Source organism: Neptuniibacter sp. 1_MG-2023 (genome assembly GCF_030547185.1).
Lineage (GTDB): Bacteria > Pseudomonadota > Gammaproteobacteria > Pseudomonadales > Balneatricaceae > Neptuniibacter.
This window is the reverse complement of sequence record NZ_JAUOQR010000010.1, coordinates 56,165-113,835: the sequence shown is the minus strand read 5'-3', so window position 1 is coordinate 113,835 and position 57,671 is coordinate 56,165. Positions and strand designations below refer to the sequence as shown.

Genomic DNA, 57,671 nt, shown 5'->3' with positions numbered 1-57,671 from the left:
ATCGAAAACAATAAAATCATGGATAATTTGCAGCAAGCGCGCTTTGTTACACACGCGGCTCAGGTGAAAATCGAGTTTATGATCGTATGGCCCTCTATTTGGCTCATGGCTGCTGCAATCTTCCTTCCACTCAAGGTAGTGCTTTTCTGGTGTCTCAATCGTGCCGTAACGCAAGCCTTGCGTATCATTACCCGCCATCACCAATTGCATGGTGGTAAAGAAGTTACGAATAAAATCTTTCTTCTGATTATCGAGGTTCTGCCGAATACCTTCGGAAACCGACACAGAAGAGCGTTTCAGCTCAATCACACCGAGTGCGATACCATTGACATACAACACAATATCTGGACGTTTTTTATTCTCGCCCTTGATAGAGACTTCTTCGGCAATGGCAAAATCGTTTGCTTCTGGGTTTTTCCAGTCAATCAGCCACACAGTTTCATTAAGATGGCCAGCGCCTTCTTTATCTTTCACGCCGTAACGCAGCAGGCGGTAAACGTCTTTGTTGGCGTAATAGAGCTTTTTACCTTCGCCCAGTGCTGCTGCCGTATCCAATTGGCGAATAGCACGATTGATCAACGCCTCGCTGACACCGCGGTTTTTTAGCCAATCAACGAGGATATCCACTTCAATATTTTTATTATTAGCGCGATCCTGCCAATCGCCTAAATAGCGATAACCTAAGTCAGTTTGAAAAAACTGAACGATACGATTTTGGGTAGCGCGCTCACGCTGACCTACGTTACTCATCCTAACCTCTAATCAATTCGAAGCTTGTTTCCCTTGCCAATCAAGCAACGATCAAGCAAATTTTATCCATTTAAATCAATAAATTACTACCAAATCTGTTAAATTCAGCACCAATCAGTCAAGCAACGTTCAAGCAAGTTAGACTTTTGAGCACTTAACGCTACCAACTGTACTCGCTATTCATTGAGTTCGCTTAATAATGGCCTTGAACGCATTGCCAGCTCTGTCGTCAATAAACTCAATGTCTGGATACGCTTTTATCGCTCGTTTTATGCCGCTCCCCAAGCCTCGATATGGCAACACTTTTGGAGCAAACGAGGCCAAAATTGGGTTTCTAACATTCGAGTTACCCATTTTGATATTTTCTATCGTTAAGTTATTGGGCAAGTGACCGGGGCTCACGATTTCAATTCGATCAGCAAACACCAAAACCTTAATAGGTGCGGAAACAAAGTAATCGCGATGAATCAGCGCATTGGCAATAAGCTCCTCAAGCACGATTCGCGGAATTTCTGGCTCGCCTACTGAGTTGAAGCCTTGTTCATTCTGCACATGGCGAATGTTAGTCAACACAAAACCCAGAACCTTTTGGAATACATCCGATAGCTTGCCGTTAATATCCTGGCTGTCGATATAGTGCTCGTCTTCGATATCAACACCCGGAAAAGCCACCGCTTTTACAATAAAAACCGGTAAGCGTATTTGTGGTCTTGAAGCAAATAACAGAGCACCACAAATATTGAGCTGCCCGTTCTTTGCCAAATTCATGTTTTCAAGTAGTTGAACACGAGATACGTCTTGGTCTTCAACTCGTTCGCCGTATTCCCTTTCAAAAAATGCGTCAAAAAACTCTTGGTCTATGTCTGTAACAGAACTACCGTTCACAGATATCTCATCCGCATGGACCAACGCCGAGGATTGAAACATTCTCAGTAGCTCTTCTCGCGCGCTGACTTTGGATTTGTTAGCGCTATTCTTTACCCATACATGTAGGTTGCCATCCATATAAGGCTTGCTTATGCCTTCAGGTACATCAACAACCATCACCATACCACTGGGTAAGGCAACATTTTCCGTGGTAACGGAAATCGGTGGTTTTACATCCTTTGCCGCATTAGAAACAAGCTGGTTGATGCGCCCCATATCCTCAATAGTCAGCCCCTGAATGCCACCCTCATCAGTAACCCCGATCAACAATAAGCCGCCTTTAGAATTACTAAATGCCGCTAACTCGGGCACCAGACTCTCAGCTCGGGTAATGTTTTGCTTAAACTGATGCCTTGAGTCTTCACCGTTGGCAATAATCGCTAAGAGTTCTTCGGTTTCCATGCTTCATATACCTGCTTACGTTTTTCGAAGGCTTCGGCACCACCTTCCATAATACTTACAATGCGCTGTTGAACGTCAGCACAGTCAATGCTGCCGTTAACCAACGCGATATGGTCATCTTGATACTCACAGGCAATTACCTGTTCCGCATCACCCAGTACCGGAATATTGGCGTTGTGTGTCGCGAAGATAAACTGGGTAGAAGGCTTAAGCTGGCGAATCAACTTGATGACATCGTCATAGATAGTTTGGTTGTCCAAATCATCTTCTGGCTGATCAATGATCACCACGTCGTTTTCTTGCTGACTTAACACAAACAGCATCAACGCCGATGCCCGTTGCCCCAACGAGTGGTACGCCAGTGCTTTGCCGTGATACTCGATGGTAAACACATTCGGCACTTGCCAGGTTAACAAGGCTTCCAGGTTGTCTTCAAAATACTGCCAGAAGGTATCAAAAGACCCGCCAAGCGTGCTTCTCAGCTTTTCAATATCGCGATAGGCCGATGCGAAATCACTGTATTCATCCACCACGCCTTGCAACGTTACTTCACGAATACGGCTCCCTCGAAATAAGTCTTGCATGTACGCGAGCATGGCAGCCTTATTCGCTTTAAATTGCGGCACAATTTTAAGGGGCGAATCAACCCGATTGATTTTGCTCAGTACCTGCTCAATGGTGCGGTACTCCTCCAGCCATAAATCGTTAAGCTGCACTAATTCACGCACTAGGGATTGATTCAAATCCGCATACTGCTGCTCGCTTTTGGCGAGTACGGCTAACATTTGCTCGGCTTGGTCTAACAGGCTTTTAAGCTGCTTAAACTCTTGCGGGCTAATGGCTTGTGCACCGGCTTGCTTAAGCTCGGTGGCCAGTTTGCGCTCAATCTCGGCAAACTCTTCTTTTAGCGCCTGCTTTTGTTGTACAAAGCCAGCTAGTTTCTGCTGTAATAGCGCAACCGTATTGTGACCATTGAGCACCGTTTGCTTGATGCCATCAAAGCCAGCAATCAACTGCTGGTAGGTCGCAAAAAAGTCATCAAAAAATATCTGATTCTGGGCAGACTTATACAACGCCTGATTTTTTAGCTCATCTTCAAAGCTGGCCACAAAACTATTGAGCTCCGAAAGATAATCCTCAGCACCTTGAATGACTTGCTGTGCTTTGCGCTCATCGCGGTCAAAGTCAATTTGCTTTTGTAGCTTAGTTTCAACACCGTGTTGCTGATAGAACTTGAGCTTAAATTCAGCATCTTGCTTTTTCTGCAACCATTCTTGCTTTTGCGTTGCCGCTCGGGTGAGGCGTTTAATCTGATTTATCGCATCCACCACCCGCTGACGGCCTTGCTCAATTTTTTGTCGGACAGGTACCAGTGCGTCGCCAAGCAGCTTTTCAATCAAGTCTTTTTCAAAGCCAGCGCCCGTGCTGGAAAGATCTTTCTGGCCAAAATAAATCGGCTGATGCAATACCGTTTCACGCACCGACACGCCCGGTTGCAACTGACCATTCACATACACATCGGGGCGCTCACCCAATATGCGGCGGATTTGATAGGGCTGGCCACGACGGTCAATGGCGTCGATGGTAATTTTGCCACCACTACGCAGTAAGTGTTTTACCAGCCCTTCTTTGTATTCCACATCCGACGACTTATCACCAAAAGGAATATTCAGCGCATAACGCACCCCTTCCAATACGGATGATTTACCACTGCCTCGAATGCCAATCAGAGTATTAAGCTCAGGTGAAAGGCAAATTTCTGTGCCACCTAAAGTACCAGCACCTTCAAAACGGATTTTTTGAATATAAGAATGCTTATAGCTAGGCAGCTCGGCGCGGACTCGGGAGGCTTTATCGCGCAACGCAAACTTGACCGCCTCAAAGCTGAATGAGCCAAGCTTTAAGTAGCTTGCCTCTTTTCGTGCCGCCATATCCGCAAGGTTCTTGCCATCACAACCTTCCACTTCAGCCGGATATAAATGACCTAATGCCTGCTGGATTTTCGCGCGTTCATCACGGGTGCGCACTTTTTGAAAAGCCAAGGCTCTACGCTTTACTGTCGCGTTAGCAAATAAATCCTTTATTCGCCCTGGTGCGAGTTCTTTCCACAACCCCTTTGGTGCTTCGACGTGGGCAAAAATGAGAAAGTAATCTTTGTGAAATTTATCCAGCTCACGCACGGTTTCGACAATATCGTGGTTCGAGCGCGCATTTTCATCTTCGAAGTTCGCAATACCAGCAAAAGTCAGGCTAAGAAACGTCTGAATATGGTTGGTTTGTTCTTTGTTATTAAACCATTCATCGGAAAATACCACCAAGGTATGCACACCGGCCTGACCATCTTTGATTGATAACTCAATGCCCGGCAACAAGCCAATGCCTGATTTTTTGGCTTTTTTGCGTAGCGCCTTAAATTCATCTACATCAAATTTATTGTGGTTGGTGATAACCCCAAGACCAATGCCCGCATTCGCAAGCGCCGCAACATACTGGTTTGCATAGTCGTTTTCTTCACCACTATAGGTAAACTCTTTATCGGCATCAGTATGGAGGTGGAAGTCGGCCTTTAACCAGCGACTACCATATTCAAAAACGGACTCACTCATGAATAACCTCCTTTGATGGCTTGATTAACCGTGTTTTACCCGTCAGCAGCTCTTGCATCATGCCTTGTTTGATTTGGCCGGTTTTGACAAGGCGTTGTTCCAGTGCCTGGATCTCAGCGTCAATATCGGACAGGATAGTGGCGATGGCGGTTTGTTCTTGAACTGGTGGTAGCACTAACAAAAATTTACGCTGCGCAAGAATCGGCACTTGGTTTCGTGTCGATTGAGACATTACTGAAGAAAACTGCTTAATAAATCTCTCTGACTTGAAATAACTGGCCAAATAAACATTATCTATCTCATCTTTGTTGCAACGGTAGTATGTTGCCGTTGTGCTGATTACAATAAAATCTAGCTCTGTTTCGACCAAGGTAACTGGCCCGACCGTAGCATTATGGGCAAATAAGACATCGCCATTTTTTGCAATGCCTTTCTTAAACTTGTTGGCTCTTTGTATTGGCAGATATTTGCAATTTTTATAATCAATTTTTCCACTATAGAAATCGGTTGCCCCGATATAAGGAACACCAAAGGAACTGAATTCATGGCTTTTGGGATATAGCTCACCATGATTACCATCCATCTGATCTACCAAAGACTTAGCTAACAATGCTTCGCCTATTGAAATTACCTCCCAATCCTCTGGGATTTCCCCCAACTCACTTTGCTTATATTCCTTTTTTGTACCATCTTCAAGCAAGGCGAATTGCGACAGGCGGGTACGGCCGGTGAGGAGTTGTTGCATGGTAGCGGTTTTGATAGCTTGTTTTTTGGCGATTAGTTTTTCCAGCTCGCTGATCAGCGCATCGACATCGGATAGCGTATTGGCGATTGCGGTTTGTTCTGCCTTTCTGGGTAATGGAACAAGATACGGAGAAATGTGTTTATTATTTATCTGGGGTATAGACGTAGTATCTGCTACTGAATCCAAACCACGATATGTCAATTGATTGTATAGAAAAAGTTCATCTAAGCCATGATGGCATGTTAATGCCATCAAATTAGTGTCCATAAAGGAGTCATGTTTTAGCACTCGTATCTTATTGGATAAGATTGATGCACCTCTTTTTGGAAATATTACACTTCCTGCCAAAACTTTTTTTGAGCTTTGAATAAAATATGGTGTGGTATCTGCGTATACAGAACCATTATTAAGCTGTTCCACTTTGAAATACGGCGTTCCTTCGGTTGAAAACACAAACTTTGATGGGCTGTCGCCACTATATATTTCAGCCAACTCACCGAGAGGCTTGGTTTCCCAATCCTCCGGAATAATTCCTAACTCTGACTGTTTATAGCCCACCGGTATGGCACTCAAAGCCCCCTCCATTAGATATTTCGGACTCATTTCCGCTACTCCACTCATAGCGTCCACTCCAAACCCATGGCTTTTAAGTGAGCCGCCACTTTATTGCTGAGGTCTTCTACCGATTGAGTGATGGCCGGCAGGGGCTCGCTGTAGCGTTCTTCCAGCTCTTTGACGCGATTGGCCAGTTGCTGGGTAACGCGCTCGATTTCGGCGTTGATATTACTTTCAAGTGTTGCCAACCATTTGTCGTCCACAATTAGAGATTTAATCTCATCAATGCTGAGTTTGGGGTATTGCTTAAATACCGCTAAATCGAGCGCATCTTGCGCTTCTTTTAGGGCTTTTTTAGCATAAGCCTCGGCATCAAACAGCTTTTTGGCTTGTTTTAGTGCGGCTTTTTCATCGGGGTCGGTGGCCAGTTTCAAACGCGCCGTAACCGTAGCTTTGGTGACTTTATCTTTGTCGTTCAGCGCATCATTCAGCAAACTGTCTTCGCCGCTGTTTTCCTCAAGGAAGGTTTCAAGCTCTTGGCTGGCGCTATCAAGTAGCGATTGTAGGTTATCCACTTTAGCTTGTTCAGCAGCAAAAAAGCGCGCCACGATTAACACTGGAGGGATAAGTTCAGCTTTGTATTTGGCTTTACCAATCACTAGATCAGGGGTTTCTTTGAGCTTTTCGCCTTTTTTAACGACTAACTCACGCAGCACTTTTCCTGCTGGCCAGCCGTCTTGCACTAGCACGTATACATCGTCTTGCATCGACTCCGCCCAGTAATTCATCAGGATCTGGTAAATGTCGTATTTGCTGAGTAACGGCACGTTCGAGTAGCTATGCAATAAACTTTCACTGATTTCAAAAATAAGCGATTTGGGTTGATCGCCAATAGCGATTTCCTCTAACGCGATAGCTTCACTCCATGCATGAAAATGCTGCAAGCTTTCCGTCGCGAAAGTTTTAAACTCCGCATGATTCAAAATGGTACCTTTTACTTCAGAGGCTTTAACCAAGGCTTTGCTATAACCTCCGCGCGCATGTTCAAACAAGGTCGATCGAATACTCGGGAAGACTTGCCAGTAACGCTCTAAAGCATCGATATCGCGGTTCGGAATACCGCCTCGTAGATGAGCACTTAAATCGTGCAGATCTTCCGGTTCGCTGGAGTCGATATAACGGGGAATATTCAGGTTGTAGTCGTTACCGGCGATTTCGCTTAATGGAACCATACGGGAGTAGCGAGACAGTTCTAGCTGCTTGGTAAAAACATCAACAATTTTGTGAATATCTTGGCTGCGAAGACGATTTTTGTTGCCGTCTTTGATAAAGTCTTTACTGGCATCGACCATAAAAATGCCGCTGCGAGCTTGGGCGTGTTCTTTGTCGATCACGATAATGCAAGCAGGAATACCCGTGCCGTAGAACAGGTTGGCTGGCAAACCGATAATGCCTTTGATGTAACCTTGTTTAATCAGATTTTCACGAATGCGCGCTTCAGCATTGCCACGGAACAACACACCGTGTGGCAAAATGACCGCACCTTTGCCAGTGCTTTTTAGGCTTTTAATGATGTGCAATAAAAAGGTGTAGTCGCCATTTTTCTCCGGTGGAATGCCCCAACTGAAACGGCCAAACTCATCCTCTTGCGGGTTAATGCCGCTAGTCCAGTTTTTGTTGGAAAACGGTGGGTTGGCCACGGCGAAATCAAAGGTCTTAAGTTGGCCGTTTGCTTCTTTCCATTGCGGGTCGGAGATGGTGTTGCCTTTCCAGATTTTAGCGGTGGCGTTGTTGTGCAGGATCATGTTCATACGCGCCAAGGCACTGGTGGCGTTGTCCATCTCTTGGCCAAAAATACTCAAACCACGGGGCGCTTCATCACTGGCTTTTAGCAACAGGGAGCCAGAGCCACATGTTGGGTCGTACACGGTGGCATCTTGCGAGGTATTGCTATCAATACCAATGACTTTTGAAAGGATGCGTGACACTTCGGAGGGCGTATAAAACTGCCCTTTGGATTTGCCCGATTCGGTGGCGAAGTGGCGCATCAGGTATTCGTAAGCATCGCCCAACAAGTCATCGCCATCGGCGCGGTTATCGCCAAGGTTTAAGCCTTCAAAAATGCCGACTAGCTTACCTAAGCGGTCAACCATTTCTTTGCCTTTGCCAAGCTTGTCTTCGTCGTTAAAGTCGGCCACGTCGATCACGCCTTTGAGATCGTTTTCTTCTGCAAGGGCACTGATGACTTTGTTAATTTTATCGCCGATCTCTTTGTCGCCTTTCAGCGCGACCATATCGTCAAAGCTGGCACCTTGCGGTACCACGATCATGCCGTAGGGATCGCCTTTGTATTTATCGGACACGTACTTCATAAACAGCATGGTGAGTACATAGTCTTTATATTGGCTGGCATCCATACCGCCGCGTAGCTCGTCACAGCTGGCCCAAAGGGAAGAGTAAAGTTCAGTTTTCTTAATGGCCATTTGGGTTCCTTAATCTTTCATCGTCTGGCTTTTGGCCGGAATATGTTCCAATAATTGGTTTAACTCGCAATTAAACAAACTGCACAGCTTATCGAGCGCCTCTAAATCCACCTTGAGCGCGGTTTCTTTGTAAAGTAGCGTGACGGTGGTACGGCTGAGGCCTGTTTCACGCATCACGTCGCTAATGCGCATTTTTCTTTCACCCATTAATCGGGCTAGGTGGCAGCGGATCATGCTCTCTCCACGGTGTATTCTTAACCATAAACTTGGGGATTTTTCACTGTTGCTTACCCTACCACGATTATGATTATTCTCAACTTATTTGAGTTAAAACCAAATAATTGAACCCATTTGTTATTCGTTCGGCTCTGGTTGTTGGTGTGCTGGCGGTTCACAGGAATGCTTCTAACGGTATTGTCTGTGTTGGACTACAAGCATCGCTAGCTATCTATGTTGACTGGCGGTACGCTGCAAGGCGACAAGCACACACAGAGTACATCGCCTCTTTAGTCATCCAAGATGCTGCCTTTAACACAGTACATGCGTGGGCGGGTATTGTCGGGCAGGCTGACTTTGCGCTGTGGTCGGTTGCCATCGGGGACTAGGTAGCCTGCGGCCATCAGTGCTTTGGCGGCGCGATCTGGGCTGAGGCCTTCGGTGGCTTCACGCCAACCGGTTGGGTAAAACAGGTAGAGGGTTTGTGGACCAGAAGTATCAAGCCAACCCGCGCGCTGGCGAACTTGGCTGCTGTAACCGGTTTGTTTAGGCGTAAAGCGGCTTTCGCCATGCTGCTCAATAAAACTGCGCACTTGGCGAATGGCTTGTTGGTCTTCATTGGCGGCCACACCACCACGGGCGAGTATCCATTGGTTAAGCTGGCTTAAACAGGCGGCTTCGACACTTTTAGCTGGCCAATCAAGTACCTTGGCTTGAATGGCTAACAGGCCTGCGCTAGCCAGTAAGGCAAATTTTTCGGCGACTCGGCGCACTTGTCCGTCAGCCTCGGTTGGCAAACTAGCTAAAAAGTGTTGGCGTACATTTTGGAAAACGGGTCGCACCTGCGCGCTGTGCTGCGTTAAATACCGCAACCAATCCAAGGCCAAGCTGCCGTAATGTTGGCAACTTTGTTGTTTTAGGTGGTCGGCTAAATCGGCGGCGTTCATTCCATGACTCTGGTTAAACACGCCCATTTGCGCGCCGGCATCGGCACTGAGATCAATCACGCGCACTTGCTGCCCCGCTTTCACGCGTTTGCCGATACTGGCGAGGTGGCTTTCGAGCGTCACTTCACCAGTGGATAAAAATACCAAGCGCCAACGAGCGGGTAAACGCATTTCACCGTATTTGCCTGCACGAGTTTTACCTTGGCCATTGGCGAGCATGTAAGCGACATCGCCTGCTTCTTTTGGGTCAACTTCGCCCATTTCATCGAGCGCCAGCAAGGCATCGTTATGGGCTAATGCAGTGCCTTCTAAACCGTTGGCCGTGGCGCGCCAACTGTGGCGCAGCTGATTGGGCTCGCCCCACACCGATAATGCCGGATACAGCGCCGCGGTTTTACCGGTACTGCTGGCACCATAGAGGTGTAAACCAAAACCATCCACCCCACACAAGTACGACAAAGGCGCGGCCAGCGCAGCGCAGACACCAATGATTAATAGCGGGTTATCCAGACAGTAACGGCCAACGTGCTGCCGCCAACTGTCGCTACTACCTTGTTGAATAAAGCCTTCTATCGGGTGCATGGTTTGCAACACCATGCGCGGGTTGCTGCTGTGTTCACTGGGGTAAAAGGTGAGGCGCGGATGCACATAAGCGTGGTGATGCCAGCCAATGCAGTTCACGCTAATGGCCTTTTGTGTAGCCAGTTCGCCCATCTGTTGAATAAACAGCGAGAGCAACTGCCGCGCTTTGATACTGTTACTTAGCCGCATGCCTCGGCTGAGTAAGATTCGGCGGTACTCGCTGCCGTCTCCGGCCAATAGTTCAGCGGGCATAGCCCAGTAGCGATGGCGATTGTCATCGTCTAACCAGTGCAATAAATAGCCGTAGTTGTCCCCTTGCGGATCCCGGGTACGGGCAGCCACTTGCAGCCAAGAGCAGATTTTAACAGGGCTATCTTGCCCTGCTGGTTGCATCACCAGCCAGTTTTGCGCGTTATAGGCAAAACCAGGCGGTAATGTTGGCGCGTTGTTATTCATCTCATTGGCAAGTAACGGGGTTGATGCTGATGGTTTATCCACGGCCATAAGCAGCACCGATACGGCGAGTTTCAATCCACTGGTCGATATCGCTTTCTAACCAGCCCACGGCACGCGCCCCAATACGAATGGAACGGGGAAATTCACCGTTGGCCATCAGGGCATAAATGGTACTGCGGCCAAAGCCTGTTTTTGCCTTTACCTCGGGCAAACGCAAAATCCGTTGCTGACGCGCTGGGTGTACTGAGTTTGAGGGGGATTGTGTGGTTGGGTTCATCGTTTGCTTCCTCACTGATCTGTTAAGTTCAGTTAGGAGTTTGACAGTACTAAACGGACGCAGTAGGTAGATAAATGCCCAGATCGTGCAGCTTTCTGAGGGTACAGGTAGCAACTTGCCCCAGTTTGTAGATAGTGCCCCAAGTAATTAATGCTCTATGGGCAGGGTTAGTGTGCGGCTAAGCGGCGTGCATTAAGGTCTTGCCCAAACTGCCCCAAACTGCCCCAAACTGCCCCAAAAGCCCAAGGGATGAGCGAAGTGTTAAAACACATGGGGTATGAGGCAAAGTATAAAAGTGAAACTATAACTTCTTTATCTGCTGAAAAATGAAAATATAGTTTCACTGACTCATTAAACGTTAAACGCCGATTCTTTCATGGCTTGCTCTGCTCGGCTGATCCCTAGCTGCTTAGCAACAGTTTGCCACTGCTTAACCGCCATTAATACTTCATCGTAAATTTGCATGGCTTGGGTTTGCGAAAGTCGGAAGAAGTCTTTTACGTCAAACGCTAATTGGTAGTCTAAAGCGTTGTCTGCATCGGTAATATTCAGATGCAGGCCATGCTTACCCACTATCGGGTTTAAATCATAAGCGGGTGATAACTTCCAGCCATTCTTTGTTAATAAAAACCCATGGTTACGCAGGTGATCATCCGTGTTGGACACCGCAATATTAAACACGATACGTCGCCATAACTGTGCTAAATCAGCTTCGGTTTGTGCACCAGAATTGGAAATAAATTCAGCAATCTCTAAGTAGCTGGCACCTTGAGATTGTTCACCATCATAGTATTGAAGCTGTGTCATGGCCGATGAAAAATGCAGCCGCTTTTCACCGTCGCGGTCAAACCGTTTTGTTAAAAATGTATGATACCCAGAGGAAAACTGCCTAATCTCACTTGGAAACATGTCAACACCTGCCGCCAAGGCCAATTCATAACAGACCATCTCCCACGCCCCCACGTCATGGGTATCGTTTAAATTGGGAAACTTGGCAATCCACAAGTGGCCTTGTTCATCTGTGACACAAGCCTTGGGCCTTGCACCACCTAATGATGAGCCTGGGGAAATCAGCATTTTCAACCAGCGATAATACTCGTCACTGTCGATGTTATCGTCTTTTTCAATCTGCATTGCAGCGTGCTCTAGCTCTCGCAGAGAAGCCATTGGCGGCGCAGCAAACTCAGCGTTGTCATCTAAGAACGCAGCCGAGCCTGTTCGCTTAAATCGAATACCGCCCATCCGGTAAGCGTCATGTACGCCCAGCAGGTAATCTAGCTCGTTTAATCGACTTGTTGCTCGAATGCCTTTGCGCGCTTCAATGGCCGCACGCCGCTGCATTAAAATACGCCCCCATCTATCAGGCGATGAATCAAGAAATGCGCGAAAGTTTTTATCAGCTTCATCGTTGTAGAGTTCACCGGAGTGAAGAGTAAGCATAGGATCAATTTGCAAGCGATAGGCTGAAGTTAAAAATGCTTTATCGTAGGCAAAACTAAACACGCCACCTCGGCTTGAATCACTGTAAGCAAGCTGCCCAATTAGCAAAGGCGCTTCAATTGGCTGCCAGTCGGCATAGACTTCGACGATTTCACGGCTCATTTTGAGCCTTCCAGCAATTTTATGTTTTGCAGCTTGATACCCACTTCATCATGAGCGGCCATTTCTGCAAAGTTGCTTTCCATGCCAAGAACGGCCATCACTTTTAAGTAAGTGCCTATGGCAACGCCCGGATCACCTGCGAAGACTTTGTTCACGGTTTTATGATCAAAGCCAGTACGTTCACACAGCAGCTTTTTTGTAAAACCACGTCGTTTCATAGCCAACAGCAAGTCTTCACCAAAATGAGTCAGAATTTTGCGCTGCTTTGGAAACAGCACATTGTGCAAATCACGTTTAGCCATAACATCAACCAAAGGGACTATATTCCCATTATTAAACCGTTAATGGGAATATAGTCCAACTTTGAAATCCAAACAACTTCAATAAGTTAAATATAGGACTATATTCCCATTTTACTGAATATAGTTGGATTAATATCCTGCTTTTAGATTTAGTTTGCGAGTTGGCCAAGGCGATGATGTGAATCCCTGAATGCCAAAGGCCACCAGACTACACTTTTATGCGCGTAAAAGTGTGGAATTCAAGTTAAGTACTCATCTGTGTATTTTGCTGAACGGGAAAATGCAGCGGTTAGAGGTCTACACAAGGTGACTTCAAAGGTAATAATCTGTAGACCTTGATACTTGATATTCGATACTCTGATTTATCAATATTGGATACCATAGTATCCATATTGAGCTTATTTTTATTAAAATAGACACCATAATGTCCATTTCAGGTTAGGTGAGTTTCCTACTGACTAACCACTATCGCATAGAACCAGTAAAAAAATGGCAAAGCTATGTTGACAGAAATCGTGCCCGATAAAGCCTTTCAATACTGCTATTTTTTACCCCGAACCGCAGTGTGAAAACAGCACTTTTTTTACACACTCAATAGCCAAGAAGTATCACTAACATTCAGTAAAAGCCAAGGGGAGCGGTGAGAAATAAGCACTTTTGAACGGTTTCTTTTCGGTAACCGATTCATTTTTTACTTCATCCCCTCCCTCTTATTTATAAATTAAAGCCAGTACCCGTATAAATTTTTCCCTCAAAATATTGTTCATTTAACTGTGTATGGGCAACACCGAAAAACTACCTCTTTGCTTACTATGTAAAGCGTTTTAATCATTTTTGAAACTTGTGCTGACAGCACAGGTTTTTTAACTCATTGATTTTATTGGGAAAGAATATACAGCTTTATGAGTCAAACTCCTTGAGTGAATGACGCACACTTTTTGAGCGAATACGTGAAAGACATTCATCTTCCGTTCAGGAGCTATCGGCGAACATTAAACCTCTTTTTTTTAGGGGTTATTTTGCGGGTACTTATATTAATCAATCAGCCATATATCAGGTGGGTTAAATAGTGGTCTTAATATTGGACGGTATCTTCTTCCTTGGCTGAAAAAGAGACGGCCTTTCAATGTAAAGCTGTTAGTCGCACTGATGAGTAATAAGAGTATGAAATATAAAAATTAAAGCGTCTGTTTGATATGACAGGCAATCGTTACTTTCAAATAACTATTAAAAAAGTGCCGAGGATTATTATCGGTACGAAGTTAGAGCTCGTTTTACGGACTAAATATTTAGTTAAATAAGGGACTGTCGTGAATTTCTCAAAGCATTTTTCTATCAATCGACTAGCCAGGTTCGCTGGCGTTCTGTTCATCTCCGTCCTACCTGTACTGCCTTCTCAGGCTGTAGCGGCTTTGGGTGCGTCGGTCACACTAAAAAGTGGTGAGCCGACGGGGATTTATCCAGGTGAAGTAACCATTATTGAAATCACTTTGGCTAACAGTAATGCTGGGGCTCAGGTAAGTAATGTTGAATTTAATACCTCATTGCCTGGTACTTTGCCGAATGGTTTAAAAATCAGTGAGTTGGCGACTTATAGCTGTTATGACCCTTCAGGACCTACAACTCTGGTGGGTAGTGGTGTTTTGACTGCGACTACTGACTCGCAAGCGATCAATTTAAGTGGCGGGGTTATTCCTGCAAGGTCAAATGGTGTTGATGGAACCTGTACCATTTTGGTCCCTGTAACGGCGGGTACATCTTCGGGTAGTAGTGCAACATACGCTTACGAAATTGCTGATGGTGCTGTGACCGGTAGTGATGGAGGAGCCGTCGCTAATACGGGTACAGTGAGTCAAAGTATTAATGTTAGCGCGTTAACAAAGCCTTCGATTGTAAAAAGCTTTTCATCATCCAATATCGTTCTCGGTGGTGATCCCGAGACCTTAACTGTTGAGCTACGTAATACTAACCCTGTCGACCTTGAAGGCTTCAGCATTACTGATACCTTCCCAATGTTAGGGGGTAATGCCATCATCAAGGTGGCAGCAGTCCCTAATGCGACGGCCAGTTGTAATAATGGCGGTGCGTCGCCAACATTTAGCCCAAATGCTGGGGATGGCAGTATAACGGTTACAGGTACGATTCCTGCCAAATCTGGTGGCAGTAATGGCCTGTGTACGATCACTGTTGATATAGAAGCTGCTACTACCGATGGCGATTACACAACCGGTGCTCAAACTAATACTATCAACCGCAGTACCGATTTTTCCAATGATATTGGTCTTCCTGCGCAATCTAATGCGACGGCAGATATTACAGTTATTTCCCCGCTTAATGTTAATAAATCATTTGCCCATAGTAGCTTATCTAACAACCAAACAGATTCCTTTACTATTACGCTGACTAACTCGGGAAACACTGATCTTACTGTCAATGAATTCGAGGATTCACCTATCGATGGGGTTGATAACGACAACACCTCCGGGTTAAGAGTTTCTAACCAGTTAACAACTTGTAGTGGCGGCGTAGTTACTGCCATTGATAACGATACAGGTATTAAGCTAACAGGTGGAGTCATCCCTGCGGGTGGATCTTGTTCTATTACGGTGGAGTTTGTGGGTACGGTCGCCAGTGCGGGTGTACCGATCACTTACACAAACCTGATCCCTGAAGGAGCGGTGGATGTTGGTGATCCTGCAATTGTCAGCCGTACCCGTTCAGCTTCAATTTTAGTCGCAGACGATTTACGGGTGTTGAAATCAGCCTCGCCAACAAAAGCGGCTCCGGGAAGCCCTGTTAAATACACCATTACTACGCAGAATTTTACTAATTCAAATATCAATAATGTCACTATTAAGGATTCCTTACCTGCGGGTATGACGTTCTTGGCGGGGACTATAGGAAGTAACAATTTTACCCCGATATTATCGGGTACCGGTTGTTCTGGACTGACAGTTAATAGTGCTCTTGGGGACACCGACGCTGACTTTGTAATCGGGACACTTCCTACACGTGCTGACGAGAATACACCGGGTCAATGTAGTGTGACTTTCTGGGCGATGACCGATAGTGCAGCGGTGGATGGTTCATCGACACAAAATACGCTTGAGGCCGGTGATGTTTGTTATAACGCAGGCGCTAATTGTAATCAGAGTAGTACGAGCTCATCAGGTTCTACTGCGGTTGAAACAACGGTTGCGTCAGCGACAAAACGTTTTGATGGAACTCAAAATCAGACCCTTTCAGAAGGTACAATTACAACACTAACGTTCATAATATCCAATATTTCAGCTAACCCTCTCACGAACGTTTCCTTGTCCGATACTTTCCCTACGGATGGTAGCGGGCAGCTTCAAGTCGCCAGTCCAGCGAATGCTTCTAGTACCTGTGGCCCTGCTACTATCACTGCTACACCAGGTGCAACATCAGTATCTATGAATGGTGCAATCGTTCCTGCCCGAGAAGAGACAGGCACAGGCGCACCGGGTAGTTGTAGTTTGAGTGTTGATGTTATTGGCCCTGCCGGTGTTTATCCGAATACAGCACAAGTTGCAGGGACCCAAACCTTTGCTAATGGTGTAACAGATACTCTGGATCCTTTTGATACAGATACGGCAACATTAACCTATTTAAGCGCTTTGAGTGTTAATAAAGAGTTCTCGCCTAGTGCTATTAGCTCTGGTGGAACAAGCACCGTTCGCATTACTTTAAATAATACAAGCGATATTCAGCTCAATAATGCCTCGTTGGTGGATAATTTGCCGAGCGGTATGACGCTTGCAAATCCAGTTAATGCGTATACCACTTGTGCGGGTAGTTCCTCTTTTAGCTCATCAAATCCCGGCGATTCATCTATCAGTTTTACCGGTGCTAATATCGCCGGTAATGGTTCATGTGATGTTCTTTTTGATGTTGTTGCTACAGGCAGCAGCAATTGGATCAATACGCTCGCTGCGGGCGATGTTACCGCCGATGGAGGGATTCGCAATACGACCGCGGTGAATGCAACCTTAACTTTCGTTGCGGCAACTAATATTGCTGTTGCCAAAACCACTAACCCAAGTACATTGGCTTTTCCTGGTCAAGAGAGTCAATTAACGGTCACTTTAACCAATGGCACGGCGGAGGCTACGGGTCTAAAAGTGGTTGACTATTTTACTGTAGACGGTTTATCGGGGTCAGCGGCAAGCGGCATGGTTGTCGCTGCTACACCAGGGTTAACCACTGATTGTCCTAATGGTGTTTTGAGTGCAGAAAGTGGTGGAGAATCTGTCGCCATTAGTGGCGTTTCTTTACCCGCCAATGGTAGCTGTACTTTTAGTGTGAATATTACCGCGAAAACTGTGGGTGGTATTACTAATATTATTCCTGTGGGAGCGGTGGTCACGGATCAAGGGCTCACGAATAGTGGTGCCGCTACCACGAGTTTAACAACGCAAAGCAATATCGGCGTGACTAAAGAGTTTACTCCTGCCGTCATTGAGCCGGGTGAGCGTAGCCGCTTACGCATAACTCTTCACAATGCCACGCCTCTCAGTATCAACGAGGTTTCTGTTACTGATACGTTGCCTGCAAACGTTACTGTTCCTGCAAGCCCTAATCCTCAAACAAGCTGTTTAGGAGGTGTGGTGAACTACAGTAGCAATTCGGTTTCGTTGACGAGTGGTAGCCTGGCGGGAATGGTTGGGACAACAGTTTCAACCTGTTATTTGGAAATAGATGTCACTACTAATATAGGCGGAACTTACGTAAACACTATCCCTGCTGGTGCCGTTGTTGCGACGTCAGGGGGCTCATCAGCAACTAACGAAGAGCCAGCATCTGCAGAACTGTTTGCCAAAGAACCTCTAGTTACTCATGTGGCGTTTAAGGACCAGACGTTGGATGTTGGCAATCCCGCTGGATTTACAACTGATTCAGCTACTACTTTAGCTGGTACACCCGCGACCATGACCATTTATATCGAGAACCCGAATGATGAAGCGGTTAGTGGTATGAATTTAGTGGATGCCTTACCTAGTGGTGTCTCTATAGCGCCAACTCCTAATGCATCGACAACCTGTACCGATGGTGTTGTGAATGCCACCGCTGCGGGCTCCAGCGTGCAATTATCGGGAGCCACTTTGGGTGCGACCAGCAGCTGTACAGTTAGTGTTGATGTTATTAGTAACGTATCAGGCAGTTATGTAAATGATATAGGTTCTAGTGAAATTACTACGAACGAAGGGGTGAGCAATGAAGAGGGCACAGCAGCAGAGCTTATTATTGCAACGCCACCGGCGGTATTAAAAGAGTTTAACCCTGCTGTTATTCCGAGTGGGGGAGTATCAACACTTACTATTAATTTCACTAACGAAAATAGCAGCGCTATTACGTTAAGCTCCATATTTACGGATGAGTTACCAACCTCTCCAGGGGCGATGCTTGTTGCTACAACGCCTAATTTGAGTACTGACTGTACCTTAGCGTCAGTAACGGCGAATGCCGGTGCTAATTTGGTAAGTTACGCCAATGGGGCCAGTATTCCAGCAGGGGGGTGTTCAATTAGTGTTGACGTCACGGCTACTGCTGTAGGTGAGCATGTCAATAATATCCCAGCAGGGGCTTTAGAAACGTCGGCTGGTAGCAATCTGTCACCCACGAACAGCAGTCTGTTTGTTAGTGCGCTAGGTTATATCAGTGGCCGAATTTTTCAGGATCATGATGTCACACCAGACGGCATATATACCGCTACAGACACGCCGTTAGCCGGCGCTAAGGTTTCGTTGATATCAGGTGCTTCCTGTAGCGGTGCCTTGGTGGCGATTGCAGGTGTTAGTAATCCTGCGACAACCGATTCCTCGGGTAATTATCTCTTTGGCTCATTACCTGCTGGCACTTATTCAGTATGCCAAACAGAGCAGCCAACAGGTACGCAAAATGGTATTGCCAGTGCCGGTGACATTGTTGCCAATAACGGTAGCACTGGTACTGCTGGTTCCGCTACTAACCCTACTAATATAACGAGCCAGATCACGGGTATCGTACTTAATGATGATGGTGGTTCTGCTGAAGTTAGTGGTGCTACAGGTAATGATTTCGCTGAAGTAGTGCCCTCAATCTTAAGCGGTTATGTGTTTAAGGATGAAAATAATAACGGCATTAAAAATGGCGCGGATACTGGACTGATCGGTGAAACGATCGAGTTGTTGGACAGTGGTGATAATGTTATTGCCAGTACAACTACAGATAGTGAAGGTTTTTATGAGTTTACCGATTTAGCGCCCGACACATACAGTATTCGGCAACCCAATCAGCCGGATAGTACGGCTAATGGCATCACGACGGCAGGTACGGTAAGTAATGGAGGTACGACCGGATCAGTTTCAGCTATAACGACAGTGCCAAGCCAGATTAGCACAATCGTTCTGCCGCCGAATACGACAGTTTCAGATAATAACTTTGCTGAAATTCCTGATAGTGGACGTATCTCGGGCAAGGTGTTTGTTGATTACGACAACAATGGTTCACCTAATAGTAGTGATAATGGCATCAATGGCCAAACTATCAACTTGACCGGTACTGATATTAACGGCAACCCCGTTAATGAAACTACCACGACGGATAATGAAGGTAATTTTACTTTTGATGATCTTCCAGCAGGGAGCTACACCCTGACTCAGCCGGATCAGCCAGCAGATACAACGAATGGCATTACTACCGCAGGAAGCGGAGGCGGTACGGCCACTAATACAGCAACCACACCTAGTAGTATTTCGAATATCACTATTTCTGATATGAACAAAGTATCGGGGGATAACTATTTTGCGGAGCAACCTTCGGGCGTTGTCGATTTAACAGTGGAGTTAACCCATAGTCCAGCTGATTTGGCTGCGGGTTCATCCAATGATTATTACACCGTCTCCCCATCTAATATTGGTGATGCAGATAGTAATGGCGTAGTGACTGTTGTCACTACTATTCCTGCGGGAATTACTCCTACAGGGACACGATCGAATGGTGATTGGAATTGTTCTATCGCGGGTCAAGAGGTGACTTGTACTAGTAGCACAGAGATCACGTCTGGCGGCAGTGGAGAAGATATTTTTATTGATGTCAGTGTTGGTAGTGGTTTGGAAGGCCAAGTGCTAAATGCTGAATCAGTCGTTAGTGGTGGTAATGAACCGAGTCATTTGCAAGGTAATAATACGGATGTGGACCCTGCCGCGATTAATGCCGGTGCGAGTGTTAGTGGCCATGTTTGGCGTGACGATAACCATGACCGTATTCGTGATGTGGGGGAATCTCATTTCGAAAACTGGAAGGTTTTGTTAAAACGCAATGGTGAAACCGTGGCCACCACAACGACTGGCAGTGATGGCAGTTATAGCTTTACTAATATTTCACCGGGTAGTGGCTATGAAGTTGAATTCCAAGAGCCAAGCACAGGTAATAATTTGGGCCAGCCTGTGCCTAATGAAAGCGGTGCTGCTTTTACCCCAGGTGTTGATGACGATAACGCGAACCCTGCTGGGGCAGATAATACAGGCTTTACTTTAAGTAATATGACCTTGCTTGCAGGTGAGACGGTTGAGGAACAGAGTTTACCTATAGATCCGAGTGGTGTGGTTTATGACGCGATCAGTCGTCAACCGGTTGAAGGGGCTGTCGTTACGCTTAGCGGCCCTGCCGGTTTTGATGCGGATACTCACCTTATTGGTGGTAGCAGTAATCTGTCGCAAACTACATCAAGTCTAGGTATGTACCAATACCTTTTAAACGCGGGCGCTCCAGCAGGGACTTATACGCTTTCAGTGGCATCACCTAGCGGTTATCTGTCTGGAGAATCGATCTTTATTCCTGCTTGTACTAATACGCCATCGGTTGGTGCAGCGCCAAATCCTGCATTAGTACAAAACAATAATGCAGCACCGGTTTCTAGTACGGCGCTACATGATGCTAATGCTTGTCCTGCAACATCAGCAGGGTTCGCAGCAGGAGCGAATAGTACACAATACTTTTTCTCTTTTGTTTTAGATCCTGGGTTACCTTCGGGCAACGTGCTGAATAATCATATTCCCTTGGATCCGGTCTTGGGCGGTGCAATCAATATGGTTAAAACTGCCGCGAAAGACGCAGTAAGCCAAGGTGAATTGATTCCATACACTATTCAGGCCATCAATACTTATGCTGTGGGGCTTGAGGATGTTGAGTTAATTGACCAAACCCCGCCCGGTTTCAAGTATGTTGTAGGCTCATCCCGTATTGATGGAGTGGCGTCAGAACCTGTGGTCGAGGGGCGTGCGCTGACGTGGAGCAATATAGATTTTAATGCGGGTGAGTCTCATACAATTACTTTGCTATTAGTACCCGGTACAGGGGTTAGCGATGGTGAATATGTCAACCAGGCCTGGGCTTCTATCGAGAATAATCGGGCCTCAAATGTAGCGACTGCTACCGTACAGTTAGTGCCGGACCCTACGTTCGAGTGTAGCGATATTATTGGCAAAGTGTTTGATGATCAAAATACTAATGGCTATCAAGATAAGGGTGAGCCGGGTCTGCCTGGGGTGCGTGTTGCCACCGTCAATGGCGAGCTTATTACAACGGATAAGCATGGTCGGTATCACATCGCTTGTGCGGCGGTGCCTGATGAATTGAAGGGTAGTAATTTTATTTTAAAATTAGACCCTCAGACCTTGCCTTCAGGGTACCGAGTTACTACCGAGAATCCCCGAGTGATTCGTCTTACTCAAGGTAAGATCAGTAAGCTTAACTTTGGTGCCAGTCTGCACCGAGTTGTGCGGTTAGATATTAATCAGCGCATGTTTGAAGGCGACGAGATCGCAGACAAACATCATGAGAAACTTGACCAATTATTGGAGATTTTACAGCAACAGCCCGCAGTCCTTCGTATAGGTTATCAACGAGGTCAGCAAGAAGATGAAAGTAACGCTTCTGCTCGTGCAAGTCAGGTTAGTAACCACATAAAAACATTGTGGGAAGAATTATGGAAAAGGCTAGATAAACCAGGATATGACCTAAATATCGAGATTGAAATGATCGAGCCTGTACTGTCAGTGGAGGCTCAGTCATGAATAAGAAAATATCTCTTTTAAGCTTCGGTTTAAGTGCAATTTGTAGTTCCTCATTGGTGTGGTCGGATAATGATAAAACGGTGTCTGCGGATCGCGGGGCGATGGATGATGATAACCAAGTTTTTATTCATGGTTACGAAAACAATCAAGAGCAGCAGTTAGTTGCTAAAACGTACACACTTTGGGGTGTGGAAGAGCAAACGGCTGAGCAGCAGGGACAATCGAAAGATAATGTTCAGGTTGAGTCCAGTAACCTTCGCTTTCATTTTGCGTCGGGACTAGCTCAAGTTAACCCGACGGATCTTGGGCCATTAGAACAATTAGTTTCAACATTGCGTGGACAGGATATTGTCCGTATTGAAGTTGTTGGTCATACCGATAGCCAGCGTTTATCGGCAAGGTCGAGACAATACTTTAAGGATAACTATGAGTTGGGTCTGTACCGAGCAAAAGCGGTGGCCGAATTATTGCAGCGACAGCTCGGCTTAACGGATACTCAGATTAGTGCTCAGAGCCAAGGCGATTCAGCTCCCATTGCTACTAATAAAACGGCAGAAGGTATGGCGCAAAACCGTCGAGTGACCTTTACCGTATGGTCACGTCCGGTGCAGGTTATTGAGCCTTTTATTTGTGAACGATCAGGGCAACCAACGTCAGATTTACAGATAAGTATTGATGGTCAGCCGACTGGGGGCGAAGCGGCTCAGGTCGCAGACCAGCAGCGCTGTCAGGATGTTCAATTAGCTGATAATGCGATTCAAATTCAGTATGACAGCCGTAATCTACATAAACGTTTGAACATCAGTACCCAAACAAGGCGTATAGGGCCTTCACAAACCCTCGAGTTTCAAGGTTATAGCAACTATCTTTTTTGGGTGAAGAAAGCAGAAGTTAGAATTTTGGACAAACGAGGGAAACTGGTTGCTACAGTACCCTTAAACCAACAACTGCAGGGCCAGTGGAAAAACACCCTGACTAAAACGAATAAGTTTTATTATCAGTTGAGGGTTTATGACCATCAACAGCGTTATGACGAAACGGAATTGTTACCTATCTGGGTAATGTCAGAACCGACATCGGAAGATGCTCAAAGTGTACAGTTTGCTGGTTATGGTGAAAGTCGTCTGAGGGAGGAAAAAATCCCTGTCAGTGGCGGTATGGTGACGGTAAACGTAAAAGAGTTGGATGAGCACTCCTTGTTTGTTTTTGGTTCGCCCGTTCCGGTTGATAATAAAGGTAAAGCGGTTGCTCAGCAGATCTTGCCAAAAGGTTATCATCGCGTTGAGGTGCTTACTGCTAAAGGGGACGAACAGCAGCGTTATTATCGCAACCTTGAATTGAACCAAGATGACTGGTTCATCGTCGGCTTTGCTGATTTAACCTTAGGGCAAAATAAAACCACGGGAGCCGCTGAGTTACTTAACGAAGACAATCCACATTATAAAGATGGTAAAACCTATGTGGATGGTCGTTTGGCCTTTTATGCTAAGGGACCATTAAACGAACGTTACCGATTGACCGCTAGTGCCGATACTGGTGAGGAAGAGTTGAGTCAATTGCTATCTAACTTTGATGAAAAAAATTCTCGCGCTTTATTGCGTCGCTTGGATACCTCTCGTCATTGGCCAACGTTTGGTGATGGATCGTCATTACATGAAGATGCACCGACACAAGGTAAGCTTTATGTAAAAGTGGAAGATGAACGCTCTCATATCCTCTGGGGTAATTTTAAAGAATCTCAAAAAGATACCCAGCTTAGTCAGGTGGATCGTGCGCTCTATGGTGCTCAACTGCACTATAACAGTGAAGCGCAGGTAGCTCATAACGAGAATGCCACTCAAGTTCGTGTGTTTGTAGCTGAACCCGGTACTTTGGCGGCGCGCGAGGATTATCGTGGCACAGGTGGTTCGGTCTATTTCCTTCGACATCAGGACATTACTACCGGGAGTGAACTGGTTAGTCTTGAAATTCGTGATAAAGATTCCGGTGAGGTGTTGTCAAACACTACGCTGACGGAAGGTAATGATTACGATATTGATGCAATTCAAGGTCGTATTTTATTAAGTGAGCCCTTGTCGTCCACAGCGACTAATTCAGGTTTAGTACAAGCGGGGAGCCTTGCGGGAAATCCGGTTTACTTGGTCGTTAATTATGAATATACACCGGGTACTACGGACTTATCCGATATGGCAACTTATGGTCGAGTAAGTCATTGGCTCAACGATAATGTTGAACTTGGTTTGACTGTAAGTAATCAAGACCAGAACGGTGAAAAGCAAGAGCTAAGGGGATTAGACTTCACTTATCGTCAGTCCGATAGCACGCAGTTGAATATTGAAATAGCTAATACTCATGGTAATGGCTTTAGCGAGTTTATTTCAGATGATGGCGGTTTTATTTACGCCGAGAAAATGCAAAGTGGTGGTTCTGCCAATGCGGGTCGTATTGATGGCTCCTTTTCTATGGCAGATCTTACTGGGGATGAAAATGCATCAGGGGAAGGGCGTTTTTATATTGAGTCGCGTGAGGCGGGCTTCTCAGCGCCTGGGCGTTTGACTGATACAGATACACTGAAAACTGGTGCGCGTTATGCTACTGACCTAAATGATGATTCGAAAATCGCATTTGAGTATGACGAAATTAAAACCGATGGGAACAACGATAAACAAGTCGCTGAAATTAGTCATATTGTCAGTCTTGATGAATCTTGGGATATGGGGATTGGTCTCCGACATGACTCGCAATCAGGCAGTAGTGTTGATGAAGGTAGTCGTGACGATATCGCAGTAAAACTTATTCATAGTGACGATCCGGAAACCACTAACTGGGGCTTTATTCAGGGAACGGTTCAGCGAGATCAGGAACGTGGTAAGAACAACCGCATAGGGGTTGGAACCGAACGTCAGCTGACTGAAAAGGCGACGGCAAATGGAGAAATATCTACGGGTAACCAAGGGGTTGGTGCCAAGCTAGGTGTTAACTACCAATGGTCAGATCGTACTAGTCTATACCTCAATTATTCACAAGACTCGGACGATTTGGAGAATGGTAATCGTAGTCGCAACGGGCAGCTTGTTAGTGGTGTTCGTTCTAAGATTACCCATGACACGTCGGTTTACGCAGAAGGTCGATTACAGACAGGTGATCAGCCAGGCTTAATGCAAGCTTACGGTGTCGATTATACGCCGTCGGAAAAGTGGCATTACGGTGTATCGTTAGAGCATGGTAAGTTGAATGAGGAAACTACTAGCGAAATAGAACGTGTGGCAGTAACCGGTAGCCTGAGTTACAAAGGGGATGATCATAGATACGCCGGAGCGTTGGAGTATCGTGAAGATGAAAGCTTGACCGAAGAGCGTACTACTTGGTTAATGCGTAATAACTACTCAACGGATATTAATGATGATTGGAAGGCTATCGCACAGCTAGACCTGTCTTACAGTAATTCAAGTCGAGGAGATGAGTTCGATGGCGAATACATTGAAAGTTCATGGGGTTATGCTTATCGTCCAGTAGATAATGATGAGCTGAATCTGCTATTTAAATATACCTATTTGTATGATCTTGCTGCGCCAGAGCAACTTACGCCTTCTGAAAGTGGAACGGTTGATTATGCACAGCGTAGTCAGGTGTTTGCGGTCGATGCAACCTATGATCTGACTCCTAAATGGACTGTGGGGGGTAAATACGCTTACCGTTTAGGTGAGTTACGTTATAGCCGTGATGACAGTGCTGATTGGTTCTCAAGTGAAGGTGATTTAGTGGTAATTCGTAGTGATTTCCATGTCGTTAAAGAGTGGGATATGGCCTTAGAGTGGAGGCGTCGTACGGAGAATGCAGCGGATGACTCCCGTGATGGTTTCTTAGGTGCTATATACCGACATGTGAATGAAAATACCAAAATTGGTGTTGGTTACAATGCGACTGAGTTCACTGATGATCTTACTGACTTGGATTATGACGCCAAAGGTTGGTTTATCAATCTAGTGGGTAAATACTAAGTGATGGCATGCACTCAGAGTTAGTTTTAGGATATGAATAGTCTCTTGCGCGTCGCTTTAGGCGAGCGAGAGTCTATTCTCTCTTGGCTTATCACAGAATAGATTTATCTTCGCCTTAGCTACAGTGCTTAATTAAGTTCTCTACAAAAAAAACGCATCCATTGGATGCGTTTTTTTACGATAGATGATGCCTACTCTTTAGAAATCATATTTCGTATCAGTATAGATCTGGAACGCTTTTTCCCAAACTTCGCCCACTTCACCGTTGCCTACCGGTTTGCCGTCAAGTTTAGTTACGGGTGCGATCTCTTTCGATGAGCTAGTAATCCATAGCTCGTCTGCATTGCGCACTTCGTCCATTGTCACAACACGCTCTTCTACTTTTAGCGAGCCGTCAGCGCTTAGGCTGTCCAAAATAATACGACGGGTAATACCCGGTAGGATTTGGTTGTCCTGAATCGGTGTGATGACGACGCCATCTTTTACGATAAAGGCGTTGCATGAGCTGCCTTCTGTCAATTCACCGTTGGCGTTGTAGAGTAGGGCTTCATCGTTTCCAGAGGCGTAGCCTTCTTGGAAATGAATCACGTTACCTAATAGCGCAGTCGATTTAATGTGACAACGCTGCCAGCGAAGATCTTCAGTGCTGATCATGCTGTATTGAGTTACTTTAGCGCGATCTACAGGCTCAGGGTCTTTGATTGGGAATGTGAAAGCAAAGACCGTCGGCTCAACATTTTCTGGGTAGGCGTGGTAACGCTTTACGTCGGTTCCGCGTGAGATATGAACATAGACGCCTAGATTAGTTGCTAAGTCGCTGTTGCGTGCAACAAGATCATCCAGAAGAGTTTTCCACTCCTCCGCTGTTTTTGTGCATTTGATCTCAATCGCGGCAAGGCCATTGATCATACGTTCGATGTGGGGCATTAAGCCTACAGATTTCCCAGCATAGTATGGGATAACTTCATAAATGCCGTCGCCGAATAAAAAGCCTCGATCGAGAGGAGAAATTCGTGCTTCTGACAGGGGCTGATATTCGCCATTCAGGTATGAAATGCTCATACTAACGTTCCTTCCACTTATATGCTTATGGGTTTTCTGCTTCTAGTCGTTTACTAAGTATAGCGTTGTATATAAAAGGGCATAGCACTAGTCGGCTTTGTTTAGTCACACATCACTGGAATGTGTTTAGTGAGTCTGTTGATTTTTACGTATCGACAGAACAGCAGGGCCGATCTTTAGGCTGAAGCAGTAGGGTGCGAAGTTTCTAGTAAAAGTTTATTTCTTTCAATACCTCAATAAAAATAAGGAAATATTCTTTTCTGGTTTTAAAATAAAGGTTTTTTATCTGTTTTTTTATTAAATAGCAGTTTATTTAGCTGATCATTAAGGTGCGTGCTGTTGATGATCAATTTTTAAGGCGTTAGCCGGTAATGATTTCACGACTGCTGTCGGCTAATAGTTTAGGCAAAATTCGATCGTCATCTAAACGCCAATGGCAGCTAAAACCTAAATCGGGGGGGCGTTGTCCGATGTCGAGTTTTATAAGTGATCCCTGCGCTAAGGAGTCTTTGATAACAGGCTCAGGAAGTAGAGCAACCCCAATAGCTTGTTGAGCTAAGGATAATAGATTTATAACTGAGCTACAGGTATGAAAAAGCAGTGGGTCGTCCTTGTAAGGTGCAAATAGCTGCTGCATATATTCCCATGGGCGAGTATTGCGGGGAAAGCTAAGAATTGAGTAGCGAGTAAGGTCGGCGATAGTGGTTATTTTATCAATATTTGGGTGATTGGGTGAGGCAACCCAGTGCTGTGGATAACTGCATAAGGGTTCGCTTACCAGTTTTGGGTGGGGAGTAAGGTTGGAGACGGTTAGTGCTAAGTCGAGCTGATACTCTTCTAGTTGCTTAGTTAGTGTTGTAGTGACATCACTAATAAGCTCAAACGATATAAGTGGATATTGCTTTTGCCAGTGCTTAAGTAAGTCAGATAGCCACAGGTACGAGAGGGTATCGGTAATGCCGATCCGTAATGTACCTCGTTGAGGGTTCTCTTCGCTGACCTGCTCCTTCATCTCTTGGCTGATAGCGAGAATCTTTTCTGCATAAGGAAGTAGTTGTACGCCGCGTGGAGAGAGGTGAGTGCCCCGTTGATCGCGGATAAAAAGTTGTACGCCTAATTCATCTTCGAGTGAATTGATTCGAGCAGAGATTGTGGGCTGAGTCGCATGGAGTTGTTGAGCAGCAGCATGAAAACTACCGAGTCTTGCGACTTTAACAAAAGTATTTAGGTTTCTTAGACGCATCAAGCGCATCTCATTAACGGGAAACTATCCACTATAACGAAGTACGTTCAGCCAATCTAGGGTAATAAAAAACCACGCGTAAGTGGTTTTTTATTAAATGGCGCAAGATTGCAGGGGATTTTTAGTTATACCCGATTAACCTGCGGAGCTCGGCAATAATACTGTCTCCTTCTGAAACGGGTAAACCATCTTCGGTTAGCTCGTTTTCACGGGTGACGCCATCGACACTGCCTAGTTTTGATAGGTATTTCAGAATCTCGATAGGTTTAATATCATTAAGTAGGTCCTTGTCGTTCCAGAGGCTTAGAAACGTGATAATTCCGTATGCGCCCCAGTTAGAAACGTCGGCAATAAGCAGTTCATCTACTTTTGTGGCGGAAGCCATAATATCGAGCTCTTTCAGGGCTTCTTGAATATTGCCCATGCCGATCTCGTTACCGCCATCGCCAATGCCTATTGTTGGGCATTTTGCATTACGGACGAAGGTATCGAAGCAGGCTGTGCGATCGCTGATGCTTTCACCGCGCATATTGTAGTATTCGCCATCTTCCGCCTGTCCCGGACGTTCAATTGATAATACTGCGTCAGGGTTGTAGTTATATAAAGCTTTGAAAGCTTCTAGCGTACGCTCTTGATGCTCACCGACACTGATCTCGTGTATACGGTAATTGTCCATTAGTGCTTGGGATACGGGAGGGCCACAAACAATAACGGGGGTAGCACCTAAGGCTTCTAATGCTTGGTAAAGGGCGATCGCTCCTACAGGACCATCGGTTTCGAAGGTATCAACAACCGGAAAGCCTGTGCCAATCAATACATGGCCTTTACATTTGTTGAGTGTGCGAGCGGCACGCAGATAGTAGCCGCTGGCCAGTGCTGGCTGTATTGTTTTCATTCCACGTAGATTACGCGCAACTAATAGATCTTCAATTTGTTTGCTTAATACTGCTTCGTTGATCGAGTTGTTCTGCATAGGTTTTGTTTCCAAAATTATGTTGACCCGCAGCTAGGCTGCGAACGCGTATTCGTCTCTTAACGTACTACTTGCCTATGTTTTCGGGTGTTGTTCGTTCAAATTTTACGTGGGCAAGGCAGTGTAAGTTATGGGCTTCATCAATACTGATCTCTTCAAATGAGACGGTAGAGCCTGGTAATTGCTGTGCTAAGCGGGCGGTATCAAGGGAGATCATTGAGCCTATTTTGGGATAACCGCCAATAGTCTGGCGATCATTAAGCAGTACTATTGGCTGGCCATCGGCTGGAATTTGAATAGCGCCATGGCAGATCCCTTCCGATAAAATACCATCCATTGATGCTTCTATTTCCGGGCCTGAAAGGCGATAGCCCATACGGTCTGCCCGATTAGTTACTTCATATTCGCTGCTAAAAAACATACGTTTATCAAGATCGCTGAAGGCTTGTTCTTGATAGCCAGTAATAACACGCAGGCTTATATTATCGGTGTAACTTGGACGATGATGCTCAGCTAAGCGAAACGCTTGACCTTGAGTGTCAGGTTCGCAGCGTAGATAATCACCCTGCTGTAGTTTTCCGCCATTCAGCCCGCCAATGCCTTCGCGGGAGACGGTCGAGCTACTGGAAAAACTGTGTTCTACGTTAAAGCCATTAGTGACAGCTAAATAGGCTCTAGCCCCTTGAGTAGAAAAGCCAAGCTCGATGCGGTCTCCTTGGTGTATATGATGGGCATGCCAACGATCTTGTTCCACCCCGTTGATCTTCAGTGGCATTTCAGCGCCAGTAACGACTAAATGGGTGTCGACTTCTGATTCTAGTACGAGCCCGCCGATACTGACTTCAAGTAGGGTGCTATTTAATGCATTTCCCAATAGACGATTAGCCCATTTGAAGGCTTGTGCATCTAAAGGGCCGCCGGTTGTTAGCCCAATACGGTGGTGGCCAAAACGCCCCGCATCTTGAATAAGTGTAAGGAGGCCGGGCTGAAGTACTTTAAAACCACTCATAGTTGGCCTCCTAACGCGATAAACTGTTCACGGTTAATAGGTTCAAATTTAACTCTATCACCCACTTGGACAGGCATTGTCGGTTCGGCTTTGGGGTCAAACATAGGCGTTGGACAAAGGCCGATTAAATTCCATCCACCCGGTGACACCGCCGGGTAGACAGCAGTTTGCTGATCGGCGATAGCAACAGCACCTTTTGGTACTTTCTGGCGAGGTGTAGATAGACGTGGTGCAGCAATACGTGGATCAACTTCTCCTAGATAAGCAAATCCTGGTGCAAAACCTATAGCATAAACTCGGTATTCCATATCGCTGTGGATCTTTATAACCTCTTCGATACTGAGTTGAGCCCGTGTTGCTAATGCTTCTAAGTCGGGGCCTGATTCTGTGCTGTAGTACGCCGGTAAGGTCACTATTTTTCCAGATATAGCGCTGCTTTCTTCTAGCTGGCCAAGGAGTTTGCGTAATTTGCTACGCACTTCTAAATGATCACACTTGAGCATATCGTAGATCACTAAGAGTGATGCGTAGGATGGCACCATATCAATCAGCTGCTCGGCCAGTTCCTTTTCTAAGATGGTAACGGCTTGCTGCACTTTGGCCGAGGTTGCGGGGTCTGTCTGTTCACCAAAATAGATGATCAGGGCATTTTCACCAGCAATTTCAATTCTCATGATCTAATTAGCTCGCGGATCTGTTGGATCGCATTAATGCCATCCATATTGTCACCGTGGACGCAGAGTGTATCGGCTCGAAGCTTAAGTCGGTTTCCGCTGACAGTAGTGACTGTACTTGTCTCTTTTAGCTGTTTTACTTGCTCGAGCATTTTTTCTTTATTGTGGACTGCACCTTCGCGGCTGCGTGCGAGTAATTTGCCATCGTCGTCATAACAGCGGTCGGCAAAGATCTCAAACCAGAGTTTGATGTCTATAGCATCGGCTTCCTGTTGATGCTGTTCTGCCTCAGGAGTGCTTTGTAACATTAATATCAGCGGCTGGTGGTAATCTGCAATGGTTTGCATAACAATCTCACGAACCGATTTATCAGCCATCATATCGTTATACATTGCACCGTGGGGTTTAACGTATTCCAAGGTTAAGCCTACGGATTTAGCCATCCCATCCATCGCCGATATCTGATAGGTCAGCATAGCTTTTAATTCAGCGCTGCTGGCTTTAATACTGCGACGACCAAAACCGACTAAATCGGGGTAGCCAGGATGAGCCCCAACAGTGACTTTATTTTGTTTAGCTAATTCCAATGTTTTTTGCATTACTAACGGATCACCTGCGTGAAATCCGCAGGCTATATTTGCTTGATCAATATGAGGCATGACCGCTTCATCTAAGCCCATCTTCCAAGAGCCAAAGCTTTCACCCAGATCACAATTTAAGCGTAATGACATAGACCGCTCCTTATTAAAGAATAGCTAAACGAGAATTGGGTAGATCAGTAATGATCATATGACCGGGGCTGTGTGTAATACAGAAGGGCGGTTTTGCTTGCTCTATAGCGACCTGAGGTGTCACTCCGCAGGCCCAGAAAACAGGTAGTTCGTCCTCTTTAATTGTGACAGCATCGCCAAAGTCTGGTTGGTTGATATCAGTGATACCAATCTGAGATGGGTCACCTAAATGGAGTGGCGCACCGTGAACAGAGGGGAAACGGGTACAAATTTGGACTGCGCGAATCGCATCGGCAGCTTTCATTGGGCGCATGCTAACGACGGTTGATCCACTGAAGCGTCCCGCAGGTCGGCATTCAATATTGGTTCGATACATAGGCACATTGACGCCTTCTGTAATGTTTCTGATCTCTAGCCCGTCGGCTATCAGCGCTTCCTCAAAAGAAAAGGAGCAACCTAGCACAAAAGTAACAAGATCATCGCGCCAAACCTCTGATACATCATTAAGTTCTTGTGTGAGTTGGCCATTTTCATAGATACGATATTTAGGTACATCGCGGCGAATATCTAAATCTTCACCTAGATCTGGCAGCATAAAGTCACCGGGCTTGTTAGACATGCCAACAATAGGACAAGGTTTAGGATTTAGTTGGCAAAATCTTAAAAAATCATTAGCCCAGTCTTGCGGCATAATGGCCAAGTTACCCTGTACGAAACCTTGAGCTAGACCAGAGGTATTTGCATTATGTTCACCGTGACGAATCATCTGGCGAATCTGTAAAGGCGTTTTATCTGATGTCATATCTAACCCTATATATGGTGAGCTGGAATCTATAGTTTTCAGTTATCTATCCGCGGAAGTTTGCAGCGATGAACCCCTTATTAAGCGGATCGGTAGTGCGAGATTAAGGATAGATTCTTATTGCGTTCTTATCCATTGTTCGGCGGCGGCTTGGGTATGAGCAAAAAATACAATACGTGATTGGCTGCTGAGCTTGCCGTTTACGCCTATAGAGCGGCGCTGTACCCACCAACTGTTTTCATCCGCTTTCATTATTTCATCAACATGGCGGATATCCAGAAATTGATCCAGTGGTATTGTGCTATTTTTCTTATCACTCATTTTGCTTAGGCCTTTTCCTTTTAACGCAGACTTAATAGTCATCATGGCTGAAAGGAGAGTAAGCGTCTAATCAATAATTGATCCTAGCTGTGATAGAAAATATTTATCAAGTGGAATTTGTTATTAGAGCGAATAAGGGGATGTACTAAATTGAGGGATTGTTGCCGTGAACACAGGATAGAGCGCTTTTATGATTTTTGGGCGATCTATCTGTGTTCGGCTGTCTTCAACGGTCTTTATTACAGGGTTGATTCTGCTTTTTGAGCGTTTTGCTTAGCTTGGGCTACCTGCTGATTTTGCGCGGTTTCTATTCTTGCTAAATAATCTTTTAGCTGGCGCTGGAAGGCCTCTTTTTTCTTACCTTGAAGTGAAACTGCAATAGGTATTTTTGCGGTCATCGCATTAACTGGGCGGCCATTTACATGTAGTTCAAAGTGTAGGTGCGCGCCTGTTGAACGGCCGGTGTTACCTGATTTCGCAATGCGTTCTCCACGTTTAACTCTTTGCCCTTTCACTACATAAGATTTACTTAAATGTAAGTAGCGTGTTTTATAACTTTGCCCATGTTGGATCTCAATATAGAGTCCAGCGTATTTATGGCGAACTACGCGAGATACGATACCATCGCCAATACTTACAACGGGAGAGCCTACACCCATCGCGAAATCAGTACCATTATGAGGTCTAATTAAGCCTGTAATCGGGTGGCGTCGTTTGGGGTTGAAACTAGAGGAAAGGCGGTATTTTCCATTGAATGGGTAACGTTGGAATGCTTTCTCAAGGTTACGTCCTTTCTCATCGTAGTAGTTATCTTCAAACAGGAAGGCATTGATCTCATGGCGACGATTTTTAATACGAATCGCCTCAATTTTATTATCGCCCGTCGCTTCATTGTCTACATATTGGCGTGAGAGTAGTACTTCAAATTTATCTCCGCGCTGGATGTCGCGGCGGAAATCAACACGCTGTTTGAGTAGCTCGGTGATGGTTTGCGCTTCCCATTGGCTTAGACCCGCTTGTTTGCCTGAGCCCGTGAAGCTATAAAGAATTTCGCCGCTTATCAGTTGCTGTTTCCAATCGCCTTCAAGCTGGACTTCATTAAATTCAAAGCCGTCGCCTTCTTTACGTTGATAGACTACTTTGTGAGCAAGGCTAAATTGTAATTCTAAACGTTGTAGCAGCTGGTCCTGCTTTTCAAAGACTAAGGTATGGCCAGGTTTTAAATTATCTAAGGCTAAGACGTTAAGGTCGGCCTCTAAAAGCTGATACATGGTTTTTTGCGGCAGCTGTAGGCGCTCAAAAATACTACTTAAGGTATCGCCTTTTCGCACAATATACTGATAGCTATTACGCAGACCGGCCGCAGGCACCAATAAGGTTTCGTTTTCGGGCACTGAGTCAAAAGCCCAAGGTGCTTTTAATTGGCGGATACTTAGTGTGGGTGTTTCGAATAGAGGCGCATCAGTATCTATCAGATGATCTAGTGATAACGGGGTGCTAACCGAGCTATTCGAAGAGGGAAGAAGGAGTGCTATTAGTAACAGTACAGCTAAAAATGCCAGCGCTTTACGGTGGATCTTAGGCAGTGCTGTAACAAAATTTGCTGAGGATGAGATCCAGCGCATTAATTTACCATCATACTAAAAATTAGAATTATATTATTTTAATCATATATGATTAATGGCTGAAAGGCCCGTATTTGCTCACTGTAACTCTGCGCGTGGTCACTCTTTTAGTGATAAAATAATAATTAATGTAATTTTTTAGATCTATTTAAGCGAAATAATAGGGTAGTTTATCTTGCTAACTTGCATGAATAGATATGTCGGTAATGGCTAATATTCAATAATATCTGATTGATTAGGGTAGATGATCTAATGGCTAAAGGCACCTTGTATGTTGTTTCTGCCCCTTCTGGTGCGGGCAAAACTAGTTTAGTAAAAGCGATGTTGGAACAAGATAGTGAGATTGTTGTATCGGTTTCTCATACCACGCGGGATATGCGACCTGGTGAGGTCGATGGCGTTGATTATAATTTTGTTTCTATGACGCAATTCAATCAGATGATTGAGGATGCTGATTTTCTTGAGTTTGCTGAAGTATTTACTAACAAATATGGTACATCTCAGCGCTGGGTTGAAACTCAGTTAGCGCAAGGCAAGGATGTTATTTTAGAAATCGATTGGCAGGGAGCACAACAGATTCGACGTTTGATGCCTGATTGCTTATCAATTTTTATTCTACCGCCTTCGCGTGAAGTTTTAGAGCAGCGTTTGAAAGGGCGTGGTACGGATAGTGAGGAGGTTATTGGCTTACGTATGTCTGAAGCGGCAAGTGAAATGAGCCATTATCCTGAATATGATTATTTAGTTATCAATGATGACTTTGAGACCGCTTTGAAAGAGTTACACGGCATCTTTTTATCTCAACGTATGAAAATCGAACGACAGAAAGATCATTGCCATGATTTGCTTGTAAGTCTCTTGTCATAATATAGATCTAGCGGTACACTACGCGGTCTTTCAATACACTCAAAATTTTCGAGGTTTTACCGATGGCACGAGTTACAGTTGAAGATTGCCTGGAAAATGTAGACAACCGTTTCCAGTTAGTAATGGTTGCTGCTAAGCGCGCACGTCAGCTGGCTACTGGCGGTAAAGAAGCTAAAATCGATTGGGAAAATGATAAGCCTACTGTTGTGGCGCTGCGCGAAATCGCTGAAGGTCATATCGGTCGCTCTATTTTGGATGAAATCGAACGCGATTAATCGCTCGGTTCTGACATTCTTTTCAAACGCCCTGATTTATCAGGGCGTTTTCGTTATTAAAGACTTTTCCTAGTGGCGTTATTACGGCATTATTTCTGTATGAACGCAGGTAGTTTGGAGAGGCAATGCAAACAATAGACGCACTATCACAACGCTTAAGCGATTATTTGGATCCAATGCAGATCCAACAGGTGCGTCGTTCCTATTTTTACGCAGAACAGGCGCACGATGGCCAAAAACGTAAAAGTGGTGAACCTTATGTAACCCACCCATTAGCTGCTGCTAATGTCTTGGCAGAGCTGCGCATGGACCATCAGAGTTTGATGGCGGCGATGTTGCATGATGTTATTGAAGATACAGATATCAGCTATGAAGGTATTGAGTCACAGTTTGGTAAATCAGTGGCTGATATTGTTGATGGCGTCTCTAAGCTAACCCACCTTGAATTTGAAACTAAAGCCGAAGCGCAAGCGAGTAACTTCCAAAAGATGGTCTTGGCCATGGCGGAAGATATTCGTGTTATTTTGGTTAAGTTAGCCGACCGTCTCCACAATATGCGTACCTTGGGGGCAATGCCACCCCATAAACAGCGCCGTATTGCCCGTGAAACTTTAGATATTTATGCACCGATTGCTGCCCGTTTAGGTATGCGTGATGTTCAGGTCGAGCTAGAGGATTTGGCGTTCCAGTCCCATTATCCGATGCGTGCTAAATATATACGTCGTGCTGTTGTTCAGGCGCGAGGGCAGCGTAAAGATATTATTAGTTCCATTCAGGAAACGATTGAAAAACGGTTAGAGAAAGAAGGCTTAAGCGGCACCGTCACAGGACGAGAGAAGCACCTTTATAGCATCTATTCTAAGATGAAAGCGCAGCGTAAATCTTTTTCAGAAATAATGGATGTGTTTGCTTTTCGTATTGTCACGGAGAGCGTTGATGATTGCTATCGAGCTTTAGGTGCAGTGCATAACTTATATAAGCCTGTACACGGACGTTTTAAAGATTATATAGCGATTCCTAAAGCAAACGGCTACCAGTCTTTGCATACAGACCTGTTTGGTGCGCGAGATATTACGATCGAAGTGCAGATCCGCACCCATGAGATGGACGTGGTCGCGAGCCAAGGGATCGCTGAACATAGCCATTATAAGAATGATGATGGCAGTGATGCTTCAGAAAGCGCTTTAGGTTCCTATAAACGTGCTCGCAAGTGGGTTAAAGGTTTATTGGAGATGCACCAAAGTGCGGGCAACTCTATGGAGTTTATCGATAGTGTTAAGACTGATCTCTTTCCCGATGAGGTTTATATCTTTACGCCTTTAGGTAAGATAATGGAGTTGCCGAGTGGTGCTACGGCTGTTGATTTTGCTTACGCGGTACATACCGATGTAGGTAACTCCTGTGTCTCTTGTCGTATTAATCGTCGTTTGGCTCCTTTGTCTCAACCTTTGGAGAATGGTCAAACGGTCGAGGTGATTACGACGCCTAGCGCACAGCCGAATATGGCATGGTTAAACTTTGTTGTAACTGGCAAAGCGCGCACGGCGATTCGACACTATCTGAAAAACCAGCAGCGACATGAATCAGTCGAGCTTGGGCAACGCTTATTAAATCAATTCTTAGCTAATTATGGCACTTCGGTTAACGATATAGATCCGTTTAAATTGCGTGACCTGCTGCATGAAGCTGAGCTTGCGAATCTAGATGATCTGCTCGAAGATATTGGTTTAGGTAACCGTATGGCGTATGTGGTAGCGCGACGTCTGCGTCCTGAGCAGCCTGCGAGCGGTGATGAAGCGGGAAGTGAGCGCTTACGTAACCAAAAACCAATGTCCATTAAAGGGACAGAGGGTATGGTGCTGCAATATGCGAAATGTTGTTTGCCGATTCCTGGCGATAAAATCATCGGCCATATTAGTACAGGTCGAGGGTTAGTGATTCATCAAACAGATTGCCGGAATATTGGCTATCTACGTGATGATCCAGAAAAATGTATCTACCTTGAATGGTCCGATAAGCTAGAGGAAGAGTTTAGCGTTAACTTGAAGACTGAGGTTGAGTCTCATCGAGGTATTATTGCTGAACTCGCAACAACCGCTGCAAGTGCGGGTGCGGATGTTGTAGCCATTGATATAGGAGATCATGAAGGGCCGCTAGCTAATGTGCATATAGAAGTAACTGTGACTGATCGTATTCATCTGGCCCGTGTGATGAAAAAATTGCGTAACTTGAAGAGCGTTAACCGGATTGCGCGGGAATAGCGCGCATTATAGTTACTGGCCCAAGGCTAACCCCTCCCTTCGATTATCAACACCACTTTCCCATTTCCCGCTATCTGTACGGCGAAATGCGTGTAATCCACTGTTTAGATCACGAATTTTAATTTCATGTCCCATTTGGCTTAGCGGCTCCTCCAGCTGTACCGCTGTAGTTCCTGCTTCTAATTCTGTAATGCCGTTACGGTTACTTACGTGTGGTGTGTTGATTGCTTGCTGCAGAGGTAGCTCTGTATTCAGCATCATTAATAAGCTTTCTGCAACATAACTAATGATACGGCTCCCGCCGGGTGAGCCAACCGCAGCATATAGTTTCCCCTCCGAATCAAACACCATAAAAGGTGACATGGAGCTACGTGGTCGTTTACCCGGTTGAACCCTATTGGCAATTAGGCGACCTTGTTTTTCAGGAGTAAATGAGAAATCGGTCAACTGATTATTGAGTAAAAACCCCCCAGCCATGAGCGTAGAGCCAAACGCCATCTCTATACTGCTTGTCATAGAGGCGGCATTTCCCCATTGATCTACAACGACAAAATGGCTGGTGGAGGGAAGCTCTGGTGATTGGTCATCCTGCCACGCAGTCTTAACTCCTTGGGGGCGCCCAGGTGCTAAGGTGCCAGTATCTTTTTTTGGATTGATCAACTGGGCACGTTGCTGAATATAGTTTTCATTTAATAGGTTGGATACCGGCACATCAACAAAATCACTATCAGCTAAATAACGACCACGGTCAGCAAAGGCGAGACGTGAGGCTTGTGTAAATAGGTGCTTCGCGTTTGAACTGTCAGGTGCGAGTGCTGAGTAGTTTGTATGCTCTAGCAACTTTAATATCTGTAAGACCGTTACACCGCCGGATGTAGGGGGCGGAAAGCCACAAACTTTGTACCCTTGGTAGGGTAAGCAGATGGGGGCGCGCTCAATCGCTTGATACTGCTTTAGGTCAGCGGTACTGAGTAAGCCGGGATTATCTGTTGCGTTTTGAACCTGACTGACGATTTTGGTGCCTATAGTGCCTTGATAAAAGACTGAGCTCCCTTGCTGGGCAATCAATTCAAGGCTATCGGCCAGCGCAGGGTTTTTACGAACAAAGCCGGTAGGTAATGGCGAGCCATCTTTTAAATAAAAATACTCTCGTGCTTCAGGATATCTATTTAAGCCTGGGTTTATACCGCTGGCGATTAGTTTGTGCAGGCGAGGGCTTATTTTAAAGCCTTCTTTTGATTGATGAATCGCATCATTGAACAAGGTTTTCCATGGCCGCTTACCATACTTAGATTGTGTTAACTCCAGCATTTTCAGTACACCAGGTGTACCAACAGAGCGCCCACCTACAAGGGCATCAACCCATCGCATAGGTTGCTTGTTACGATAGAATAGTTGTGAATCAGCCGCGAGAGGAGCGGTTTCCCTGCCATCTAATGCGATTAGCTTTTCGGTTGTTTGATCCCAATATAGTAGAAAGGCTCCCCCTCCAATGCCTGAGGATTGCGGCTCAACCAAGGTAAGCATTGCCTGAATGGCAACGGCTGCATCTGCCGCAGTACCACCCTGTTGGAGTATATGTAAACCCGCTTTTGTTGCGAGGGGGTTAGCTGTGACAACAAGGGAGTTATATTCACTTGAAATAATGCTTTTTTGAAGTCCTGTGCTATTTTCAGGTGCTAGGTCTTCCTCAACTGCATAAGCGATTGAAAGTGGAAATAGAAGAAAAAATAGTACAATCCGATGTATATGCGGTAAGTTCATAGTTAAAATGGTAAAAATCGCACTTAATAAGTGAATAATTGATCAAGAGTTTTGCTTTCTAAAAGTGTTACTAATAATCTACCCTTAACATTAAGCCAAGACTAGCATTTGGAGAAAGGAAATTGTCAGTAGGTGTATGCGTTCTGGAAAATCGCGGTGAACTACCGCAGTTCCGATTAGTGTTATTGCATGATGCTGAAGGAAAAGCGTTAGCTATATTACCTGCTAATTCGCTACTTAACCTTGTTGCGATTTGGAAAAAAACCGGGCGCCAACTCCAGCCGGTTAAAGGTGAAGATGCGAGCCGATACTTTAGCCAAGATGCATTGAATTTCCCTGATGGGCAAGCCAAACTGCTTTCATTGAAGTTGTTTATCGCCTCAGAATGCTTGCAGCATGAGCAACTGGAGCTAATTGAACCCCATTCTGGATTAAGTTTTATTGCTATCGCTGAGCAGTTGGAAATGGGTCAGCGTTTAGAGTTGGGACTGACGTTGGATCAGATTACAGAGATTCAGCCGGAAGGTAATGATACCGCTGTGATCTCTAAGGCTGTGGAGCGTTTTACTGTTCTACGTATTCAGCAGCGCCTTGAAGATACTTTAGGTTTGCCATCTCTACCGCCAACCGTTAAAAAAATCATTATGTTACGCTCAGATCCAGAAGCGGGTGTGAAAGAGCTTGTACCGGTGGTTAAGCTGGATCCAAGCTTATCGGCTCAGGTTATGAGTTGGGCTGCATCACCTTATTATGCTGCGCCGGGCGATGTGCACTCTATTGATGATGCGGTTATTCGTGTGCTGGGCTTTGATCTTGTGATTAATATGGCTCTAGGTACGGCGATGGGGCAGATGCTTAAACTCCCTGATGATCTGCCTCGTGGTGCAACACCTTACTGGATGCAAGCGGTCTATAATGCCAGCCTTGCGGAAAAGCTTTGTCGTTTGATGACGGCGAATGATAGTCGCCCACTACCGGGTTTAGTTTATCTTTCGGCGTTATTGCATAATTTTGGCTATCTAGTGTTGGCTCACCTTTTTCCCCCTCACTTTTCATTGCTTTCCCGTTATATTGAGGCTAATCCGCACTTTGCTTTAGATGCGATAGAGCAGCAGATTTTGAGTGTTACTCGAGAGCAAATTGGCAGCTGGTTGTTGGCGAGTTGGGATCTTCCCGAGCCTGTAACTGTCGCGATTAGGCAGCAAAATAATCTAGAGTACAAAGGGGAGCATGAGCAATACGCTAAACTGCTTTATCTCTCCAATCGTTTACTTCGACAGCAGGGGCTGAGTGATGGGCCTGTAAGTAAGATACCTGATGAGTTGTACCAAGAGCTGGGTTTAAATGAAGAGGAAGTGGCTGAGACGCTGCAGGAACTAATGAGTAATGAAAATAATATCAAAGAGTTAACTGAAATCTTGGGTGATTAGGCTTGCTGGAATACAGCCAGGGTATCGTATAAACGATGCCGTGGCTGTGAGTGTTATTTTTCCAATTCGCTGAGCTCTTCTTCTAAACTTTCCAGCGCTTCTTGTTGTTCTATCCACTCAAGTTCTGTTATTTCTGCTTGTTGCTTTAAATTGGCTTGTTGCTGCAGCAACTCTTTCAGTTTGTCTTTATTTACCGCTTCGTAGATTGAGCTTTCACTGAGCGCCGCTTCTATTGCTGTTAACTGTTCGTGTTGTTTCTCCATATCAGCGTCGAGTTTTTCAATTCGTTTCTTGATAGGTCGCAGCTGATTTCTACGTTCCGCGGCTAAGCGTTTTTGCTCTTTTCGTTCAGTTGCTGAGAAAGATTTTTTCTCGTCCGTTTTTTCGCTAGAGAAGGCATCGGCTTCAGCTTTTTGTTCTTGGCGTTTCTGTTCTAATAGCCAGTTTTGATAATCATCTAAATCACCTTTAAATTCTGATACTTGTCCATTAGCGACCAATAAGAACTCATCAACAGTATTACGAAGTAGGTGGCGATCATGGGAGACTAAAATGAGTACCCCTTCAAATGATTGCAGGGCGAGTGTGAGCGCGTGGCGAACTTCAAGATCGAGATGGTTGGTAGGCTCATCCATTAATAATAGATTAGGCTTTTGCCACGCGATCATAGAGAGGGCAACCCGTGCTTTTTCACCGCCGGAGAAATTCTGTACAGGCTCCAATGCTCGGTCGCCTATAAAACCAAAGGAGCCCAAAAAGTTACGGATCTCTTGTTCTGAAGCATTGGGCGTTATCCGTTTGATATGGAGTAGAGGGGATGCCGCCATATCTAAAGCTTCAAGCTGATGTTGGGCAAAATAGCCTATTTGTAAATTATCACTCTCCTGACGTTCCCCATTGCAGAGCGCTAAGTCACCAACCAAGGTTTTAACTAAGGTGGATTTTCCCGCGCCATTAGGGCCAAGCAGGCCAATACGTGTTCCCGGTGTTAGAGAAAGCGAGCTTTTGTTGAGTACGGTTTTTCCATCATATCCACATTCAGCATCGGATAGTGTGAGCAAGGGTGAGGACATCTTATCAGAAGAGCAAAACTGAAAACTGAAAGGACTATCAATGTGCGCAGGTGCAATCTTCTCCATGCGCTCTAGCTCTTTTATACGGCTTTGTGCTTGTTTTGCTTTTGTCGCTTTTGCACGAAAACGGCGGACAAAATCTTCTACTTCGCTAATGCGCTGCTGCTGTTTAACGAAGGCCGCTTGTTGTTGGGCTAAGCGCTCTGCTCGTTGGCGTTCAAACGCTGAGTATCCACCTTTATATAGCAGCAACTTCTTCTGTTCTACATGGGTAATATGAGTGACAACATTATCCAGAAAGTCGCGGTCATGGGAGATAAGAATAAGCATCCCAGGGTATTGTCGAAGCCACTGTTCTAGCCAGATTGTAGCATCTAGGTCTAAATGGTTGGTGGGTTCATCTAGCAGCAAAAGGTCGGAGGGACACATCAGAGCCTGTGCTAGATTTAAACGGATTCTCCAACCCCCTGAGAACTCTTTTACGCCGCGGGTAATATCGGTATGGCTAAAGCCAAGTCCAGACAGTAGCTGTGCTGCGCGAGATTCAGCTGTATAACCATCAAGATTGTCTAGCTCTGCATGTAACTCGCCAATACGGGCATGTTGATGCTCTTGTTCCGCGAGGGCTAATTGGTTTTGGACTTTACGCAGTTCAATATCACCGTCTAACACATACTTAAGCGCTGACCTATTGGATGTAGGGACTTCTTGAGCCATATGGGACATACGTAATCCCCCTGGTAGCTCTAAATCACCACTATCGCAGTGGAGTTCCCCTAGAATCAGTTTGAATAGCGAGGTTTTACCTGCACCATTGGCACCCACAAGCCCTACTTTCCAGCCAGGATGTAGTGTTAAATCGGCCTGCTCTAGCAAAATGTTATGGCCGCGTTGTAAGCTTACTTTTTGTAATTGAATCATGGCGGCGGATTTTAACATACAGATGCAATTGAAAAACGATCTATGGGACTTTGCGCTCAATTTTTATCAACAGCCCGGTATTGAATCGGCTTGTTTGTTACTACAAGATCAATTTGGCTTGAGCATTAATCGGGTTATCTATGCCGTTTGGTGTGGCTGCCAAGGTGAAAAAACGGAGGTTGGTGTAAGTGATGATGCTGATCAGTGGCAATTTGAGGTCGCAGGTGCATTGAGGGATATCCGCTTTCGTGTGCGAGGGCGGAAGGCAGATTGTGGAGCATTAGCTGAATGTTATGATAAATTGAAACAAGCTGAACTTGCCTGTGAGCAGGTTGAATTCGCTATGTTATATCAGCAAAAGAGAGTCTATATGCAGTCTAAAGGCTCGCGCTCTTTAGTCCGAAATAATCTTGAGTCTTATATAGCAACAGCAAATGTTGAAGTGAGTCCTGAACTTGAATTAGCAATTGGACCTATTTTATCAGCACTAAATCACTACTTATGAATAAATGGGGCGGTTTGGGGTGGTTTGCGAGTGAACTTTGCGGTTTAATCGTGGACTAAGCATCACAGAAGTGGACTGGAAATACGTTTGCATTGGCCCTTGAATGGTTTTGATTATTAGGAAGTCGCCTATAAATACGGACTTCCAGTGAATAATAAATAAGGATAAGAACAGATGAAACAAACTTTATTAGCGGTTGCTCTTAGTGCCGCGTTAATCTCTCCAGCTGTTACAGCAGTAGAACTAGAAACTGAAGAGCAGAAAGTTAGCTACAGTGTTGGGTTAATGGTAGGCGAGCAACTTAAAACAATTTCTGATCTTGATTTTGATACCTTCATCGCTGCAGCTAAAACGACTTATGCTGGTGAAGAGCCACAGCTGACACCTGATCAAGTTGGAGAGGTTATGAAAGCCTTCCAAGAGCGTCAAGTTGCAGAACAGAAAAAGAAATTTGATCAGCTAAGCCAAGATAATCTAGATAAAGGTACAAAATACCTAGCTGAGAACGGTAAAAAGAAAGGCGTTGTAACAACTAAGTCTGGTTTGCAGTATCAAGAACTAACGGCAGGTAAAGGTAAAACGCCAACGGCTGAAGATATAGTAAAAGTTCATTACCGTGGTACGTTGATTGATGGAACTGAGTTTGATAGCTCTTATTCCCGTAATGAGCCCGTTTCTTTCCCTCTGAATGGTGTTATCCCAGGCTGGACTGAAGGTCTACAGCTTATTAAAGAGGGTGGTAAAGCACGCTTAGTTATTCCATCTGAACTTGCTTATGGACCCGGTGGTATGGGCGGTGCAATTGGACCGAACGAAACGCTGATCTTTGAAGTTGAGTTACTTGAAATTAATCCGAAAGCTGAAGAAGCAACAGAAGAAGCTAAGTAAGCTCTTCTTTTTGGATAGATAAAAAAGGCCGCAACATTGTTAATCATGTTGCGGCCTTTTTTGTTATGCAGTGCGCGGTGTTTTTATTGAACCGTTATTTCAGTTCGTTCATTATTCCATTAGAGGCAAGGGCATAATATTTCCCTTGGCCAAAGCCAACGGCATAGACTCCAGCTTGCACTGGGCCGTAGGCGTCTCTGCGGTGAACTCTCCAGCTTTTTAACTCTTCCCCAGTGTTTACATCCCATAATTGCACTAAACCTGAGGCGGTGCCTGTGAGTAGTTGCTGGCTGTCAGGGGAAAAACGGGCACTGAGATAGCTGATTCTCTTTTGAGAAAAACTAGCGATGTTGCTCAGGGTATGAATTTCATTACCTGAATCAATATCCCAGATAATCGCTTTATCCAAACTACCTGAACTAAAGGCGGTTTTTTTATTAGGTGAAAGAGCAACGGTATCGACTACATTTCCTAAGGTTAACTCTTGTAGTAGTTCGCCAGTTTCAACACTCCAGAGTTTGACTTTGTAAGCGTCTGATCCCGTTAATGCTAAAGAACCATCATCACTTAGATCGACGCTCCTTACTCTTGCATCATGGCGAAATGTTCGTTTAACCCCACCTCTTTTTACATCAAAATAAACGGCGGTATGGTTAGCTAATCCTAAAAGAGCATAATTGCCATTGGGTGATAGATCCATTTGCATGATTTCGGCTGGAGAGCTCCAGAACCCTTCTGCCTGACCTGTGCTTAGGCTCCAAAGAACAAGATTCTGTTGGTCCGCTGTGGCGGCATAGCTCTCTTCAGGAGAGAAGGCGGTCGCCGCAATAATAGAAGGTGTTTTCGCCCGATGATTCCAATTGTAGAGACGCTCGTGGTTGTCGAGTTTCCATAAACTTCCACCGTGATCGAATGAGCCGATCACGCTGTAGGTTCCTTCTGTGGATATGCTTGCCGTGTACGCCCCTCGGAGGGCGTACTCTTTCCATGCTGAGGGTGCATCGCCGCTGTCACACCCTGCAAGGACGAGTAAACCACTAGCGACTAGAACAGATTTTACGACAGGCTGCATGATTTAATCCTTACTCAGTCACTACCGCATCTCGATGAGAAGTATGCAGTACAGCGATCATCTTATCTTCTAGCTCAAAACGTTCCTCTAATGCTTCACCGAGTTTAGATAAATTCTCAGAGAACTCTCTGATTGTCTGTACGGTTGGCTCAGATAAAGTCGAAAAATCATCATTGAAGTCTAGGGCAATATCCGTACTTACCTGAATTTTAGGCAAGAGTTCTTGACCCTCTTCTAAACTACCGTCAGCGAAGTCACTGCCTTCAAGTAGTAGCTGTTCATAAACTTCAAAGTGTCCAGATGAGAGGTAATCCATCATTACTTGGCAGAAGGTTTGAACACGTAGATTGAGTTCATCATCGATTGGTTGTTCAGGTAGATGGACAAATAGGCTGATCAATCGCTGCCGTCCCTCTAACCAATTATCAATAATTTCGCTGACACCGCCCCAACGTTCCTTAGCGCTCTTACATTTTTCTAACATTATGCGCTCCTTTGCTGCCTTTAATTTAGGCAGTCATATAAGAATAAGTTTGTAACAATACTTTCGCTCTTTGGTTTAACCATCATATTCCTAAGCTGTTTCAAGGCGCAACAGCCGTTGTCTGAAAAACGCATTTTTATTGAGTCGCTTCATGTTCCAGTGCTATTTTTCTGTACTTGAGTGAAAATATTCTCCAGAGCGGCTGTTGGGCATTACCTGAGCGGGTTATACTCGGAATATTGTTGGATTTTACGGGGCGATAAATGTTTAAACGACTGGCTTTATTAATGGTATTGTTTTTTTCTGTGCAGTTGGCTTGGGCTGAAGGTGATACAGAGAAAACAGTTGAAGATTATGTGAACTATATCGAATTGAAGTCATTCACAACGAACTTGGATGGTGTAGGTAAACCTCGTTTTCTTAAATGCGAAGTAACAATTCAAGTTTCGAGTGAATCGGCACACCATGCGGTTAATGCTCATATGCCGCAAATCAGAAATGATTTGGTCTTTTTGTTAAGTTCTCAAAATGATGAAACAGTTGGGACGATTGAAGCACAAAATATATTGGCTAAAAAAGCGTTGAAAGTCGTACAGGATGTTCTTATTGCAGAAGAAAGCGAGAGCTTTGTGTCTGACCTGTTTTTTACCAGCTTTGTTGTTCAGTAAGCTTATATATTGTTCGTTAGAATAAAAAGATGCAGGCTAAGCCTGCATTTTTTTATTCCAAGATATAGCCCCTTAATTTGACATGTATTCAGCTAAGTAACTATCGAAATCTTGGCTGTCAGCCGCTTCAATCTCACGCTGTTCTTGCAGAGAGTCACCTTGCATATCTCTCAGTTTAACTTCCATGTTCTGATCAATAAGGTCAGATAAGAGCGTTTGTTTATGCAATTTGGCTTGTTGCATAACAAATTCGCTATGACTTAGGTTTTGCTCACGCATTACTTTTAGCACTTGTGCTGAAGGAGTGAGTTCTGGATTGTCTAATTTCTTTTGTTGCTCTTGTACCGATTGGACGTAGTTCGTACTTCCGTAAGCTTCATCCAATAGAGCGGCTGTTTGTTGCATCTCTAGCAATAGTTCACTACCCCATTGGTGTAGAGCGATCTCCTGATCATCTTTGAGAAGAGTTAATCCTGGTTCTCTGCCTCGGCTAACAACGCGCTGGTGGTTTTCACTAATCTGATCGCACTCTTCGGTGCTAATTTCTCTTTCTTCCATTAGAAGGCAGGTTAGCAAGAAGGTGTCTAAGAAATCCGCTTGGCATTGATCTATACCTAGAGGTAAAAATGGATTTATATCGGTATTACGAACTTCGATATATTCCACGCCGCGAGCAATCAATGCGTGTACAGGCTTTTCGCCAGATTGTGTAACACGCTTAGGACGGATATCGCTGTAATATTCATTCTCAATTTGCAGTACGTTAGCGTTTAACTGTTTGTACTGCCCATCGACCTTAACACCTAAGCTTTCATAAGGTTTGTAGGTTGTTCGGATCGCTCGGTTCAGTGAGCTTGCATAAGTATTTAAGTGGTTAAAGCAGATATTAAGGCCCGCTTGTGCTTTGTTGGAATAACCCAAATCACTCATGCGTAAAGAGGTTGCATAAGGCAGATAGAGGGTATCTCCTGATAAGCTCTCTAGTGCGTGTTTTTTCCCTTTTAGGAAAGAGCTACAAAGCGCAGGTGATGCACCAAATAAATAGATTAACAACCAAGAGTAGCGGCGGAAGTTTCTAATAAGGCTAAAATAGGAGGCTGATCTGAACTCTTGCAGGGAGCCACTATCGCCCATGTAGGTTTGGAGTATCGGCCAAAAGTCGGTAGGCATTGAAAAGTTATAGTGAATACCGGCAATGGTTTGCATCATCTTACCGTAGCGGTTTTCTAAACCTACGCGATAGATGTATTTCATCTTCCCAACATTGGAATCGCCATAACGGGCAATTGGAATTATTGATTCATCTAAAAGGTGGCATGGCATACTGGCTGGCCAGATCAGCTCTTCGTCCAAATTTTGGTAGGTGTAGCGATGTAGATCCGCCAAAAATTGTAATGCATCAGATGACTGTTCAAAGACTGGGGTAATAAATTCCAGTAACGACTCAGAATAATCCGTAGTTATATACTCGTGAGTAAGAGCAGACCCAAGGGCTACAGGGTGAGAAGTTTGTGCGAGTTCTTTATCAAGATCTACACGTAAACCTTCTTTCTCTAAACCATGCTGAAGCTGAGTTAATAAATTAACGTGGCCGCTTTCTTTTAACCAGCTGAGCTTCTGCTGTAGTTGGGAATAGGATGTTGTGGAAGACAAACGCTGATCCTTTAAGTCACTCATTGAAGGGGGGCATTATAATTGAGCAAACGCTAAATTGCTGCAATGAAACGAATTGTTCGCAATATTGACCGGATTTAAATGAAATAATTCATTAGAGCAGGTAAAGAAAATACCTGCTCCAATGAAAATTGCTCAGGATACGCTTAATACCTGCATTGAGTTGGTGCCGCCATCTTTCCCTAAGGTTGCGCCACGGGTAAGGATAACAAGGTCGCCGGTTTGGAGGAGATTACGCGCTTTTAGACCTGCAAGGACCTCGGTATTAAGTTTATCTTCACTGATCTGGGTTGCATCAAAGAAGATAGGTTCAACACCTCGATAAAGTGCGGTGCGGCGCATAGTTCTTTCATTGCGAGTCAGCGCAAATATAGGTAGGCCCGAGCGGATACGTGACATCCATAATGGAGTAGACCCTGATTCTGTTAGACAGATTATCGCTTTTACACCGATGAGATGGTTGGCCGTATACATTGCAGACCGTGCGATAGTTTCGTCAAAACGTTCCATTTTCATGGAGATATTTGTCTCCATTGGGCGTGCTATTTGGTGTTTCTCCGCGCCTTGGCATATAGAGGTCATTGATTTAACGACCTCTATAGGGTGTTTACCTGCTGCGGTCTCTGCTGACAGCATGACGGCATCGGTTCCATCAAGAATAGCGTTAGCAACATCGAAAACTTCTGCACGGGTAGGCATTGGGTTTTCGATCATCGACTCCATCATCTGTGTTGCTGTAATGACAAAGCGGTTCAGTTCCCTGGAGCGTTGAATCAGATGTTTTTGTACACCGATAAGTTCCGCATCACCAATTTCTACCCCTAAGTCACCACGCGCAACCATAATCCCATCACAAGCAAGGATAATTTGATCGAGCGCTTCATTGCTGGCAACGGTTTCTGCACGTTCAATTTTAGCAATTATCTCCGCACGGCTTCCTGCTTCATCCAATAATCTACGGGCTTCGTGTAGGTCTTCTGCATTACGAGGGAAAGATACGGCGATGTAGTCCATATCGATTTCGCCAGCAACTTTAATATCTCTGCGGTCTTTTTCTGTTAGGGCGGCCGCAGAAAGGCCTCCGCCTTGACGGTTGATGCCTTTATTATTTGAAAGAGGGCCGCCAATCATAACTTCTGTCAGAATTCGGCTTCCATCAATGCTCAAAACTTTGAGCTGCACGCGGCCATCATCTAGCAGCAGAATATCTCCAGCCGAACTGTCTTCTGGAAGCGCTTTATAATCTATTCCGACTTGCTGTTGGTCGCCATCTTGGTTGCCGAGTTGTGCATCTAATGTGAATTGATCACCTTTCTTAAGAGTAATGCGATCATCTTTGAAACGAGCAATACGAATTTTCGGACCTTGCAAATCACCAAGTATTGCGATGGATAAGCCCAATTTACGTGCAGTTTTTCTAACGTCGCTGGCTCTTTTTCGGTGATCTGCTGCGCTGCCATGGGAGAAATTTAGGCGGACTGTGTTTACTCCATTACGAAGAATCTCTTCCAATACACCAGGCTGGTCAGTGGATGGGCCTAAAGTGGCAACAATTTTTGTACGTTTCAACATGAGAAAAATTTGCTCCGTATTTGAGAAACATTAGACTCTAGTATAGTGCTACTAAGTGTACGAATTAAGTATTTCTCGATACTAAGTATAAAAAGAGCTTTAATAAACGAGCAGATAACCTTACTGGCCATAAATTTATGTCTCATATTTTATCGACAACTTGGCGTCGTTACCGATTACTATTCGTGACCTTTCTGGTTTCTACTTTTGTCGTTGTTGTTGTGCAAACAACGTTAATCAGTCGTACTCAGGGGCTGGATGAACTGCAGCATCGTTCTAGTGCCGATTTAAATCGTTATATCCTGAGCCTTCAGCAAAAACTGGATCGCTATAAAGACTTACCTAAACTTTTATCATCTCATTCTACTTTGACCGATGCGCTTCAGTGGCCGGATAATTTATCGACACAGCGGGCTAATATCTATCTGGAGCAGGTTAATCAATCGATCAATGCTGCAGATGTGTATTTGATGAATAACCTCGGGATGACTATTGCTGCAAGCAATTGGGCGAATGAGCGCTCTTTTGTAGGGAAGAACTATGCGTTTAGGCCCTACTTTAAAGATGCGATGGAAGGAAAGGCTGGGCGTTATTTTGCGTTAGGTTCTGTTTCGAAAAAAAGAGGTTATTACTTCTCTTTTCCCGCTTATAGCCATAACCAAATTATAGGTGTCGTTGTTGTCAAAATTGATTTAAACGAGATTGAGTCCGATTGGACGGATCCTGATTTAGATATCTTAGTGACGGATGAAGATGGGGTGATTTTTATATCAACTCAGACCGACTGGAAGTTTCGAACTCTTAAACCTTTATCTCAACAAGCGATTCAGCGAATAGCCGAAAGTTTAAGGTACGGAGATCATCAATTAACAGCCCTAGATATTATTGAGAAAAAAGAGCGCGAAGAGGGCGGTACACTCGTCACACTGGTGGATGGGGATAGGATCAATAACGAAGCCTTAGACGGGGTTAAAGCGAAAGAATTTCTTCTACAAAGTCGAGACTTAGAAGATAGCGGTCTTACAGTTGTTGTCTTAGCGAGTACCAAATCTGTCAAAGTTAAAATGTTTTATACCGCTTTGACTATAGGGTTTATCTTTATCGCATTAGTTTTGTTGATCATGGTATTACTGACTCGGCAGCGTATTACCCGGGAGCGGGCACGTTTTAAATTACTTGAAACAAAAGCACTCGAGGAGAATGAAGCGAGAGTTAGGGCAATAATTGATAATACCCAAGCAGGTTTGATTACCTTAGATGCTCAAGGGCGGATTGAAAGCATGAACTCTATGGGTGAGAAGCTATTTGGATATGATGAGGTCAATGTTAGATCTGCATATATCAGTAAACTCTTAGCCCAAGAAGATAGGGCGATCTGCTGGCGACATCTGACCGCATCAGATGAGGACCGCCAAGATGAGTTATTCACCGAGGCGCGGGGTTTACGTAAAAACGGTTCGGTCTTTCCAATTGAATTAATTATTGGGCATATGGACTATGGTGCGATTAAACGGTTTATTGTCACGATCCACGATATTACGCAACGTAAGCAGTATGAAGAGGAGCTAAAGCATGCGCGAGAGCTTCTTGAACACCGCGTTGAAGAGCGAACGGCTGATCTAACCGATGCGAATAGAAAGCTGTTGGAAGAGGTTGAAAAGCATCAGAATACACAAGATGAGTTGATTCAGACGGCAAAGCTGGCGGTATTAGGGCAGATGTCAGCAGGTATTAACCATGAGCTTAATCAACCGCTAACGGCTATTCGTACTTATGCTGATAATGCGCAGGCTTTTCTTAAGCTCGGGCGTATGGATACGGCTGAAAAGAATTTGAATGAGATAAGTAAATTAACGGAAAGGATGGCTAAAATTATCCATCCATTGAAAGAGTTCTCACGAAAAACGTCAGGAAATGCTGAACCTGTTTGTCTTAAAAACGTACATGATGGGGCGATGTCGATAATGTATGGCCGCCTTAATAAGGTAAAAGCCCAAGTTAACTGGCCACATGACTTAGATCATAGTTATGTAATGGGTGATACTGTGCGGTTAGAGCAAGTGCTAGTGAACCTGATCAGTAATGCACTTCAGGCGATGGAAAGCGAGCAGGCCCCCGTGGTTGATATCGAACTATATAACGAACCAAAGTGGACGGTTCTACTGGTGAGAGACCATGGACCAGGGGTTCCTGAAGATGATTTAAATCGAGTTTTTGAACCGTTTTATACAACAAAAAAAGCAGGGCAAGGTTTAGGTTTAGGGCTATCAATCTCCTACCGAATTATTGAAAGTATGGGAGGGCAATTATCAGTAGAGAATCATCCCCAAGGTGGTGCTGTCTTTAAGATTTGTTTACCTATAGCTCAAGCACCTGATAATGTTATTTCTTAAAATAGATAGTTGGAATCTTATATGAGTGATCAGAGTCCCCTGCCCATTATTCTTGTTGATGATGAGAAGCATATCCGTTTGGCAGCGGGGCAGGCTTTAGAGCTTGGAGGGTATGACGTTACGACGCTAGAAACAGCCGAGCAAGCGTTGAGTATTATTACATCTGATTGGCCAGGGATTTTAATTACCGATATCAATCTACCCGGTATAGATGGTTTAGATTTGATGAAGCAAGTGGTGGCTTTAGATGCCACGCTGCCCGTTATTTTGATTACTGGGCATGGTGATATATCTATGGCCGTTAGTGCTATGCGCGATGGTGCTTATGACTTTATAGAAAAACCTTTTTCCTCTGAGCTGTTGCTTGATGTGGTGCGTCGAGCTATAGAAAAGCGCCATCTTATTATTGAAAACCGTCGTTTAAAGCAGGAACTCGAAGCGCAAAGTGTACCGGGTCCTCGGATTATTGGTAAAACAGGACCTATCGCCCAAGTACGAAACTTAGTGCATACCATCGCGGATACCCCTGCTGATATTTTGATTTTAGGTGAAACAGGTACAGGGAAAGATCTGCTCGCGCGCTATATCCATGAGCATAGCCATCGGAGTGATAAAAATTTTGTTGCGATTAACTGTGGAGCCGTCCCTGAAAACTTAATTGAGTCTGAGCTTTTTGGGCATGAGAAAGGGGCGTTTACCGATGCCAAGGCTCGACGGATCGGAAAATTTGAATATGCCAATGAAGGTACTCTATTTCTCGATGAGATAGAGAGCATGCCGATGACTTTACAGATTAAGTTATTGCGGGTATTGGAAGATAGGTCGATAGAGCGCTTAGGCGCGAATGAGATTATCCCTCTGGATCTGCGTGTAATCGCGGCCACTAAAGTGGACTTAAAGGAAGCGGCGGAGCGAGGTGAATTTAGAGAGGATCTGTATTATCGCTTAAATGTAGTGCGGGTTGATATTCCAGCCTTACGTGAGCGTAGAGATGATGTTGGCATGTTATTTCAACACTTTGCCTTAATCGCATCTTCTCAATATGGCCGAGAGGTACCTTTATTATCCCCTGAACGGATGCATAGTTTAATGATGCATGATTGGCCCGGTAATGTGCGTGAGTTGCGTAATTTGGCTGAACGCTATGTATTACTGGGGGAGAGCTGTTCATTCGATTTTGAAAATAGGCCGATTACTGATGTTAACGCAAGCAACCATATGACCTTGCCTGATAAAGTAGATCAATTTGAACGTATGTTGATCCAAGCTGAGTTATCTCGTTGTGGAGGGTCTATCAAAGAAACATTAATCAGTTTAGGCCTACCAAGAAAAACACTGTACGACAAAATGAAGAAATATGGCCTAGATAAGAAAGATTTTAAATAGCTCGAATAGGTGAAACTAAGTTGTTTGTACTGACTTAGATTGCTCTTATGAGATCCCATATACTAAAAAGCCCCTATAACATTTAGATTTAGGGGCTTTTTGGTTTGTAGGATTTTTAAAGTTTAAATTTTTGCACCATAGATTCGAGCTGCCCAGCTAAAGTATTCAGTTCATGGGCCACTTGATTTAGTTTTCCTGCACGGGATGAGGTTTGTGCAGCTGTTCGAGCAATCTCTTGGACGCTTGTATCTACGCTAGACGTCATCACTGTTTGCTCTTTTGCTGAAGATGAAACCATATGGTTCATATCGTTGATCCTACGTACCTCGTCAGAGATCTTTGTAAGAGCCACAGAGGTCTCTTGTACTTTTGTGACACCCGCCTCAGCGCTAATATGTGCTTGATCCATGACCGTTACTGCGTCTTTAGCATTTTCTTGCAGTTCTTCGATAATGGTATTGATCTCTTCCGTGGAGGAGCGCGTTTTACTGGCTAAAGTACGCACTTCATCTGCAACTACGGAGAAGCCACGACCTTGCTCACCAGCGCGTGCTGCTTCGATTGCGGCGTTAAGTGCGAGGAGGTTGGTTTGCTCTGCTATTTTTTGAATTACCTCAAGAACAGTGCCGACACTTTGGCTTTGTTGGTCAAGTTTATTGATAACTTCGAGAGCTCGATCAATATTATTTTTTAGCTGCTCGATAGCATTCAGTGCCTGCTCTGTGATGAGGGTGCCTTCTTGGCTTTGTTTTAATGCCATATCAGAAGCTGAAACTGTGTTGCTGGCATTCGTATCTACATTTTGGGTGGATATTTCCATCTGTTCCATTGCAACCGCAACCGCATCGGTTTGTACCTGTTGGCTATGAACTGCGCTATTCGCTAAGTCGGCAATATCATTAATCGAGGTGCTTGATGTACTTAGTTGGTGAACGGTGGAACTTACTTTGCTTAAACTACCGTGGAAATCTTCCAGCATGACATTTAGAGAGTTAGACATCGTGCCTATCTCATCTTTGGAGTTGACCTCGATTCTGAGCTTAAGGTTAGAATCTTTATGGATGGTATTAATAGTGTCACCCATTTTGCGTACAGGGCGGATAACCAGGTGACCCAAAAGTAAACTGATAAGGATGAGCCCGCCAATGAAGAGCACTAGTTCTGTGACGGCAACGCTAATTAGATTGCTACGAATGGTGTTGTCTAAATTTTCAAAAGAATAGGTTACGCGTACTGCACCTAAAACATTACCCTCTTCCGTTTGATGGCAGAGTAAGCAATTGGTCCCTTTGTAATCAGGTAGGGCTTTCATGGGAGTAATAATAGTGAGGCGGTGTCCTTGCGTGTCATTGATCTCCTCAACTATATGTTCGCCATCCATTGCCCTACGATCAAGCTCATCTTCAATTTTTGAATCCGCAGTGCCTGGACCATAGACATGGGCGACTATATCTCCGCGAATAATTCGTGCTTCTAAAACATCGGGGTTGGCTAAAATCTTTTTTTGAAGTGTTTCACGATTCGACATTGCGCCGCTGAGCATCAGTATATTTATACTGTCAAAATAGGAATCTGCTGTATCGCTGGTGTTCTTTTTTACTACTTCTGAAACTAGTCCCGATTCACTTCTATAGATGGCGGTTAGGGAGCTGACTAAGATAATAAGAAAAACAGCCGCTAATGAGAGGTTTACTTTTGTTTGAATTGAAAGGCCATCTAGTTTCACACTCTAGCTCCTGTTTTTCGTAGGTTCAGGGATCATATTAGCTGCATATTTATACTAAGGTGAAGTGATATTTTCGTATACCGCTTATAGCTCAATAAGATAGATGCAGATCAAACAACTATAGGAAAAGGTTTTGCGCCCCCCATTGTTTCACAAAAAGGGTCAGTATCCGCCTTAAAATTTGTTTGAATGTGTGATTATCCGCCACTTTTGGCGTAAGAGTAGCGCTTTCGGTAAACCGTAGATTATCTATTTATATTAGTAACTATGGGTTCTCCAGCTTAGAGATATGCTTTTTTACCTGAGTTGGCCTTCTTTTTGCTGTATTGGGTGTATAGATTCAGACAAGTCTGCGTAAAAAAAAGCGGAATAGCGCTGAATTTAAAAACAAAAACGATAAATAAAAGTCCCATAACAGGAGATTTCACATGCGTTTACTGACTGCTGCAGTCACTACCCTAGCTTTAACTTTTGGAGCACAAGCGGTTTCCGCTGCTCCAGTAGAGATTAAGTTCTCACACGTAGTTGCTGAAAACACACCTAAAGGCCAGATGGCAATTAAGTTTAAAGAACTTATTGATGAGCGTCTTGCTGGTAAGGTTGAAGTAAAAGTATTCCCTAACTCTCAGCTTTTTGGTGATAACAAAGTACTTGAAGCTATGTTGTTAGGTGATGTGCAGATGGCTGCGCCTTCACTATCTAAATTCCAGAAGTACACTAAAACGCTTCAGATTTTTGACCTTCCGTTCCTATTTAAAGATATGGCAGCGGTAGAGAAATTTCAGAACGGTCCAGAAGGCCAGAAATTATTGAACGCTTTGCAGAAGAAGGGCCTTGTCGGTCTTGGTTATCTGCATAATGGTATGAAACAGCTTTCTTCAAGCAACCCGTTACAAGTACCAGGTGATGCGTCAGGTAAAAAGTTCCGCATCATGACATCTGATGTACTTCAGGCGCAGTTTGAAGCGGTTGATGCCGTACCATTGAAAAAACCATTCTCCGAAGTATTCACATTACTTCAGACTAAAGCGATTGATGGCCAAGAAAATACATGGTCTAACATCTACTCGAAAAAATTCTTCGAAGTACAGCCGTACATCACAGAATCGAACCACGGTGTTCTTGATTACTTAGTGGTAACTTCTGCTGAATTTTGGATGGGCTTGGATAGCAATCTGAAAGTTGAAGTTAAGAAAGCGCTAGATGAAGCAATTCTGCATGGTAATACTATTGCTGCTCAGAAAGCGGATTCTGATAAGCAGAAGATTATTGATTCTAAACGCTCTGAAGTGCTAACACTTTCTGACGCTGAACGCGCTCAGTGGGTTGAAGCGATGAAGCCAGTTTGGAAAAAGTTTGAAGATCAGATCGGTGCCGATCTAATCAAAGCTGCCGAAGCGTCTAACAACTAATATAAGTTGGGACTCTCACCGGGTAGGAACCTCGCTCCTTCTACCCGGTATCTATCTCTCCCACATTCAGAGGAGAGCTTCAGACAGACCAATATTATTTATTGGAGTTGTCCTGTGAATGTTGTTTCACCTAACTATTCTAATCGAACGACGTGAGTCGCTACGGGGGCCATTATGGTACGTAATCTCGTAACTAAGCTGGAAGAGGGCTTTTTATCTGCGCTTCTAGTTTCAATGACCTTGCTTGTTTTTGCTGAAGTAATTGCTCGCTTTGGTTTTAATGCAGGCATCCACTGGGCGCAGGAAGTAACGCTTCTTCTTGCGGCTTGGTTTGTCCTTTTTGGTGCCTCTTATGGCGTTAAAGTAGGTGCACACATCGGCGTTGATGTGTTCGTAAAACTATTACCTCAAAATACACACCGTTTTATTACGTTAGTGGCCGTAGCATTATGCTTGGTTTATTGCGGGCTGTTTCTCTACGGTTCTTGGATCTACCTAAGCAAGATGAAAATGATCGGAATTGAGTTGGAGGATCTACCTATACCTAAGTGGATTCCTATGAGTATTCTTGTCATTGGTTTTGTTTTGCTAATTATTCGTTTCTTGCAGTTAGGCTGGAAGGTTGTGACTAATCAAGCGGATGGTTTTCATTTTGCTGATGAAGCGGAAGAGTCTATGGAGATCGCTAAAGAGCTGAAAGAGACAGCGCTTGGTGATGAGCAGCCCCAGAAAGTATCTAAAGAGGGGGATAAATAATGACTATTGCCGTGCTATTTATCATGCTTTTTGGTTGCATGTTGATCGGTATGCCGATCGCTATTGCTCTAGGTTTATCTTCTGTAACAACGATTCTGTTGTTTTCAAATGATTCCCTTGCTTCAATCTCGTTGAAGCTATTTGAAGCGACATCAGAACACTATACATTACTCGCT

General features: G+C 44.7%; 40 protein-coding genes (2 of these 40 running past the window's edge). 14 read left to right on the top strand and 26 right to left on the bottom strand.

Features of this window, described 5'->3' with window-relative positions:
- From Q4492_RS12095 to Q4492_RS12050, 10 genes are all read right to left on the bottom strand, one after another.
- Positions 1-750 carry the 5' portion of a type I restriction endonuclease subunit R gene (locus tag Q4492_RS12095; RefSeq protein ID WP_303418249.1) on the bottom strand. Its footprint begins 2,361 nt before the window's first position, so only the first 750 of its 3,111 coding nucleotides appear in the window; it begins with the start codon at positions 748-750; the stop codon falls past the left edge of the window.
- Positions 751-930: 180 nt separating this feature from the next.
- Positions 931-2,079: an RNA-binding domain-containing protein gene (locus tag Q4492_RS12090; protein ID WP_303418248.1), complete on the bottom strand. Its 1,149-nt coding sequence runs from the start codon at positions 2,077-2,079 to the stop codon at positions 931-933.
- Complete coding sequence (locus tag Q4492_RS12085; RefSeq protein WP_303418247.1) at positions 2,058-4,685, bottom strand: TrlF family AAA-like ATPase; 2,628 nt, start codon at positions 4,683-4,685, stop codon at positions 2,058-2,060. Before Q4492_RS12085 ends, Q4492_RS12090 begins: the two co-directional genes overlap by 22 nt.
- Positions 4,678-6,051 (bottom strand): restriction endonuclease subunit S, encoded by a 1,374-nt coding sequence (locus Q4492_RS12080; RefSeq protein WP_303418245.1) that lies wholly within the window; start codon positions 6,049-6,051, stop codon positions 4,678-4,680. Before Q4492_RS12080 ends, Q4492_RS12085 begins: the two co-directional genes overlap by 8 nt.
- Positions 6,048-8,468, bottom strand: coding sequence for a type I restriction-modification system subunit M (locus Q4492_RS12075; protein WP_303418244.1), 2,421 nt, complete (start codon positions 8,466-8,468; stop codon positions 6,048-6,050). Before Q4492_RS12075 ends, Q4492_RS12080 begins: the two co-directional genes overlap by 4 nt.
- A 9-nt stretch (positions 8,469-8,477) precedes the next feature.
- The gene (locus tag Q4492_RS12070; protein ID WP_039422734.1) at positions 8,478-8,702 is read right to left on the bottom strand and encodes a helix-turn-helix transcriptional regulator; all 225 of its coding nucleotides are present in this window, start codon (positions 8,700-8,702) and stop codon (positions 8,478-8,480) included.
- 272 nt (positions 8,703-8,974) lie between these two features.
- Complete coding sequence (locus Q4492_RS12065; RefSeq protein ID WP_303418240.1) at positions 8,975-10,717, bottom strand: DUF927 domain-containing protein; 1,743 nt, start codon at positions 10,715-10,717, stop codon at positions 8,975-8,977.
- Positions 10,704-10,946, bottom strand: a complete 243-nt coding sequence (locus tag Q4492_RS12060) for an AlpA family transcriptional regulator (protein ID WP_033539342.1) — start codon at positions 10,944-10,946, stop codon at positions 10,704-10,706. The genes Q4492_RS12065 and Q4492_RS12060 overlap by 14 nt, the downstream gene beginning before the upstream one ends.
- A 351-nt stretch (positions 10,947-11,297) precedes the next feature.
- Positions 11,298-12,548 carry a type II toxin-antitoxin system HipA family toxin gene (locus tag Q4492_RS12055; RefSeq protein WP_303418235.1) on the bottom strand — a complete coding sequence of 417 codons (1,251 nt, stop codon included), beginning with the start codon at positions 12,546-12,548 and terminating at the stop codon, positions 11,298-11,300.
- Entirely contained in the window at positions 12,545-12,850 is a 306-nt protein-coding gene (locus Q4492_RS12050; RefSeq protein ID WP_036984862.1) for a helix-turn-helix domain-containing protein, read from the bottom strand. Before Q4492_RS12050 ends, Q4492_RS12055 begins: the two co-directional genes overlap by 4 nt.
- A 1,310-nt stretch (positions 12,851-14,160) precedes the next feature.
- On the opposite strand from Q4492_RS12050, the gene Q4492_RS12045 reads away from it, so the two are divergent.
- Positions 14,161-21,927 (top strand): SdrD B-like domain-containing protein, encoded by a 7,767-nt coding sequence (locus Q4492_RS12045; RefSeq protein WP_303418229.1) that lies wholly within the window; start codon positions 14,161-14,163, stop codon positions 21,925-21,927.
- The gene (locus tag Q4492_RS12040) at positions 21,924-25,928 is read left to right on the top strand and encodes an OmpA family protein (RefSeq protein ID WP_303418227.1); all 4,005 of its coding nucleotides are present in this window, start codon (positions 21,924-21,926) and stop codon (positions 25,926-25,928) included. The genes Q4492_RS12045 and Q4492_RS12040 overlap by 4 nt, the downstream gene beginning before the upstream one ends.
- Before the next feature lie 198 nt (positions 25,929-26,126).
- Here Q4492_RS12040 and Q4492_RS12035 read toward each other — a convergent pair whose 3' ends face one another.
- The 9 genes from Q4492_RS12035 to Q4492_RS11995 form a co-directional block, all read right to left on the bottom strand.
- Positions 26,127-26,990 carry an aminotransferase class IV gene (locus Q4492_RS12035; RefSeq protein WP_303418225.1) on the bottom strand — a complete coding sequence of 288 codons (864 nt, stop codon included), beginning with the start codon at positions 26,988-26,990 and terminating at the stop codon, positions 26,127-26,129.
- Between the two features lie 361 nt (positions 26,991-27,351).
- Positions 27,352-28,233, bottom strand: coding sequence for a LysR family transcriptional regulator (locus Q4492_RS12030; protein WP_303418223.1), 882 nt, complete (start codon positions 28,231-28,233; stop codon positions 27,352-27,354).
- A gap of 121 nt (positions 28,234-28,354) precedes the next feature.
- The gene (locus tag Q4492_RS12025; RefSeq protein WP_303418221.1) at positions 28,355-29,206 is read right to left on the bottom strand and encodes a DUF4392 domain-containing protein; all 852 of its coding nucleotides are present in this window, start codon (positions 29,204-29,206) and stop codon (positions 28,355-28,357) included.
- 67 nt (positions 29,207-29,273) lie between these two features.
- The gene (locus Q4492_RS12020) at positions 29,274-30,215 is read right to left on the bottom strand and encodes a biotin-dependent carboxyltransferase family protein (RefSeq protein ID WP_303418220.1); all 942 of its coding nucleotides are present in this window, start codon (positions 30,213-30,215) and stop codon (positions 29,274-29,276) included.
- Positions 30,212-30,889 carry a 5-oxoprolinase subunit PxpB gene (gene pxpB / locus Q4492_RS12015; protein ID WP_303418218.1) on the bottom strand — a complete coding sequence of 226 codons (678 nt, stop codon included), beginning with the start codon at positions 30,887-30,889 and terminating at the stop codon, positions 30,212-30,214. Before pxpB ends, Q4492_RS12020 begins: the two co-directional genes overlap by 4 nt.
- Complete coding sequence (locus Q4492_RS12010; protein WP_303418216.1) at positions 30,886-31,620, bottom strand: 5-oxoprolinase subunit PxpA; 735 nt, start codon at positions 31,618-31,620, stop codon at positions 30,886-30,888. The genes pxpB and Q4492_RS12010 overlap by 4 nt, the downstream gene beginning before the upstream one ends.
- A 13-nt stretch (positions 31,621-31,633) precedes the next feature.
- The gene (locus Q4492_RS12005) at positions 31,634-32,422 is read right to left on the bottom strand and encodes a putative hydro-lyase (protein WP_067863122.1); all 789 of its coding nucleotides are present in this window, start codon (positions 32,420-32,422) and stop codon (positions 31,634-31,636) included.
- A gap of 117 nt (positions 32,423-32,539) precedes the next feature.
- A complete protein-coding gene (locus Q4492_RS12000; protein ID WP_303418213.1) occupies positions 32,540-32,743 on the bottom strand; it encodes a hypothetical protein in 204 nt (67 codons plus the stop codon).
- Positions 32,744-32,982: 239 nt separating this feature from the next.
- Positions 32,983-34,368, bottom strand: a complete 1,386-nt coding sequence (locus tag Q4492_RS11995) for a peptidoglycan DD-metalloendopeptidase family protein (RefSeq protein ID WP_303418211.1) — start codon at positions 34,366-34,368, stop codon at positions 32,983-32,985.
- A 252-nt stretch (positions 34,369-34,620) separates the two neighbouring features.
- Here Q4492_RS11995 and gmk point away from each other — a divergent pair, with 252 nt between their 5' ends.
- The 3 genes from gmk to Q4492_RS11980 all read left to right on the top strand — a co-directional run bounded on the left by gmk (position 34,621) and on the right by Q4492_RS11980 (position 37,771).
- Positions 34,621-35,235: a guanylate kinase gene (gmk, locus tag Q4492_RS11990; RefSeq protein ID WP_303418210.1), complete on the top strand. Its 615-nt coding sequence runs from the start codon at positions 34,621-34,623 to the stop codon at positions 35,233-35,235.
- A 62-nt stretch (positions 35,236-35,297) separates the two neighbouring features.
- Positions 35,298-35,510 carry a DNA-directed RNA polymerase subunit omega gene (gene rpoZ, locus Q4492_RS11985; RefSeq protein ID WP_303418208.1) on the top strand — a complete coding sequence of 71 codons (213 nt, stop codon included), beginning with the start codon at positions 35,298-35,300 and terminating at the stop codon, positions 35,508-35,510.
- A gap of 125 nt (positions 35,511-35,635) precedes the next feature.
- A complete protein-coding gene (locus Q4492_RS11980; protein ID WP_303418205.1) occupies positions 35,636-37,771 on the top strand; it encodes a bifunctional (p)ppGpp synthetase/guanosine-3',5'-bis(diphosphate) 3'-pyrophosphohydrolase in 2,136 nt (711 codons plus the stop codon).
- A 12-nt stretch (positions 37,772-37,783) separates the two neighbouring features.
- Here the strand turns inward: Q4492_RS11980 and ggt are convergent, their stop codons facing one another.
- Complete coding sequence (ggt, locus tag Q4492_RS11975) at positions 37,784-39,535, bottom strand: gamma-glutamyltransferase (RefSeq protein WP_303418203.1); 1,752 nt, start codon at positions 39,533-39,535, stop codon at positions 37,784-37,786.
- Between the two features lie 122 nt (positions 39,536-39,657).
- Between ggt and Q4492_RS11970 the strand changes: the two genes are divergently transcribed.
- The gene (locus tag Q4492_RS11970; protein WP_303418201.1) at positions 39,658-40,965 is read left to right on the top strand and encodes an HDOD domain-containing protein; all 1,308 of its coding nucleotides are present in this window, start codon (positions 39,658-39,660) and stop codon (positions 40,963-40,965) included.
- 53 nt (positions 40,966-41,018) lie between these two features.
- On the opposite strand, the gene Q4492_RS11965 is transcribed toward Q4492_RS11970, so the two are convergent.
- A complete protein-coding gene (locus Q4492_RS11965; protein ID WP_303418299.1) occupies positions 41,019-42,959 on the bottom strand; it encodes an ATP-binding cassette domain-containing protein in 1,941 nt (646 codons plus the stop codon).
- 22 nt (positions 42,960-42,981) lie between these two features.
- Between Q4492_RS11965 and Q4492_RS11960 the strand changes: the two genes are divergently transcribed.
- Entirely contained in the window at positions 42,982-43,464 is a 483-nt protein-coding gene (locus Q4492_RS11960) for a TIGR02444 family protein (RefSeq protein WP_303418199.1), read from the top strand.
- A gap of 174 nt (positions 43,465-43,638) precedes the next feature.
- Positions 43,639-44,352 (top strand): FKBP-type peptidyl-prolyl cis-trans isomerase, encoded by a 714-nt coding sequence (locus Q4492_RS11955; RefSeq protein WP_303418197.1) that lies wholly within the window; start codon positions 43,639-43,641, stop codon positions 44,350-44,352.
- Between the two features lie 94 nt (positions 44,353-44,446).
- Here the strand turns inward: Q4492_RS11955 and Q4492_RS11950 are convergent, their stop codons facing one another.
- Together Q4492_RS11950 and rsd are read right to left on the bottom strand one after the other, a co-directional pair.
- Positions 44,447-45,424 carry a WD40 repeat domain-containing protein gene (locus Q4492_RS11950; protein WP_303418195.1) on the bottom strand — a complete coding sequence of 326 codons (978 nt, stop codon included), beginning with the start codon at positions 45,422-45,424 and terminating at the stop codon, positions 44,447-44,449.
- Positions 45,425-45,434: 10 nt separating this feature from the next.
- Positions 45,435-45,908, bottom strand: coding sequence for a sigma D regulator (gene rsd, locus Q4492_RS11945; RefSeq protein WP_303418193.1), 474 nt, complete (start codon positions 45,906-45,908; stop codon positions 45,435-45,437).
- Positions 45,909-46,171: 263 nt separating this feature from the next.
- Here rsd and Q4492_RS11940 point away from each other — a divergent pair, with 263 nt between their 5' ends.
- Complete coding sequence (locus tag Q4492_RS11940; RefSeq protein ID WP_303418191.1) at positions 46,172-46,576, top strand: flagellar basal body-associated protein FliL; 405 nt, start codon at positions 46,172-46,174, stop codon at positions 46,574-46,576.
- Positions 46,577-46,648: 72 nt separating this feature from the next.
- Here Q4492_RS11940 and gshA read toward each other — a convergent pair whose 3' ends face one another.
- Entirely contained in the window at positions 46,649-48,253 is a 1,605-nt protein-coding gene (gene gshA / locus Q4492_RS11935) for a glutamate--cysteine ligase (protein ID WP_303418189.1), read from the bottom strand.
- A gap of 132 nt (positions 48,254-48,385) precedes the next feature.
- The gene (gene pyk, locus Q4492_RS11930; RefSeq protein WP_303418187.1) at positions 48,386-49,822 is read right to left on the bottom strand and encodes a pyruvate kinase; all 1,437 of its coding nucleotides are present in this window, start codon (positions 49,820-49,822) and stop codon (positions 48,386-48,388) included.
- A 137-nt stretch (positions 49,823-49,959) separates the two neighbouring features.
- Here pyk and Q4492_RS11925 point away from each other — a divergent pair, with 137 nt between their 5' ends.
- Positions 49,960-52,215: an ATP-binding protein gene (locus tag Q4492_RS11925; protein WP_303418185.1), complete on the top strand. Its 2,256-nt coding sequence runs from the start codon at positions 49,960-49,962 to the stop codon at positions 52,213-52,215.
- A gap of 21 nt (positions 52,216-52,236) precedes the next feature.
- Positions 52,237-53,601, top strand: coding sequence for a sigma-54 dependent transcriptional regulator (locus Q4492_RS11920; RefSeq protein ID WP_303418183.1), 1,365 nt, complete (start codon positions 52,237-52,239; stop codon positions 53,599-53,601).
- Between the two features lie 115 nt (positions 53,602-53,716).
- On the opposite strand, the gene Q4492_RS11915 is transcribed toward Q4492_RS11920, so the two are convergent.
- Complete coding sequence (locus Q4492_RS11915) at positions 53,717-55,327, bottom strand: methyl-accepting chemotaxis protein (protein WP_303418181.1); 1,611 nt, start codon at positions 55,325-55,327, stop codon at positions 53,717-53,719.
- A gap of 428 nt (positions 55,328-55,755) precedes the next feature.
- Between Q4492_RS11915 and Q4492_RS11910 the strand changes: the two genes are divergently transcribed.
- From Q4492_RS11910 to Q4492_RS11900, 3 genes are all read left to right on the top strand, one after another.
- A complete protein-coding gene (locus Q4492_RS11910) occupies positions 55,756-56,739 on the top strand; it encodes a TRAP transporter substrate-binding protein (protein WP_303418179.1) in 984 nt (327 codons plus the stop codon).
- A gap of 174 nt (positions 56,740-56,913) precedes the next feature.
- Complete coding sequence (locus Q4492_RS11905; protein ID WP_303418178.1) at positions 56,914-57,495, top strand: TRAP transporter small permease; 582 nt, start codon at positions 56,914-56,916, stop codon at positions 57,493-57,495.
- A protein-coding gene (locus Q4492_RS11900; RefSeq protein WP_303418176.1) for a TRAP transporter large permease crosses the window boundary here: on the top strand, positions 57,495-57,671 show its 5' portion. It continues 1,221 nt past the right edge of the window; 177 of the gene's 1,398 nt are visible here — the first part of the coding sequence; its start codon is at positions 57,495-57,497; its stop codon lies off the right edge, out of view. Before Q4492_RS11905 ends, Q4492_RS11900 begins: the two co-directional genes overlap by 1 nt.

Coding starts and splice junctions, on each gene's coding strand:
- Q4492_RS12090 (WP_303418248.1), bottom strand. CDS start 2,079: ATGGAAACCGAAGAACTCTTAGCGATTATTGCCAACGGTGAAGACTCA.
- Q4492_RS12085 (WP_303418247.1), bottom strand. CDS start 4,685: ATGAGTGAGTCCGTTTTTGAATATGGTAGTCGCTGGTTAAAGGCCGAC.
- Q4492_RS12080 (WP_303418245.1), bottom strand. CDS start 6,051: ATGAGTGGAGTAGCGGAAATGAGTCCGAAATATCTAATGGAGGGGGCT.
- Q4492_RS12075 (WP_303418244.1), bottom strand. CDS start 8,468: ATGGCCATTAAGAAAACTGAACTTTACTCTTCCCTTTGGGCCAGCTGT.
- Q4492_RS12070 (WP_039422734.1), bottom strand. CDS start 8,702: ATGATCCGCTGCCACCTAGCCCGATTAATGGGTGAAAGAAAAATGCGC.
- Q4492_RS12065 (WP_303418240.1), bottom strand. CDS start 10,717: ATGGCCGTGGATAAACCATCAGCATCAACCCCGTTACTTGCCAATGAG.
- Q4492_RS12060 (WP_033539342.1), bottom strand. CDS start 10,946: ATGAACCCAACCACACAATCCCCCTCAAACTCAGTACACCCAGCGCGT.
- Q4492_RS12055 (WP_303418235.1), bottom strand. CDS start 12,548: ATGAGCCGTGAAATCGTCGAAGTCTATGCCGACTGGCAGCCAATTGAA.
- Q4492_RS12050 (WP_036984862.1), bottom strand. CDS start 12,850: ATGGCTAAACGTGATTTGCACAATGTGCTGTTTCCAAAGCAGCGCAAA.
- Q4492_RS12040 (WP_303418227.1), top strand. CDS start 21,924: ATGAATAAGAAAATATCTCTTTTAAGCTTCGGTTTAAGTGCAATTTGT.
- Q4492_RS12035 (WP_303418225.1), bottom strand. CDS start 26,990: ATGAGCATTTCATACCTGAATGGCGAATATCAGCCCCTGTCAGAAGCA.
- Q4492_RS12030 (WP_303418223.1), bottom strand. CDS start 28,233: ATGCGTCTAAGAAACCTAAATACTTTTGTTAAAGTCGCAAGACTCGGT.
- Q4492_RS12025 (WP_303418221.1), bottom strand. CDS start 29,206: ATGCAGAACAACTCGATCAACGAAGCAGTATTAAGCAAACAAATTGAA.
- Q4492_RS12020 (WP_303418220.1), bottom strand. CDS start 30,215: ATGAGTGGTTTTAAAGTACTTCAGCCCGGCCTCCTTACACTTATTCAA.
- pxpB (WP_303418218.1), bottom strand. CDS start 30,889: ATGAGAATTGAAATTGCTGGTGAAAATGCCCTGATCATCTATTTTGGT.
- Q4492_RS12010 (WP_303418216.1), bottom strand. CDS start 31,620: ATGTCATTACGCTTAAATTGTGATCTGGGTGAAAGCTTTGGCTCTTGG.
- Q4492_RS12005 (WP_067863122.1), bottom strand. CDS start 32,422: ATGACATCAGATAAAACGCCTTTACAGATTCGCCAGATGATTCGTCAC.
- Q4492_RS12000 (WP_303418213.1), bottom strand. CDS start 32,743: ATGAGTGATAAGAAAAATAGCACAATACCACTGGATCAATTTCTGGAT.
- Q4492_RS11995 (WP_303418211.1), bottom strand. CDS start 34,368: ATGCGCTGGATCTCATCCTCAGCAAATTTTGTTACAGCACTGCCTAAG.
- gmk (WP_303418210.1), top strand. CDS start 34,621: ATGGCTAAAGGCACCTTGTATGTTGTTTCTGCCCCTTCTGGTGCGGGC.
- rpoZ (WP_303418208.1), top strand. CDS start 35,298: ATGGCACGAGTTACAGTTGAAGATTGCCTGGAAAATGTAGACAACCGT.
- Q4492_RS11980 (WP_303418205.1), top strand. CDS start 35,636: ATGCAAACAATAGACGCACTATCACAACGCTTAAGCGATTATTTGGAT.
- ggt (WP_303418203.1), bottom strand. CDS start 39,535: ATGAACTTACCGCATATACATCGGATTGTACTATTTTTTCTTCTATTT.
- Q4492_RS11965 (WP_303418299.1), bottom strand. CDS start 42,959: ATGATTCAATTACAAAAAGTAAGCTTACAACGCGGCCATAACATTTTG.
- Q4492_RS11960 (WP_303418199.1), top strand. CDS start 42,982: ATGCAATTGAAAAACGATCTATGGGACTTTGCGCTCAATTTTTATCAA.
- Q4492_RS11955 (WP_303418197.1), top strand. CDS start 43,639: ATGAAACAAACTTTATTAGCGGTTGCTCTTAGTGCCGCGTTAATCTCT.
- Q4492_RS11950 (WP_303418195.1), bottom strand. CDS start 45,424: ATGCAGCCTGTCGTAAAATCTGTTCTAGTCGCTAGTGGTTTACTCGTC.
- rsd (WP_303418193.1), bottom strand. CDS start 45,908: ATGTTAGAAAAATGTAAGAGCGCTAAGGAACGTTGGGGCGGTGTCAGC.
- Q4492_RS11940 (WP_303418191.1), top strand. CDS start 46,172: ATGTTTAAACGACTGGCTTTATTAATGGTATTGTTTTTTTCTGTGCAG.
- gshA (WP_303418189.1), bottom strand. CDS start 48,253: ATGAGTGACTTAAAGGATCAGCGTTTGTCTTCCACAACATCCTATTCC.
- pyk (WP_303418187.1), bottom strand. CDS start 49,822: ATGTTGAAACGTACAAAAATTGTTGCCACTTTAGGCCCATCCACTGAC.
- Q4492_RS11925 (WP_303418185.1), top strand. CDS start 49,960: ATGTCTCATATTTTATCGACAACTTGGCGTCGTTACCGATTACTATTC.
- Q4492_RS11920 (WP_303418183.1), top strand. CDS start 52,237: ATGAGTGATCAGAGTCCCCTGCCCATTATTCTTGTTGATGATGAGAAG.
- Q4492_RS11910 (WP_303418179.1), top strand. CDS start 55,756: ATGCGTTTACTGACTGCTGCAGTCACTACCCTAGCTTTAACTTTTGGA.
- Q4492_RS11905 (WP_303418178.1), top strand. CDS start 56,914: ATGGTACGTAATCTCGTAACTAAGCTGGAAGAGGGCTTTTTATCTGCG.